Annotated in this window: 56 protein-coding genes (2 of these 56 only partly in view); 17 read left to right on the top strand and 39 right to left on the bottom strand. The window is 51.2% G+C overall.

Going from position 1 to position 57110, the window contains the following annotated elements; translation table 11 throughout:
- The 11 genes from Q8K39_RS01845 to Q8K39_RS01795 all read right to left on the bottom strand — a co-directional run.
- Positions 1 to 168: the beginning of a DUF429 domain-containing protein gene (locus tag Q8K39_RS01845; RefSeq protein WP_305258073.1), read on the bottom strand. The gene continues 633 nt to the left of window position 1, outside the view; the window shows 168 of its 801 coding nt (coding positions 1-168); its start codon is at positions 166 to 168; the stop codon falls past the left edge of the window.
- Positions 165 to 1328 (bottom strand): phosphatidylserine/phosphatidylglycerophosphate/cardiolipin synthase family protein, encoded by a 1164-nt coding sequence (locus tag Q8K39_RS01840; RefSeq protein ID WP_305258072.1) that lies wholly within the window; start codon positions 1326 to 1328, stop codon positions 165 to 167. The genes Q8K39_RS01845 and Q8K39_RS01840 overlap by 4 nt, the downstream gene beginning before the upstream one ends.
- Complete coding sequence (locus Q8K39_RS01835) at positions 1325 to 2140, bottom strand: endonuclease/exonuclease/phosphatase family protein (RefSeq protein WP_305258071.1); 816 nt, start codon at positions 2138 to 2140, stop codon at positions 1325 to 1327. The genes Q8K39_RS01840 and Q8K39_RS01835 overlap by 4 nt, the downstream gene beginning before the upstream one ends.
- A 19-nt stretch (positions 2141 to 2159) precedes the next feature.
- Positions 2160 to 2609: a dihydroneopterin triphosphate diphosphatase gene (gene nudB, locus Q8K39_RS01830; protein WP_305258070.1), complete on the bottom strand. Its 450-nt coding sequence runs from the start codon at positions 2607 to 2609 to the stop codon at positions 2160 to 2162.
- A 176-nt stretch (positions 2610 to 2785) separates the two neighbouring features.
- The gene (locus Q8K39_RS01825) at positions 2786 to 3268 is read right to left on the bottom strand and encodes a cache domain-containing protein (protein ID WP_230413894.1); all 483 of its coding nucleotides are present in this window, start codon (positions 3266 to 3268) and stop codon (positions 2786 to 2788) included.
- Positions 3269 to 3540: 272 nt separating this feature from the next.
- Positions 3541 to 4335 carry a CsgG/HfaB family protein gene (locus Q8K39_RS01820; protein WP_305258069.1) on the bottom strand — a complete coding sequence of 265 codons (795 nt, stop codon included), beginning with the start codon at positions 4333 to 4335 and terminating at the stop codon, positions 3541 to 3543.
- A gap of 68 nt (positions 4336 to 4403) precedes the next feature.
- Positions 4404 to 6206: an aspartate--tRNA ligase gene (gene aspS / locus Q8K39_RS01815; protein ID WP_305258068.1), complete on the bottom strand. Its 1803-nt coding sequence runs from the start codon at positions 6204 to 6206 to the stop codon at positions 4404 to 4406.
- A gap of 61 nt (positions 6207 to 6267) precedes the next feature.
- Positions 6268 to 6870 (bottom strand): DUF502 domain-containing protein, encoded by a 603-nt coding sequence (locus tag Q8K39_RS01810; RefSeq protein WP_186956152.1) that lies wholly within the window; start codon positions 6868 to 6870, stop codon positions 6268 to 6270.
- Between the two features lie 54 nt (positions 6871 to 6924).
- Positions 6925 to 7230, bottom strand: coding sequence for an FmdB family zinc ribbon protein (locus tag Q8K39_RS01805; RefSeq protein WP_186956154.1), 306 nt, complete (start codon positions 7228 to 7230; stop codon positions 6925 to 6927).
- A 92-nt stretch (positions 7231 to 7322) separates the two neighbouring features.
- Positions 7323 to 8747 (bottom strand): sodium:solute symporter family protein, encoded by a 1425-nt coding sequence (locus tag Q8K39_RS01800; protein ID WP_186956155.1) that lies wholly within the window; start codon positions 8745 to 8747, stop codon positions 7323 to 7325.
- Positions 8748 to 8980: 233 nt separating this feature from the next.
- Positions 8981 to 9154: a hypothetical protein gene (locus Q8K39_RS01795; RefSeq protein WP_305258067.1), complete on the bottom strand. Its 174-nt coding sequence runs from the start codon at positions 9152 to 9154 to the stop codon at positions 8981 to 8983.
- Here Q8K39_RS01795 and Q8K39_RS01790 point away from each other — a divergent pair.
- Positions 9153 to 9833 carry a Bax inhibitor-1 family protein gene (locus Q8K39_RS01790; RefSeq protein ID WP_305258066.1) on the top strand — a complete coding sequence of 227 codons (681 nt, stop codon included), beginning with the start codon at positions 9153 to 9155 and terminating at the stop codon, positions 9831 to 9833. The two genes, Q8K39_RS01795 and Q8K39_RS01790, sit on opposite strands and share 2 nt — an antisense overlap.
- 72 nt (positions 9834 to 9905) lie before the next feature.
- Here Q8K39_RS01790 and Q8K39_RS01785 read toward each other — a convergent pair whose 3' ends face one another.
- Positions 9906 to 10913 carry a M28 family peptidase gene (locus Q8K39_RS01785; protein WP_305258065.1) on the bottom strand — a complete coding sequence of 336 codons (1008 nt, stop codon included), beginning with the start codon at positions 10911 to 10913 and terminating at the stop codon, positions 9906 to 9908.
- Positions 10914 to 11170: 257 nt separating this feature from the next.
- On the opposite strand from Q8K39_RS01785, the gene Q8K39_RS01780 reads away from it, so the two are divergent.
- From Q8K39_RS01780 to Q8K39_RS01755, 6 genes are all read left to right on the top strand, one after another.
- Positions 11171 to 12301: a GNAT family N-acetyltransferase gene (locus Q8K39_RS01780; RefSeq protein ID WP_305258064.1), complete on the top strand. Its 1131-nt coding sequence runs from the start codon at positions 11171 to 11173 to the stop codon at positions 12299 to 12301.
- 101 nt (positions 12302 to 12402) lie between these two features.
- Positions 12403 to 13650 carry an exonuclease SbcCD subunit D C-terminal domain-containing protein gene (locus tag Q8K39_RS01775; RefSeq protein ID WP_305258063.1) on the top strand — a complete coding sequence of 416 codons (1248 nt, stop codon included), beginning with the start codon at positions 12403 to 12405 and terminating at the stop codon, positions 13648 to 13650.
- Positions 13647 to 17456: an AAA family ATPase gene (locus Q8K39_RS01770; RefSeq protein ID WP_305258062.1), complete on the top strand. Its 3810-nt coding sequence runs from the start codon at positions 13647 to 13649 to the stop codon at positions 17454 to 17456. Before Q8K39_RS01775 ends, Q8K39_RS01770 begins: the two co-directional genes overlap by 4 nt.
- Before the next feature lie 376 nt (positions 17457 to 17832).
- Positions 17833 to 18150 (top strand): single-stranded DNA-binding protein, encoded by a 318-nt coding sequence (locus tag Q8K39_RS01765; protein ID WP_305258061.1) that lies wholly within the window; start codon positions 17833 to 17835, stop codon positions 18148 to 18150.
- Positions 18151 to 18329: 179 nt separating this feature from the next.
- On the top strand, positions 18330 to 19151 hold the full coding sequence (locus Q8K39_RS01760) for an ABC transporter substrate-binding protein (RefSeq protein ID WP_305258060.1): 822 nt from the start codon (positions 18330 to 18332) through the stop codon (positions 19149 to 19151).
- Between the two features lie 475 nt (positions 19152 to 19626).
- Positions 19627 to 20556 carry a DUF4272 domain-containing protein gene (locus Q8K39_RS01755; protein WP_305258059.1) on the top strand — a complete coding sequence of 310 codons (930 nt, stop codon included), beginning with the start codon at positions 19627 to 19629 and terminating at the stop codon, positions 20554 to 20556.
- A 71-nt stretch (positions 20557 to 20627) separates the two neighbouring features.
- Here the strand turns inward: Q8K39_RS01755 and Q8K39_RS01750 are convergent, their stop codons facing one another.
- The gene (locus tag Q8K39_RS01750) at positions 20628 to 21182 is read right to left on the bottom strand and encodes a carboxymuconolactone decarboxylase family protein (RefSeq protein WP_305258058.1); all 555 of its coding nucleotides are present in this window, start codon (positions 21180 to 21182) and stop codon (positions 20628 to 20630) included.
- A 139-nt stretch (positions 21183 to 21321) separates the two neighbouring features.
- Here Q8K39_RS01750 and Q8K39_RS01745 point away from each other — a divergent pair, with 139 nt between their 5' ends.
- On the top strand, positions 21322 to 21669 hold the full coding sequence (locus tag Q8K39_RS01745) for a helix-turn-helix domain-containing protein (RefSeq protein WP_305258057.1): 348 nt from the start codon (positions 21322 to 21324) through the stop codon (positions 21667 to 21669).
- 15 nt (positions 21670 to 21684) lie between these two features.
- On the opposite strand, the gene Q8K39_RS01740 is transcribed toward Q8K39_RS01745, so the two are convergent.
- On the bottom strand, positions 21685 to 23136 hold the full coding sequence (locus Q8K39_RS01740) for a S41 family peptidase (RefSeq protein ID WP_305258056.1): 1452 nt from the start codon (positions 23134 to 23136) through the stop codon (positions 21685 to 21687).
- A 159-nt stretch (positions 23137 to 23295) separates the two neighbouring features.
- Between Q8K39_RS01740 and Q8K39_RS01735 the strand changes: the two genes are divergently transcribed.
- Positions 23296 to 24318, top strand: coding sequence for a tetratricopeptide repeat protein (locus tag Q8K39_RS01735; RefSeq protein ID WP_305258055.1), 1023 nt, complete (start codon positions 23296 to 23298; stop codon positions 24316 to 24318).
- 120 nt (positions 24319 to 24438) lie between these two features.
- Here the strand turns inward: Q8K39_RS01735 and Q8K39_RS01730 are convergent, their stop codons facing one another.
- On the bottom strand, positions 24439 to 24654 hold the full coding sequence (locus Q8K39_RS01730; RefSeq protein WP_230413895.1) for a helix-turn-helix transcriptional regulator: 216 nt from the start codon (positions 24652 to 24654) through the stop codon (positions 24439 to 24441).
- An 8-nt stretch (positions 24655 to 24662) separates the two neighbouring features.
- On the bottom strand, positions 24663 to 25124 hold the full coding sequence (locus Q8K39_RS01725) for a hypothetical protein (RefSeq protein ID WP_305258054.1): 462 nt from the start codon (positions 25122 to 25124) through the stop codon (positions 24663 to 24665).
- Between the two features lie 298 nt (positions 25125 to 25422).
- On the opposite strand from Q8K39_RS01725, the gene Q8K39_RS01720 reads away from it, so the two are divergent.
- Together Q8K39_RS01720 and Q8K39_RS01715 are read left to right on the top strand one after the other, a co-directional pair.
- Positions 25423 to 26601: a metallophosphoesterase gene (locus Q8K39_RS01720; protein WP_305258053.1), complete on the top strand. Its 1179-nt coding sequence runs from the start codon at positions 25423 to 25425 to the stop codon at positions 26599 to 26601.
- 41 nt (positions 26602 to 26642) lie between these two features.
- Positions 26643 to 27089 carry a hypothetical protein gene (locus Q8K39_RS01715; protein WP_305258052.1) on the top strand — a complete coding sequence of 149 codons (447 nt, stop codon included), beginning with the start codon at positions 26643 to 26645 and terminating at the stop codon, positions 27087 to 27089.
- 69 nt (positions 27090 to 27158) lie between these two features.
- Here the strand turns inward: Q8K39_RS01715 and Q8K39_RS01710 are convergent, their stop codons facing one another.
- Both Q8K39_RS01710 and Q8K39_RS01705 read right to left on the bottom strand, forming a co-directional pair.
- The gene (locus Q8K39_RS01710) at positions 27159 to 28283 is read right to left on the bottom strand and encodes a DegT/DnrJ/EryC1/StrS aminotransferase family protein (protein WP_305258051.1); all 1125 of its coding nucleotides are present in this window, start codon (positions 28281 to 28283) and stop codon (positions 27159 to 27161) included.
- A gap of 107 nt (positions 28284 to 28390) precedes the next feature.
- Positions 28391 to 29179 carry an ABC transporter substrate-binding protein gene (locus Q8K39_RS01705; RefSeq protein WP_305258050.1) on the bottom strand — a complete coding sequence of 263 codons (789 nt, stop codon included), beginning with the start codon at positions 29177 to 29179 and terminating at the stop codon, positions 28391 to 28393.
- 187 nt (positions 29180 to 29366) lie between these two features.
- On the opposite strand from Q8K39_RS01705, the gene Q8K39_RS01700 reads away from it, so the two are divergent.
- Entirely contained in the window at positions 29367 to 29822 is a 456-nt protein-coding gene (locus Q8K39_RS01700; protein WP_305258049.1) for a Plug domain-containing protein, read from the top strand.
- A 61-nt stretch (positions 29823 to 29883) separates the two neighbouring features.
- Positions 29884 to 32073 (top strand): TonB-dependent receptor domain-containing protein, encoded by a 2190-nt coding sequence (locus Q8K39_RS01695; RefSeq protein ID WP_305258048.1) that lies wholly within the window; start codon positions 29884 to 29886, stop codon positions 32071 to 32073.
- 85 nt (positions 32074 to 32158) lie between these two features.
- Here the strand turns inward: Q8K39_RS01695 and Q8K39_RS01690 are convergent, their stop codons facing one another.
- Positions 32159 to 32602, bottom strand: coding sequence for a thioesterase family protein (locus Q8K39_RS01690; RefSeq protein ID WP_305258047.1), 444 nt, complete (start codon positions 32600 to 32602; stop codon positions 32159 to 32161).
- A gap of 261 nt (positions 32603 to 32863) precedes the next feature.
- Here Q8K39_RS01690 and Q8K39_RS01685 point away from each other — a divergent pair, with 261 nt between their 5' ends.
- Positions 32864 to 33307, top strand: coding sequence for a hypothetical protein (locus Q8K39_RS01685; RefSeq protein ID WP_186956195.1), 444 nt, complete (start codon positions 32864 to 32866; stop codon positions 33305 to 33307).
- A 64-nt stretch (positions 33308 to 33371) separates the two neighbouring features.
- Here Q8K39_RS01685 and Q8K39_RS01680 read toward each other — a convergent pair whose 3' ends face one another.
- The 3 genes from Q8K39_RS01680 to Q8K39_RS01670 are packed head-to-tail and all read right to left on the bottom strand — an operon-like array spanning position 33372 to position 34829.
- Positions 33372 to 33743 carry a nuclear transport factor 2 family protein gene (locus Q8K39_RS01680; protein ID WP_305258046.1) on the bottom strand — a complete coding sequence of 124 codons (372 nt, stop codon included), beginning with the start codon at positions 33741 to 33743 and terminating at the stop codon, positions 33372 to 33374.
- A gap of 9 nt (positions 33744 to 33752) precedes the next feature.
- Complete coding sequence (locus Q8K39_RS01675) at positions 33753 to 34358, bottom strand: transglutaminase family protein (RefSeq protein WP_305258045.1); 606 nt, start codon at positions 34356 to 34358, stop codon at positions 33753 to 33755.
- Positions 34359 to 34403: 45 nt separating this feature from the next.
- Positions 34404 to 34829 (bottom strand): GNAT family N-acetyltransferase, encoded by a 426-nt coding sequence (locus tag Q8K39_RS01670; RefSeq protein WP_305258044.1) that lies wholly within the window; start codon positions 34827 to 34829, stop codon positions 34404 to 34406.
- 271 nt (positions 34830 to 35100) lie between these two features.
- Between Q8K39_RS01670 and Q8K39_RS01665 the strand changes: the two genes are divergently transcribed.
- Entirely contained in the window at positions 35101 to 36552 is a 1452-nt protein-coding gene (locus tag Q8K39_RS01665; RefSeq protein ID WP_305258043.1) for a serine hydrolase, read from the top strand.
- A gap of 31 nt (positions 36553 to 36583) precedes the next feature.
- Here the strand turns inward: Q8K39_RS01665 and Q8K39_RS01660 are convergent, their stop codons facing one another.
- The 4 genes from Q8K39_RS01660 to Q8K39_RS01645 form a co-directional block, all read right to left on the bottom strand.
- A complete protein-coding gene (locus Q8K39_RS01660; protein WP_305258042.1) occupies positions 36584 to 36976 on the bottom strand; it encodes a VOC family protein in 393 nt (130 codons plus the stop codon).
- A 227-nt stretch (positions 36977 to 37203) separates the two neighbouring features.
- On the bottom strand, positions 37204 to 38172 hold the full coding sequence (gene corA, locus Q8K39_RS01655) for a magnesium/cobalt transporter CorA (protein ID WP_186956201.1): 969 nt from the start codon (positions 38170 to 38172) through the stop codon (positions 37204 to 37206).
- Between the two features lie 340 nt (positions 38173 to 38512).
- Positions 38513 to 40219, bottom strand: a complete 1707-nt coding sequence (locus Q8K39_RS01650) for a VWA domain-containing protein (RefSeq protein ID WP_305258041.1) — start codon at positions 40217 to 40219, stop codon at positions 38513 to 38515.
- A gap of 186 nt (positions 40220 to 40405) precedes the next feature.
- Positions 40406 to 40993 (bottom strand): hypothetical protein, encoded by a 588-nt coding sequence (locus Q8K39_RS01645; protein ID WP_186956203.1) that lies wholly within the window; start codon positions 40991 to 40993, stop codon positions 40406 to 40408.
- 305 nt (positions 40994 to 41298) lie between these two features.
- Between Q8K39_RS01645 and Q8K39_RS01640 the strand changes: the two genes are divergently transcribed.
- Positions 41299 to 41856, top strand: a complete 558-nt coding sequence (locus Q8K39_RS01640; RefSeq protein WP_305258040.1) for a hypothetical protein — start codon at positions 41299 to 41301, stop codon at positions 41854 to 41856.
- Positions 41857 to 41866: 10 nt separating this feature from the next.
- Here the strand turns inward: Q8K39_RS01640 and Q8K39_RS01635 are convergent, their stop codons facing one another.
- From Q8K39_RS01635 to mpl, 8 genes are all read right to left on the bottom strand, one after another.
- A complete protein-coding gene (locus Q8K39_RS01635; RefSeq protein ID WP_305258039.1) occupies positions 41867 to 42418 on the bottom strand; it encodes a hypothetical protein in 552 nt (183 codons plus the stop codon).
- Positions 42415 to 43110, bottom strand: coding sequence for a monofunctional biosynthetic peptidoglycan transglycosylase (gene mtgA, locus Q8K39_RS01630; RefSeq protein ID WP_305258038.1), 696 nt, complete (start codon positions 43108 to 43110; stop codon positions 42415 to 42417). The genes Q8K39_RS01635 and mtgA overlap by 4 nt, the downstream gene beginning before the upstream one ends.
- On the bottom strand, positions 43107 to 43946 hold the full coding sequence (aroE, locus tag Q8K39_RS01625; RefSeq protein ID WP_305258037.1) for a shikimate dehydrogenase: 840 nt from the start codon (positions 43944 to 43946) through the stop codon (positions 43107 to 43109). The genes mtgA and aroE overlap by 4 nt, the downstream gene beginning before the upstream one ends.
- Positions 43943 to 45037: a TonB C-terminal domain-containing protein gene (locus Q8K39_RS01620; protein ID WP_370868538.1), complete on the bottom strand. Its 1095-nt coding sequence runs from the start codon at positions 45035 to 45037 to the stop codon at positions 43943 to 43945. Before Q8K39_RS01620 ends, aroE begins: the two co-directional genes overlap by 4 nt.
- A gap of 14 nt (positions 45038 to 45051) precedes the next feature.
- Positions 45052 to 47148 (bottom strand): ribonuclease catalytic domain-containing protein, encoded by a 2097-nt coding sequence (locus Q8K39_RS01615; RefSeq protein ID WP_305258036.1) that lies wholly within the window; start codon positions 47146 to 47148, stop codon positions 45052 to 45054.
- 324 nt (positions 47149 to 47472) lie between these two features.
- Complete coding sequence (locus Q8K39_RS01610) at positions 47473 to 48057, bottom strand: chorismate lyase (protein ID WP_305258035.1); 585 nt, start codon at positions 48055 to 48057, stop codon at positions 47473 to 47475.
- 16 nt (positions 48058 to 48073) lie between these two features.
- The gene (locus tag Q8K39_RS01605; RefSeq protein ID WP_305258034.1) at positions 48074 to 48646 is read right to left on the bottom strand and encodes a YqiA/YcfP family alpha/beta fold hydrolase; all 573 of its coding nucleotides are present in this window, start codon (positions 48644 to 48646) and stop codon (positions 48074 to 48076) included.
- Positions 48643 to 50058, bottom strand: coding sequence for a UDP-N-acetylmuramate:L-alanyl-gamma-D-glutamyl-meso-diaminopimelate ligase (gene mpl / locus Q8K39_RS01600; RefSeq protein WP_186956213.1), 1416 nt, complete (start codon positions 50056 to 50058; stop codon positions 48643 to 48645). The genes Q8K39_RS01605 and mpl overlap by 4 nt, the downstream gene beginning before the upstream one ends.
- A 244-nt stretch (positions 50059 to 50302) precedes the next feature.
- On the opposite strand from mpl, the gene Q8K39_RS01595 reads away from it, so the two are divergent.
- On the top strand, positions 50303 to 50902 hold the full coding sequence (locus tag Q8K39_RS01595; protein ID WP_305258033.1) for a hypothetical protein: 600 nt from the start codon (positions 50303 to 50305) through the stop codon (positions 50900 to 50902).
- Positions 50903 to 51081: 179 nt separating this feature from the next.
- On the opposite strand, the gene Q8K39_RS01590 is transcribed toward Q8K39_RS01595, so the two are convergent.
- The 5 genes from Q8K39_RS01590 to accC all read right to left on the bottom strand — a co-directional run.
- Positions 51082 to 52149: a M48 family metallopeptidase gene (locus Q8K39_RS01590; RefSeq protein ID WP_305258032.1), complete on the bottom strand. Its 1068-nt coding sequence runs from the start codon at positions 52147 to 52149 to the stop codon at positions 51082 to 51084.
- Positions 52150 to 52158: 9 nt separating this feature from the next.
- On the bottom strand, positions 52159 to 53415 hold the full coding sequence (locus Q8K39_RS01585; RefSeq protein ID WP_305258031.1) for a YjgN family protein: 1257 nt from the start codon (positions 53413 to 53415) through the stop codon (positions 52159 to 52161).
- 298 nt (positions 53416 to 53713) lie between these two features.
- Positions 53714 to 55525 (bottom strand): DUF3426 domain-containing protein, encoded by a 1812-nt coding sequence (locus Q8K39_RS01580; protein WP_305258030.1) that lies wholly within the window; start codon positions 55523 to 55525, stop codon positions 53714 to 53716.
- A gap of 7 nt (positions 55526 to 55532) precedes the next feature.
- Entirely contained in the window at positions 55533 to 56444 is a 912-nt protein-coding gene (prmA, locus tag Q8K39_RS01575; protein ID WP_305258029.1) for a 50S ribosomal protein L11 methyltransferase, read from the bottom strand.
- Positions 56445 to 56899: 455 nt separating this feature from the next.
- A protein-coding gene (gene accC, locus Q8K39_RS01570) for an acetyl-CoA carboxylase biotin carboxylase subunit (RefSeq protein WP_186956222.1) crosses the window boundary here: on the bottom strand, positions 56900 to 57110 show its end. The gene runs 1157 nt beyond the window's last position; the window shows 211 of its 1368 coding nt (coding positions 1158-1368); the start codon falls outside the window, past its right edge; its stop codon occupies positions 56900 to 56902.

Here is a 57110-nt window from a genome sequence, read left to right as displayed (position 1 = left end):
TGCCAGCCAGGGGCCAGCCTGCATGAGCCAAGAATCAAAAGCAGTAAAGTCGCTGAGTGTTTGCAGGGATTCCAGACGCAGTACATCACCTTCCATCTGGCCACTGGCAATCGTGATGCCTTTGCGGCGTGAGGGTGCTGATGTGAAATCCACACCGTGCAATTTCATCCGTAATGCCCAAAGGTGACGATGCGCATGAGACCACGGTAAATCAGGTAAGCCGTGCCATGCCAGGCTCGCTTGTACCAGGCCTTCTTTTGCACATCGTCGGAAAAGATTTCTGTGCCATCGGCAATGCCCAATTCCAGTTCATGCGCCAGACTGGCGGCAAATGTCTTGTCGCGGACAACGATATTGGCTTCGTGATTAACGAACAGGCTGAGGCCATCGAAATTGCTGGAGCCTACCGTGGCCCAGTCCTCATCAATGACAGCAACTTTGGCATGCAGTTGCGTCTTGCCATATTCGACTATCCGCACACCAGCTGCCAATAATTTTGGGTAAAAAGATTGCGATACCGCATCCTGCAAGGCAAACTGGCCGACGCCGAGCAAGAGCACTACATCGACGCCGCGAGTGGCTGCAGATATCAGGGCGCGGCGAAATTTCCTGCCGGGTGCGAAATAGGGTGTAACGAGAATGGCACGTGATCTTGCCATCCCCAGCGCATGCAGGTAGGCTCTTTGTATGGTGGCGCGATTGCGCAAATTGTCGCGTACTACCAATGCTGCCGAGGTGATTTGTTTACCAGCCACCTTGGCATCGGCTCGCAGATGCTGCATCAGGGCAAAGCGTGTGCGTAAATCCAGTTTGCCGAGTTTGCGCCATTGCGCGTCTACTTCCAGATGGATGTTGGCAACCAGGGGACCAGTCACTGTTACAGCAAAATCCCAGCGCGGAAAAGGCAATACCAAACCTGAGCCATCATCAGCAATGTTGTCATCGATGATATTCAAACCGCCGACAATGGCGATTTGCCTGTCAACCACACAGATTTTTCTGTGGGTGCGTGCCAGGCCGCGTTTGAACCAGGGATTAAAGCAGCGGCAGTCTACGCCCTGCTCATTGAAACACTGGGTTAAGCTCAATGCTGCCTGTCTGTCGCTGCCTATCCAGTCTATGACGACTCTGACTTTGACGCCACGCGCTGCTGCCTGCACCAGTGCTGCCTGTACCATTTGTGCAGTATGGTCAGTTGCAAAGATATAGGACTCCAGATACACCTCATGCTGCGCTTGATCTATCGATGAAATCAGGGCGGGGAAAAACTGTGCACCACTGTGCAAGAGCTCGACATCATTGCCTTCGGTGAAATGCAGCTTACTCATGCGCTTTCAGCTTGATCCAGCAATACCAGGCTGGCAGTAATCGGCACATGATCCGACAACGTCGTCCATGGTGCGCCTTTCATGACATGTGCTTCTTCTACCTTGAAGCCGCGCAAATACACTCGATCCAGACATAACCAGGGCAAGCCTGCGGGGAAGGTGCGGGCATGACCGCCGCCGTTCTTGCTCAGCATGTTGCGCATGCCCTTCAGGGAAAAACGTGATGCCGTATGCTTGCCATCGACATCAAAGGCTTCGAAGACACCCAACTCCTGGTACAAAGTCTGACTCAGACCCTGGCTCCAGTCATTGAAGTCCCCGGCAATCACCAGCGGCGCATTGGCAGGCAAATCTTGTTGAATGGTGTGTATCAGTGCCTGTATCTGGCGACGGCGACTGCCGGCAAACAAACCAAGATGGATAACAAAGCAATGTATCTGGACTTTGTCCACCTGCACTATGGCATGCAAAATACCGCGCTGCTCATAGGCATGGTCAGACACATCATGATTGACAAAGGACGCAATCGGATAACGGCTTAACAGGGCATTGCCATGGTGACCGTGTTCATACACGGCATTCATGCCATACACGGCCTCATGGGATTGACCGGCCAGAAAATCATGCTGCCCCTCTTGCGGCCATCGCGTGTGGTTTTCTGCATGCAAATCATGCTGCCCCTGCACTTCCTGCAGGAACACCAGATCCGCATCAAGCAAGTCTATCGCTTCCTTGATGCCATGGATGCGGGCCTTGCGGCCAAATGCACTGACGCCCTTGTGGATATTGTAGGTGGCAATGCGCAACTTCATGGTGATTCCCTTTGGCTTATTAAACCTTGATCTGCTTCGGTAATTGCAGTATGGCTTCAGCATTCGATGCGGAGAAACATTTGTCCGCTGCTTCCTGCCAGGGCAACCATAGATATTGCAAATGCTCACGTGGTGCCAGCCTTATTGCGACATCAGAACTGACACACAGGCCAAACACATGCTCGGTATTTTTCGTCACACCTGGCGCATAGCGGTGCCGCCAGACCGGGTAGATTTCATATATATTGGTCAAACCCCAATCTTGCAAGTCATATTGCAGGGCGTCTATACCGGTTTCTTCTGCCACTTCACGGATGGCGGTGCTCTGCCACGCTTCATCGACGGTATCTTTCGAGCCTGTGACAGATTGCCAAAATCCGGCCTTGTCAGCGCGTTCCAGCAAGAGAACATCAAGTGCAGCGGTGTAAATAACTACCAGGACAGATTCAGGGATTTTGTGCGTTGACATGCCAGGCCGAAATGATGATCCGGAGTTTTCAAAACCACCATTCTAACCCCTTTGGCGCATCCATATTTGATCTCAGAAAGTAAAACGGCATTCCCTGAACGATATGCTCAGTAGAATGCCGCTAAAACGATAGCAACTCTGGCATGCAGTATTTTTGCCAGACTGATTCGTATGATTTATTTCTTCTCGAAGTAAGTACCCACGCAAACCATGCTGTCACCAGCGCCACGCTCACAATAGGAACGTTTTAATTCATAGCTCTGAGTTGCAGGGTTATTGAACTTGTAGGGGCCATACCAGCCTTTGGATGAGGTTTTCACCAGGTCTATCATGCCTTTGATGAAGGCGTTGCCGTCTACATCCTTCATGGTCATCAAATTTTTACCGACCATTTTTGCGTTGGCCCCCTGCGCCAGGCAATTTCCGTCAAAGTCGTACACAAAGACATATAAGTCCTTTTCCTTGAATGCACCATCGGGATGATCCGTGAACACTTTATAGGCCTTTTCTGCACCAGCTGACTTGACCAGGGCAACGGCTTTTTTGACCATGTCCTGAGCTTCGGCTTCGGTTCCATGCTCACTGGCCGCATGTGCGAACGGCACACACACAAGCATACTCAATACTACAGGCAATAATTTAGCTGAAAAACATTCCATCTTAATCTCCTTATAAGTAAACACTTACCATCAGCACAAGCACGAGCGCTTAGGCCCCTTGTTTCTTTATAGCAGCTTTATTGAGCTATGCTTTTCAGGGAAACAAGAGTTTACATTGAAGGATTTTTATTGCATTGCCATAGATCTGGAACAAAGGAATGCATATAAATGTCTCGCTGCTAGCAAATCTAGCGACTTTTAACAATTCATGCGATACAGCAATATGCAAAAAGGCCTGCAAAGCAGGCCTTTCAGGTCCGACAAATAAAAACTTACTTCTTCACTGGCACAGCCGGCGGCAATTCTTTTTCCTGCAATTGCCTGACTTGCGGCACCAGCTTGTTGTGCGCATCCAGAAAGGCAGCGACGATGACCTTGGCTTCATTGGTATTGCTCCAGCCTGCGCCAAAGCCACCACCATTTGCACCAATCGCCAGCCCGCCCAGACCCAGGTCAGTGGATTTAGCTGAACCTGTAGAGGCAGCTACCTGCTCGGTGGTTTCATTATCAGTTAGCAACAAGGCTACTTGTGCCTCTTTGAAACTGACTTTTTCAGCATACCCTACAAAATTCCTCAGGACAGGAATCATACCCATGATGGCACCTATGCCGCCGCCAGCCTTGCTTTCAGAAAAAGTCAGGCTAGGCGTCATGGTGTATTGCGCTTCGTACCCCTTGCCTTTGGAAACAGTAGAGTTCTTGCGAATGATGCCCTGGTCTTTCAGTTCCTGCTCATTGATCACAGCTTTCAGGCCAGACGCACGGTCCACCACCCGGAAGCACCCGCTTTGCTGGGCCAGCAGGCGTATCAACGGCACAGGTGAAGACGGCAGATTGTACTGACTGATCTGGGTATAGCCGTTAGGATTTTCCACCAGTGACAAGGTCGCCACTGGCGCATCACACTTCACCAGGGTCTTGCTGGCGCCCTTGGCACCAGCAGGACCGGCAGCGCCAGTCACTTCAGAAGAACCCTCACCAAGCTCGGTTTTCTTTTCTCCGCAAGCGGCGAGCAATAAACTACTACTCAACAATAAAAATAAAGCTGTCTTGTTATTCACTCGCATACTCTTTTCATTGATTGCAGTTTCAATAATCTCAGTTTCATCAACTAGCCGGCTTTGCAGATTAAAGATTACGCAATTTTTGGTTCTGCTGCGCGCAAACGGATATGCAGTTCACGCAATTGTTTTTCATCAACTTCAGACGGTGCTTGAGTCAACAGACACTGGGCACGCTGAGTTTTCGGGAAGGCGATCACGTCACGGATGGATTCTGCACCTGTCATCATTGTGACGATACGGTCCAGGCCGAAAGCCAGTCCACCATGCGGAGGCGCGCCGTATTGCAGTGCATCCAGCAAGAAGCCAAATTTCAGTTGCGCTTCTTCAGCATCGATCTTCAATGCGCGGAACACCTTGCTTTGTACATCTGCGCGGTGGATACGGACAGAACCGCCGCCCAGTTCCCAACCATTCAAGACCATGTCATACGCCTTTGCGATACATTTGCCCGGATCAGTTTCCATCAAATCTTCATGACCATCTTTTGGTGCCGTGAATGGATGATGAGTCGCTGTCCAGCGGTCGTTTTCTTCATCATGTTCGAACATCGGGAAGTCAACTACCCACAGTGGCCTCCATGCATCTTCAAACAAGCCATTGGCTTTGCCGAATTCGCTATGACCGATTTTCACACGCAATGCGCCGATAGCGTCATTGACGACTTTGGCTTTGTCAGCACCGAAGAAAATCAGGTCGCCATCTTGCGCACCTGTGCGTTCCAGGATTTGTGCCAATGCAGCGTCGTGGATATTCTTGACGATGGGTGACTGCAAACCATCACGGCCTTGCGCCTTGTCATTGACCTTGATGTAAGCAAGGCCTTTGGCGCCGTAGATACCAACGAACTGCGTGTAAGCATCGATTTCAGAACGTGGCATGTTGGAGCCACCTGGTACGCGCAAACCGACTACACGGCCATTGACCATATTGGCGGCACCGGCGAATACCTTGAAATCAACATCCTTCATCACATCTGTCAATTCTGTGAATTGCAGTTTGACGCGCATGTCTGGCTTGTCGGAACCATACAGGCCCATGGCATCCGCAAAATCCATCACCGGGAAAGGGTTTGGCAGGTCGATGTCCAGGGTGTTCTTGAATACCAGACGTATCATGCCTTCAAACATGTCGCGAATCTCTTGCTCATTCATGAAAGAAGTTTCGCAATCGATCTGGGTAAATTCTGGCTGGCGGTCAGCACGCAAGTCTTCATCACGGAAGCACTTGGTAATCTGGTAGTAACGGTCAAAGTTGGCGACCATCAGCAATTGTTTGAACAATTGCGGGGATTGTGGCAGCGCAAAGAAATTACCAGCATTGACGCGGGATGGCACCAGGTAGTCACGTGCGCCTTCTGGCGTAGACTTGGTCAGCATTGGTGTTTCGATATCGATGAAGCCGTTTGCGTCGAGGAATTTACGCACTTCCATCGCCACCTTGTAGCGCAGGCGCAGATTGTTTTGCATTTGCGGACGACGCAGGTCCAGCACGCGGTGAGTCAGGCGTGTTGTTTCAGACAGGTTGTCATCATCGAGCTGGAATGGTGGCGTGACGGATGGGTTCAAGACTTCCACTTCATGCGCCAGCACTTCGATCTTGCCGGATTTCAAATTGCTATTGCCAGTACCTTCTGGGCGGCTACGGACCAGACCAGTAATGCGCAGACAGAATTCATTACGTACAGTTTCTGCAGCCTTGAATACATCAGCACGGTCAGGATCGCAAACAACCTGCACCAGGCCTTCGCGGTCACGCAAGTCAATGAAGATCACGCCGCCGTGATCGCGACGACGATGCACCCAGCCACAGAGGCTGACGGTTTGGCCGAGTAATTCCTCTGTAGTGAGGCCGCAGTATTGGGTACGCATGGACATATTTCTTACCTGTCTGTATTCAAAATTAAAAATGATTTGATGCAGTGGATAACCGCATCATTTATTTGGTGGGGAGATGCTCGGGAGCCACCACGCCCATGGAAACAATATACTTGAGTGCGGCATCGACACTCATGTCCAGTTCTATGGCTTCATCCCTGGGTAACATCAGGAAAAAGCCGGAGGTCGGATTCGGTGTAGTTGGCACATATACGCTGACAAAATCGCCTTTGAGGTGATTAACCACATCGCCACCCGGTACACCGGTCAGGAAACCTATTGTCCAGCAATCACGACGCGGATATTCAATCAGCACGGCTTTGCGGAAGGCATTGCCAGAAGAAGAAAACAGCGTATCCGATACCTGTTTCACGCTGGAATAGATGGAACTGACGATAGGAATGCGCTGCAACAGGCTTTCCCAGGCCCTGATGACGTAATTGCCAATAAAGTTTTGCGCCAGCAAACCCGTCACAAAGACGATGAGCAAGGTTAGGACCGTGCCTATACCCAACATCTTGAAACCAACCAGTTTTTCTGGTCGCCACTCAGTAGGCAACAGCAACAGGGACTGGTCCATGGTACTGATAATGGCATGCAGCACCCACAGCGTGATTGCCAGAGGTACTAGAATCAGCAAGCCAGTAATAAAGTATTTACGCATGGTAATGGTTAGCTTTATGAATTAAACGGCAACAATAAGGAATAAAAAAATAAATCAGGCAGCCTTGCCAGCATCGCTGGCTGGTGCCGGCGCACTGGTTTCAGCCGCTGGTGTTGCAGCAGGTGCCGGCGTGGCTGCCGCCTCGTCAGTCGCAGGTGCTGCCGCACTTCCACCAGAGCCACCACGAAAATCTGTCACATACCAGCCTGAGCCCTTGAGCTGAAAACCGGCAGCAGTCACTTGTTTGCGGAAGGACGACTTGCCGCAAGTCGGACAGACACTGAGCGGTTCGTCAGAAATCTTTTGCAGTACATCCTTGGCAAACCCGCATTCTTCACAGCGGTAAGCATAAATCGGCATGGCTAAGCCCTAAAAAAACTGATAAAACCCTGAATTATAAAGGTTTTTGACCAGAATTTGCGCATTGCATCATGCCGGTATCCAAGCTGGTATCAAACCACCAGCTTCTTGCGGACAATTTGCGGCAGCAAGGACCCCGCTATCATACCTGTCAAACTCATTAGTACACCCACCAGTTGTGGTGGCCACAAGCCATCGGGAGCAAAGACTTCCATGCTGACCCAGGAAACAATCCCCAGGATGATGGAAGCCAGGCCACCCTGGGTGGTCGCAGGTTTCCAGTACAGGCCAAAAGCAAGTGGTACAAAAGCGGAAACCAGTGTCACCTTATAGGCATTTTCCACCATTTTATAGATACTGGAATTGGTATTCATGGCAAACAAGGTAATGATAACGGTGAATACCAGAACAACAGCACGCATCATGAACAGGAATTGCTTGTCACTTTGCTTTGGGAAAAATGGTTTAAGTATGTTTTCTGAGAAAGTGACGGATGGCGCCAATAAAGTTGCACTTGCACAACTTTTGATCGCCGACAGCAAGGCACCAAAGAACATCACCTGGGCCAGCATAGGCACCTTGGTCATGATCAGGGTTGGCAGTATCAGTTGCGGGTCCTTGTCTATCAGGCTCTCGACCATCTTGGGGTCGATCAGTGTCGCCGAATACGCCAGGAACATGGGGATGAAGGCAAAGCAGAAATACAGTACGCCACCCAATACCGACGCATTGCCAGCAATTTTCTCATTCTTCGATGAGGCCACGCGCTGAAACACGTCCTGCTGGGGTATCGAACCCAGCATCATGGTGATCCAGGCAGCAAAGAACCATAGAGACTCCCTGGGCGTAGGCGAGGGCCAGAAATCCAGCTTACCTGCATTGGCAGCATGCTCTACGACAACTTGAGCACCGCCCACCATGCTGGAAACCTCCCAGCCTATGTACAGCATGCCAATGACGATGATGATCATTTGCAAAAAATCTGTAATCGCCACTGACCACATGCCACCCATGAGGGTATAGATCAGCACACTGCCGGCACCTATCATCATGCCTGCATTCATCGATATATAACCGCCTGACACCACCGTGAACACCAGGCCCAGGGCCTTGATCTGCGCCGCCACCCAGCCCAGGTAAGACACCACGATACACAGTGTTACCAGGACTTCGGCCGTGCGCCCGAATTTATTGCGATAATAATCACCGATAGTCAGCAAGTTCATGCGATACAGAGGGCGTGCAAAGAACAGGCCGACCAAGACCAGACACATGGAAGAGCCAAAAGGATCGGCAACCACGCCTTTCAAACCTTCCTTGACGAAGGTGGACGAAATCCCGAGCACGGTTTCAGAACCAAACCAGGTAGCAAACACCGTTGCCGTGACCACGTACATGGGCAGGGAGCGACCTGCGACCGCAAAGTCTTTGGAGTTATTGACATAACGGGCGGCATATAATCCTATGCCAACAGAGATGACCCAATACAGGATGACGAACCAGATGAGTGTATTCATGGAGGGAAGCGTGCAAAGATGTCAATAAAAAACCCGCATTTTTTTCTGCGGGCATTATAGACGTAAGTTACACGAAGTTTGCAGGGGGCAGCGGCAAATTTCTGCTATGTACCAGGCATATTTGTGTAAAAAACACGCTATCTGGGCATACATGTCAAAAATATCGAAGTATTTGATTCGCTCTCCTAAAAGAATTCATGCTGTTCATTTTTCCTGAAGAAAATCACAGGAAATCAAATACTTATTATATAAGCAATAATTTGAAACACTTTGAAACAGCCATGTTCAAGTGTGGGCTGCTTCTTATACACTCCTGGCTGACTTGCAATTCTTGCAGGTTTATTCATTAATCCAAGCTGCATAGCTGCTTCAAGCGCATGTGGCACACCCACGACAGGAACATCCATGGAACTGGCAAGCACCCATCAAGGTTACGGTCCAGCGCGTGAGCGTTTTATCAGCAAGACCTTTAATCATCTCGGTGGCGCAATTCTGGCGTTCACTGCCATTGAGGTTGTTTTATTCAAAACCGGTATCGCTGAGGTCCTGGCACAAGTCATGCGCCACTTGCCATGGTTCCTCATCCTTGGCGCATTCATGCTGATAGGCTGGCTGGCATCGCGCGCTGCGCATACGGTAGAAAGCCTGCCGCTGCAATACGCCGCTTTGGGTGCCTACATTGTGGCAGAAGCCATTATCTTCATCCCCATCCTGTCCATTGCCAACGAGGTAGCACCTGGCGCGATTGCCACGGCTGGCCTGGTCACTGTATTGGCGACAGTGGGCCTGGTGGGTATTGCCTATGTATCGAAGAAAGACTTTTCTTTTCTTGGCAGTGTATTGAAATGGTGTGGCCTGGTTGCTTTGGTACTGATCGCTTGCGGCATGATTTTTGGTTTCCAGCTGGGCTTGTTCTTTTGCGTAGCCATGGTGGCCTTTGCTGGTGCATCCATCTTGTATGATGCCTCCAACATCATCCATCATTATCCTGAGGACCGTTATGTCGGCGCATCATTGCAATTATTTGCTTCTGTTGCCCTGATGTTCTGGTATGTATTGCGTATCGTCATGAAATTGCGTGACTAAGCATATCAACTACTAGTACCCGCATCAATTCCAGCCTGCTTCACCGCAGGCTGGAATTCTCCTCCCGCTGCCTTATCTGCTTGCCTTACTGCCGTTTTTCGATACTGCAGCTTGTCCGCTTTTACCCTTTATCCTGAAGTCTGTTGTCAACATGGCCTGGTCCAGTACATAGCTGGCTTTGATCAATAAATCCACCGCACCCAGATAAAACTTCGGATTAATTTTATCTACCGTGTCGCCGGGTTGGTGGTAATCGGCGTGATCCTCCACCCCAAAATAGATATGTGGGACACCCGCCAGGAAAAAGGGTGAGTGATCCGATTGTTTGGTCCAGTCATCTTGCCCCTGTTCTGGCCTGTCATGGCCAAACTTGAGTTTCACGCCCTGATTGCCATCCAGGCCGAGCAGCAAATCCTTTAATACAGGCGTATGGAAGGCGCCACTGGCATAGAGCTCCCCTTTGTCGCCTCTGGCTATCATGTCGAAATTCATATTGATGCCTATGCGCCCCAGATCAACGACAGGCTTGGCGGCAAATGCCCGCGACCCGCTCAGGCCCAACTCCTCTGCATCAAACAAGATATACATGACATCATGCTGTGGCGGGACCTTTTGCATGGCTTCAGCGATGGCCAATACCGCCGCCACTCCTGAAGCATTGTCATCAGCACCATGATAAATCTTGCCGCCACGTTCACCCAAGTGATCATAATGGGCAGTAATTGCCATCATTGGGGCTGTAGCATGCGCGCTCATGCTGCCAGTGCGGCAAGCCAGGATATTTTTGCCTTTACGCGTTCCCCCCTGGCGCGGCTGAAATTCAAATTCATGGACAAAGTCATCCTTACACGGTGTCAAACCAATTTGCTGCAAGCGGCTGACAATATAATCGCGTGCCAGGGCACTACCCTTGCTATCAGTTGCCCTGCCTGCCATTTCTTCACTGGCCAGTTTTCTGATATCCAGCATGGCCTGCACCGGTTCAGCCGCTTGCACAAAGAAAGGCATCAGGCCAAGTACGGTGACAGGAAATAAGTTGCGTATAGTTTTGCCAAGTTCAGTTTTGCCAAGTTCAAACATAAATCTTCCAGCCATTTAATAAAAGATAAACTTCAGACCAATAATTGCGGATGTAAGTTCTATTTACTGAAAATACCATTAAGCTCTTGGGTGCATGTACCAATATCAACAAAATCATCACACAGATTCAAGCAAGCTTGCAATTACTGGCATTACATGGCATAAACCCCAACCTGAGTTTCTGCGACACGGTATTTAACATTCTCGTCTGCACTAATTTTTAGCCTGCGCTTACGTATCACCAGATTTATCCGTCAATGTCGAATTTAAAAAAACTTGTTGTTAATACAGATGCAGGGTTTGAAGCCCTGGCGGCTTCGTGGCGTCTGCTGGAAACACAAGTGCCACAGTTATTGCCCTTCCAGACCTATGACTGGAACCACGCCTGGTGGAAAGTATTTTCTGATTCATCCTGGTATCACAAGGATGAATTGGCCATCTGCACCTTGCATGATAATGGGCAGTTGGTCGCCGTCATGCCGCTGACGAATACCCATGTAGGCTTGCATAGCCTGTTCATCTATCGCTATGTGCGGCCTTTTGGTGCCGATCCCAACCTGACCGAGATCCGTGCGCCACTGGCCTTGCCTGCCTATGATGAGACCATACTGCAGCAATGGGAAGATTTATCCAGACAAGAAACCTTTGGCCTGACTGAGTTCCAGGTCATCCACACCAAACTGCATGCTGAACAATTTTTAGCCAGCAATGCAGCAGTTCATCCACTGCAAGCCAGGGAAATCCCCAACTTCATCCTGCATCTGGATGATAGCTGGCCCTGTTTTAAAAGCAGGCTCAAGCGCAATATCAAGGAATCCTTGCGTCGCTGCTATAACTCGTTGACACGCGACAATCTGCAATTGGGCCTGCAAGTCTGGCAAGGGGCTGAGGCTATCAAACCAAGGCTGAGTGATTTTTATGCCCTGCATGCAGCCCGCGCTGGTGCCACCAATACGGTAGAACACCCAGATTATTTTGCTCCCCCCCAGCACCGCGCCTTCATGGCTGCCCTGCTGGACAGCGATTTTGCCAACCGCATGCACTTGTTTTGCCTGGAACTGAATGGCCGTGTAGTCGCCATGCGCCTGGGCTTTGACATGGGTGAAGAACTGTATTTGTACTATTCTGGCTATGACTTGCAATTTGCCCGCTACAGTGTCATGACTACCTTGCTGGCCGAAATCATACAGTGGTCTTACACGCAAGAATTCAAACGCATCAATCTCTCAGTAGGCGAAGATGTCTCTAAAACTCGCTGGGGTCCAAGTGTCACCCACTATGTGGAATACCAGTGCGTGAAAAACAATGCCTGGCGCAAGAACCTTGGCAATAGCATTTTGAAGATGCGCAAATTACGCAGAAAATGGTCTGAGAAAAAGTCAGACTAAACGGTTCACGACTTCGCCCCTGCCTGAAGTTTCATACCCATGTAAAAACGGTTACACTTGCCCTGCTTAACACCTTCACAAGCATAGGCAAAGGACTACACTTGCGCTTCATCCATACTTCAGACTGGCACCTGGGCCAAACCCTGCATAGCGCCGAACGCGGGCTGGAACATCAGCATTTTCTTGACTGGCTGTGCATCACTCTGCAAGAGCAACAAGCCGATGCATTGCTTATCGCGGGTGACATCTTCGACAATGCCAATCCCTCAGCCGCATCGCAAAAACAGTTTTACCGTTTTTTGCGACAGGCCAAGATGCACCTGCCTGATCTGAATATCATCATCATCGCGGGCAACCACGATTCACCCGCCAGACTGGAAGCGCCCGTCCCTCTGCTCGATGGCATGGATATCAGCGTCGTCGGCATGGTACCGCGTCTGGCCGATGGCAGTATCGATGTGTCAGCGATGGTAGTACCGATAAGGCAGAATTCCAGGATAGTGGCCTGGTGCCTGGCCGTGCCTTTCCTGCGCCCCGGAGATGTGCCCCGGGTCGAGAATGCCAGTGACCCTTACATGGCAGGCATAGCCCGCTTGTACAAAGAGGTGAGCGACCATGCCCTGGGCTTGCGCCAGCACGGCCAGGCCATCATCGCCATGGGACATTGTCACATGGTCGGTGGCGAAATATCCGAAGACTCTGAGCGCCGCATCGTTATCGGCGGCACTGAAGCCTTGTCTGCCAGCATGTTCGACAGTCACATCACTTATGCGGCACTGGGGCATTTGCATCTGGCGCAAAAAGTGGGCAAGCAAGAACATCTGCGTTATTGCGGCAGCCCCCTGCCCCTGTCGTTTGCTGAAGTCGATTACCGGCATCAGGTTTTGTGTGTGGATGTTGATGGTGAAAGTCTCTCTCAAGTAACACCCCTCTATGTACCACGTGCAGTCCAGCTCTTGCGCATTCCCAAGCATGCAGCGCCCTTGCCTGCCGTGCTGGATGCGCTCGACAGCCTTGATCTGGCTAGCATTGTCGATAACAGCAAAGGCACGCAATATGATCCCTATCTGGAAGTCAAGGTAAAACTGGATGCGCCGGAACCCGGTCTGCGTGCGCGCATCGAAAGCTACATCGCAGGCAAACCCTTGCGTTTGCTGAAGATAGACCCGCATTACCCAGGCAAGTCGAAAGATGAGAATAGCGATAAAGAGGCCATACAGGATACGCTGGACCGCCTGCAACCTGAAGACATCTTCCGCCGTCTGTATCAAGGAAAATACCAGCAGGAAGCACCGGGCGACATGCTGCAAGCCTTTGGCGAACTCTTGCACGGTGAGGGCATGCAATGAAAATACTCGCCATACGCGGTAAAAACCTGGCTTCGCTGGCGGGTGAATTTGTTGTCGATTTCACTCAGGAGCCTTTGCAGTCTGCTGGCCTGTTTGCCATCAGCGGCCCCACCGGCGCGGGCAAAAGTACCCTGCTGGATGCCCTGTGCATGGCCTTGTATGAAAACACGCCCCGCCTGATCAAGGCAGGCACCACAAAATTACCCGACGGTGCCGATGCAGTGACCCAACAAGATACCGGCAACCTGTTGCGACGAGGCACTGGCGAAGGTTATGCTGAAGTGGATTTCGTGGGCACAGATGGCAATGCCTATCGCTCACGCTGGAGTGTGCGACGTTCACGCAATAAAGCCACAGGCATCTTGCAGCCGACCGCAATGTCACTTCACCAGTTACCGCAACTACAGCCTATAGGCGGCAAGAAAACCGAGGTCAAGGAAGAAATAATCAAGCGTCTTGGCCTCAAGTTTGAACAATTCACGCGCGCCGTTTTGCTCGCACAGAACGAATTTTCCAGTTTTTTAAAAGCCGATGACAATGACCGCGGTGAACTGCTGGAAACCCTGACAGGCAGCGATATCTACGGTCAGATTTCACAACGTGCCTTCGCCCGTTCCAAACTGGAACGCGAAGCGCTGGACCGTTTCCATGTGCGACTGGCAGACAACAAACCACTGAGCGCCGAAGAACGCACACAACTTGAGACTGACCTTGCCATCAGCAAAACCAGCTTGGAACAACTGGATAGTCAACTCACAGAATTGCAAACACATCTGCGCTGGCATGCCGATGACAGCAAGTTGCTACAGGGCGAACAGCAAGCCCAGCGGCAATTGCAAATACATGAACAAGAAAAGACAATAGCCGCAGCAAGAGTCGCCTATCTGCAACAAGTCGAAAGCATACAAACCGCCCGACCGCTGCTGACAGAACTCGAACGTCTGCAACAGGCAATCAGCCAGGGAGAGGCAGAAATTGCCACAGCCCACAACAACATTCAGGCAGGCACGCACAGCGCACAAGAAAAACATCTGGCGCTGACGCGGGCACAGCAAGCATTACAGCAAGCCGAACACGCCCTGCATGAAGCAACGCCTATGCTGGATGCAGCCAAGGCACTCGACAGCAGCCTGAACATCTTGCGTAGTAACTGGCTGGCTGCGCAACAAACACAAGTGCAGGCAGAACAAGCGCTGACAATTGCGCGGCAACAGCAAAAGAGTAGACAGGCTGACCTGACACAACTGCATAAGAAACAGCAAGACCTGCAATTATGGCTGACCCGACACGCGGGCTTGCAAGGCCTGGCCGACAACTGGACAGCATGGGAGTTATTACTGAAGCAGGCAGCAACAGCCAAGAAAGATGCCAGTTACCAGCAACAAAACATGCTCGATCTACAAAAACAAAAAGACAAGCAAGAACAAGTGCTGGCAGAACGCGCGCAACAATTGCAAGCAAGTGAACAAAGCTGGATAGTTGTAGAAAAATTACGTGAAGAAGCAGCAGACAAGCTGGCACAATTTGACTTGCCCGGTTTGCAAACGCAAAGACTGGCGCTTGATCAAAGACGCGAACTCTTGAGCAGTGCTACAGATTTGCACAAGCAAATGCATGAACAGGCACAACGCAAAAAAGCTTTGGAAACTCAGCAGCAAGCCTGCCAATTGAGCATTCAAGCTACAGATAAAACCATTGCCAAAATTCAGATTCAATTGCCCAGCCTGACTGCCGCAAAAGAACAGGCACAGAAAAGCCTGCAACTGACCCAGGCTGCCTGCAATGCCAACGTAGAAAGCCTGCGTGACACCTTGCAAGACGAACAGGCCTGCCCGGTCTGCGGAGCAACTGAACATCCCTACAAAACCGGTAACCTGCAATTGCATGCCTTGCTGATGCAGTTGGAAGATGAACTCAAGCATTGCCAACAAGTCGAACAAGACCAGCGCCAGTTACTGGCAACCGCAACGGCTGAACACAGGCAATATCAACAACAGCAAAAACAATTTCAGCAAGAGCTGACGGTTTTGCAGCAACAGGAACAAGTTGTAGCAAGTGCATGGCAAGCGCACATCATCTCCGCTGAATTGCGAACCGCGAAAATCGATAATGAACAAGCCAGCACCTGGTTAAGCCAGCAACAGGCTGGTTTGCAAGAACAACAGCAACAATTGCATAAAAAAGAGCAAGCCTATCAACAGGCAACAAAGGCCAGGGATGAAGCATTTGCCAATACAGAAAAAGCACGCCGTACCCTGCAAGAACATAAAGACACCCACACTGCGCTTATCCATGCGCTTGAAAAGTTCACCACTGCCCTGACACAGGCGACAGAAAAAGAACAGGATGCCAGTCAAAAGCTGGATGAAGCCCTGGCCCAGTTGGCACCTGCCTTTGCCGCCCAAGCAGACGACGGCAACAGCTGGCAAGACAACTGGCATGCATCACCTCTGGAATTCCAGAGTCAATGTGCAATCCATGTGCAGCAATGGCAAAGCCATCAACTCGCCTACAGCCAAAGTGCTGAACAACTGGCAAAGCTGCAACTGGATGTAGAAAAACAGCAGATGCAATCCCATCAACTGGAAGAGCAATTTTCCAGCGACAACAAACGTTATCTGGTTGCAGATACAGCATTAAAACAACAACAAGCCAAACGGCAGGAATTATTCCAGGGTCGCGCCGTCAGCGACGTAGAAGCGCAATTCATACTAGCGATCAATCAGGCAAAAGCGGCACTGCAAACCCAATTGCAGGCGCATGATGAAATACGCCAGCAACTGGCACGCCTGCATGAAGCACAAGAACAAATCAATAAGCGTATCGCCCAGCAAAGCCAGGAACTGCACATCGCCAATGAAAAACTGCACGAGTGGATAGCACAGCAGCAAGCCACCATAAAAAACCTGGATGTAACACACTTGCGTGAGCTGCTGGCACATCCACATGCGTGGATCAATGCAGAGCGCCAGGCCATGCAAGCAATTGAAAATGCAGTTCAGCAAGCGACAACCATACTCCGTGAACGCAGCCAGCAAAGACAGCAGCATTTGCGACAACATCCGGCAGCACTAAGCTTTGCGCCAGCAGATGCGATGCAGGATGAAACCGGGCAAGAACCAGAAATTGCAGCGACGGAAATAAACGGGACTGCACATCTGCAATCCTTGCTCCAAGACTTGAACGAACGACGTCAGCAAATCCAGCAAGAATACAGCCGTCACCAGCTTGCTCTGGCACAGGACGAGGCACGCCACCAACAGGCCAAAGACCTGATCGCCAGCATGCAAGGACAGGAAGCACAAACCCGTTTGTGGGCGCAGATGAATGAATTGATAGGTGCAGCCGACGGCAAGAAATTCCGCAACTATGCCCAGCAAATCACACTCGATGTCTTGCTAGCCTATGCCAATCAGCACCTGCACCAGCTCTCACGCCGCTACCGCCTGCAAAGGGTGGCAGACACGCTGGCACTGATGGTCATCGACCAGGACATGGGCGATGAACAGCGCTCTGTGCATTCATTGTCTGGGGGAGAATCTTTCCTGGTATCGCTGGCCCTGGCGCTGGGACTGGCATCTCTGTCCAGTAACCGCATCAAGGTCGAATCCCTGTTCATCGACGAAGGCTTCGGCAGCCTGGATGCCGACACCCTGCGTATCGCCATGGATGCCCTGGATAGCCTGCAAGCCCAGGGCCGGAAAGTGGGTGTGATTTCGCATGTGCAGGAAATGACAGAGAGGATTGCGACCAGGGTAGTCGTGCAGCGGGTGTCTGGGGGAAGTAGTTCGGTGGGCGCGGCTTGAGTGTGCTAAGCGAGTTGAGTGGATTACCGCTTGACAACGAAGCTTTCACTGTTGGTACCCCTCCTGCCGGCGATTTCTATATTGCCATTCATGGATACTCTGCATATACCTCCAACAACCTGACTGTCCGCTATTGGTAATATGTCAGGACTTAGCCAATAAAAATGCAACAGCACTGGATCGTCATTTTCAGTACGGTCCAGTGACTCTAGTGAAACAATATCTCCCGCCATACAAATTGCTATGCTCTTCTCGATATGTTCTTCTATGGCCTGGGCATACAAATCTCATAAAACAAAAAACAATATTGAATCACAAGTCAAACGCGTGTATGTTCCCGCAATCAATCAACTCCTACACACGAAAGTAAAACTCCATGATAGACGCACTCATAGCCGGACGCATTTACGGCCAGGTCGAAGAACGCGCAGGGCAAAATGGCTCTGTCTATGTCACTTGCAAGGTGAGGGCAGCCACAGATGATGGTGACTTCATTATCTGCAATGTCATCGCGTTCAATGACAAGGTGCGCGAGACTTTGCTGGCCCTGGGTGATGGTGACAGCCTGTCGCTGTCGGGTGCCTTGACGCCCAAGGTATGGACAGACAAACAGGGCAAGTCCAGACCTGCACTGGATTTGATCGCACATACCGCAATAACCGCGCACCTGACTTCTCAGGTACATCTCCAATAGTTCCCTGAAAAAATCTCAAGGGATCGCTGCATCACGCTAAATTTATTACAATAAAAATAATAATAACGTAAAACATCGTTTCCTATCCCAGGAAAAAACCACGAGAGCATTTGCTTGCCTCTGGCACGGGCGTACTATTCAACTTACGTCCACCCGCAGACTTACTACCAAGGGGAAATATGCCAGCTTCAGCCCGCTTATCTCTGTATCGCATGCAGATATTCATGCGGCAAGTGTTTGTGCCGGTGCTGGCCTGCCTCCTATGTCTGCACAGTGCCACGGTACAGGCACAAAAACTGAGCATTTATACCGAAGACTGGCCCCCAATGAACTTCAAGACCAAGACTGGTATTGATGGCATGGCGGTCGATATAGTCAAGGCTTTGCAGGCACTGACGGGCAACAAGGAAAACATACAACTGGTGCCATGGGCGCGTGGCTACAAGGCGGTGCTGGAAGATGAAAACGTCATGCTGTTCAGCCTAGGTCGCTCACCTGAACGTGAAAAGCTCATGCATATGCTGGGGCCTATCGCCATTTCCAAAACTGCAGTCTATACCCGCAAGGGAGAAGCGGCACGCCTGAGAGCACTTGAAGGTGAAATCTACAAATTGCCGGTTGGTGCCTACCGTGGCAGCATCTTCGCTGATGCTGCAAAAAAGAAAGGCTTCATCAATCTGGCCCAGGCTGATTCACCCTTGAACTCATCCAAGATGCTGTTTGCCCATCGCTTTGATTTGTGGGTAGAGGGCAGCCTGGCTGTCAATTCCGTATTGCAGGAAAGTGGTCGCACTGCGGCTGAGGTAGAAGAAGTCATGGTGCTCGACAGCCTGGAATTGTACCTGGCATTTTCCTTGAAAACCCCGGCTACCACGATCACCCTGTGGGAAAATGCCTTGCGACAAATGAAGAAGGATGGCAGTTTCCAGAAGATCCATCAAAAGTGGTTGCCGGGTGAAACACCGCCACTGGAAGTGTTCAGAGTTGAGGGTGGGCATTAAATTTCAAGAGGTGCTTTCATCCATGGTCAACGTCTCTGAGCCTGTGATTCGACGGCTAGACTGGTCTGCTCCACTTGCTTGCGTTTAGTCTTCCGTGCCACTATGTTACCCATACCCAATTCTGTTTCGACTTGTAAAAGCACTCCCCCTGCTTGGGCTTTGCTCTTATCCTAGCGCCTTTCATGTATTGTCCCTATAGAGAAGATCAGCAAAAAACTGTCTCGATACTGGCAATTTTGGCCCACTTCCCATCTGCACCATGCTGAAAATTTTAAAGAATTTAATTTCCGGAAAACCGGCAAATGACAGTGCAAATTCTGCTGGTCAACGCACATCAGTATCCACATTTGTGCAAGAAATAGACAGCAACAGTGCCAGCAGCATTTTAATCAATGCGTATTGCACATGTGCGCAGATACCGCCGCTCAATTTTCCACATAAACTGAATAACGTGCGCGATTTGCATGATCCTGACATGCATGGCCATCTGCAGGGATTTATTGGCTACGTACTCAAGCGTGGTGATGGGCAGATGACGCACCAGCGTTATCATGTGATGCGTCACATACAGCGTGTACAGCAGCAAGTCAGCCTGTGGATAGATGAGAGCCAGCTGGATGCTTTTTCTGACTGGGCAGTGGCAGCGAATGCCATCGTCTTCATGCAGGATGGCGATATCCGAGACCCGCACGGTTATGTCTTGCTGGCTGCGGCAGATGGGGAGATAGAAACAGGTGCTAGCGTGCCTTACCCGCCACAGGCCTGGCAAAGAAAGGCAAGAACCGATGCCATGCTGGCAGAGAAAGGTTTGGCAATACCGGCACACTTGCCGCCACTGGTCAGCGAGGACGAATTGCAATTGCGTCCAGCTGCAGAAATACTGGGACGGGCTCTGGCTTTATACATCGTTGCCCTGCGGGCAGAATCGGTGGCCACCAATCAAGCTATTCCTTCGATAGACTTGATCGAACGATTCCCACAGGTGCATGCATGGTTGTCGCCAGATGAACGTGAATTTCTGGAGACAGAAGAACCAGGAGAGAATCTCTTGCCCCAGTTTGCCTGGCGCTATGAATCGCTGTACGTGCTGGAATGGGTGCTGGGCTTGCAAGATGAGCTGACTTTTGCTGACGCAATTTGCGATGTGCCACTAGTTGCCCGCACCATGATGAATCTGGATTTTGAAGACACTCTGGCAAAAGCCAGCACCCGACCGGCCAGCCAGATACTGGATGCCCTGGACTTGCATTACCGCCTGCACTGGCTGGTACGCGAAACCAGGATGAAAGAAGTAAGTTTGCCATTGAACCTGGAGGCAGGTGTCATCTATGAGCGACACTATGCACTGAACTGGCTGGTGAATTTTGAAAACGCGGCATGGGATGAGGTGGATACGCCAACGTAAAAACATCTTCCTCAAACTCGCCAGGCGGGCAGCAGCTTGGTCACTCGCCTGACTTCCCGCTATTGGTGATCTCATGCATACTGCGCAAATCTGGGAGCAAAACTCTCCAACTCTACCGCAGCCGCATTGGTAATAAATGAAACCGTGTGATAACTGCCCGTCAGGCTGACGATTTCAAGTATCTGGGCAGAATCATAGTGATGCGTCAGTGCCATCCATAGAGCGTCGCTGATGCCCGAGCTATCGTGCAATTCATCCACTGCCTTCAGCAGTAAAACCTCTCTGGCTGACAATGCGCTCAGATCAGGATCCGGATGCAGTGTGGCAGCGATCTCTGCCCTGGTCAGTCTGGCCTTTTCTGCAAACAGAGCGACATGCACACCCCATTCATATTCAGAGCCGCAGCGGGCACAAGTGCGCAAGATGATCAGTTCACGCTCTCTTAATTCTATTGATCCCTTATCCAGTAAATTACCGGCAAACATGCGCTGCAATACCCTTTTGTTATGGGCCTGGGTGCGAAATAATTTCAATGGTGACATCCCGGGTGGCATGATGCGCAGGAAGGCCTCCGCAACTTCAGCCTCATAAGGCGGTTCTAATGGAGCAATTCTGGTCATTGACATCTGGTTCTCCTGAAAAAAAGCGTGTTCATGCAGGCAGGCCCCAGCCTTGCATTGGTCATGTTCACGCAATGGTACAATTAACTATCCGCTACATTATTAGTAGCATATAGCTACATTTAACGTAGCGCAAGGAGAAAATATGACGACACCAAAACCAAGGCAGCCTGTCCGGGGATCGCAGAGCGGCCGACCCATCATGGCGTTACTGGATTTGCTGGGCAGGCGCTGGGCGCTGCGCATGATCTGGGAATTGCGCGGCGATCCCCTGAGTTTCAGGGAATTGCGCGAGCGTTGTGATGCCATGTCACCCACGGTGTTGAACCAGCGTCTGCGCGAATTACGCGAGACACACATCATAGAAATGGCGGCAACTGGTTACAGCCTCAGTCCTTCAGGGCAAAACCTGGTACAAGCCATGCTGCCCTTGCTGGCGTGGTCAGAGGAGTGGCAGCAGATGCTGGATGTACATGCAGAAGAAAAAGAATAAGAAAGCCCGCAAAATTTACTTCATTCCCCTTAATACCTCTTCCACCCAGCTCATCAACTTGCTGTCATCTGCCATATTCCCTGAATAGGGAAAGCCAGGAACAAAAGGCTCCCTGGCGGCCTCGGCCACCATGTAATAGGCCGCGGGGATGTAAATATAACCGCGCTCACTGGGCAACTTGAAACGGTCAATTTCGCCGTACGGTGAATAGCCCAGGGTGCTTTCGCCCAGGACGACACTGCCAGAAATAGCCTTGATTTGCTGTAGGAAGTTCATGCATGAACTAAAGCAGTTACGGTCTATCACTGCAGCAATACGCGGGCCTGCGGGCTTGGGCGGGAGTGCCGCAAGCAGGGCCTGCGGACTTTGCTTTTCATCGCCACTGATGAGAGCGGTATTCTTACCAGCGGCCAGTGCCGCTTCCAGCTTGGGAATCATGGCATCAAACATAGGCTTGCTGGCCGCAAAGTTAGGGTCGGCCGCATATGTTTTGGCCCAGGCGATACTCTCCTTGCTGGCGACCATAAACTTGGCATGTCCGCCCATTTCTGTCAGTTGATCGCTATAATTTTCGCCAAACAAGGCTGTCAGTGCACGCGTGCCCCAATTTGAATCGCCACCGCCATTTCCACGCAAGTCAAAGATGATCCATTTATCCTGCTTTAATTTTTCCAGGCGGGCGTACACTTTTTCAAATGCCTTGCCTTCATCCGTGACACCAAAGCTGGGCATGCCTACCCAATACATGCTCTTGCCCAAGGCGTAAACACCAACATCCCTGGCAACGGCGACATAGGTTTTTCGCACTTCAAGAATATGCTTTTCACTGATGTTGCCGCTGTCTTGCAGCGCATGCATGGGGAGAGGGAATTCTTGGGTGCGGCCATCGGCCAGTTTGAATACACAGCGCTTCGGAGCGATTCCGAGGCCACGTTCAAACATCATGCTGCGGGCAGCCTCGCTCATGCTGGTCGAGTACTCTGGCGCATGACTCTGGTAAGGCATGACCCTGGTCTGCAAATAAGTACCAAGCCAGACACCATCACAACTTTGCACAGCAGCGCCTTGCTCTGGTAGAGGATTGGGCCATTTTTTTTCGGACCAGATCACCCGGAACTGACCATTGACCCTGTCTATCACCAGGCCAGTCCAGCCTGAGCGCTTGAGTTGCAAATTGATGCCAGTATGCGGATCACCAAAGCCATAGATGAAACGGCTGATGGTGCGCAAATAGTCTTGCTCATCGCGTGCCACTGCGGCTTCGGCCAATGCCACTGGCAAACCATTTTTTAGTGGCTCGGTGACATGCAAATGCCCGGCCACTGCGCCTATATGCTTGCCAGCCAGGGTTTGAGCGGCGAATTCCACATCTTGCCGGGTAATCGCTGGCCATTCAGGTGGCGCGGCCTGGGCATTGCCCAGCATTAGGATGGATAAAACAAAAATGGCTCGCTGTTTTTGATTCATGATCTATTGTCTCTGTATTTTATATTCAAGTACGCGCACGTCGTCCTGAGGATGCGACAAACCACCAGTGTAGCCCAAGATGATTTACACTAGTGGCTCTGACAGCCTATGAAAAAAATATATGTTTTTCGTTTTTGCAAGCACCTTTTTATTTCCCTCATGCTGAAATCCATACTCTGCGCCACACTATTCTCCACCCAGATATTGACAGCGCATGCTGCCGTTAACCCTGGCACGCCAGCCAAACCGGATGCAGCGGCGATTGCGTTCAAGGAGGGCAATTTTGCGCTGGCTTTTCAGGACTGGACTCAGCGCGCCGAAAAAGGGGAAGCAGCAGCACAACACAATCTGGGCAATCTGTATTTAAGTGGCAAAGGTCCAGAAAAAGATGAAGCCAAAGCCATGGCATGGTTTCAAAAGGCCGCCGATGCCGGGTATGCACGTGCACAGTTCAATCTGGCAGAAGGCTATCGCCTGGGTGTGGGTGTAGAAAAAGATATAGCTCAAGCAATTGTCTGGTATAAAAAAGCAGCAGAGCAAGGTTTGGCCAGCGCCCAGGTGACTCTGGGCATTTGCCATGAACTGGGCCTGGGCATGCCCAAGGACATGGTGGCAGCCAATACTTTGTACAGGGCAGCCGCCGACCAGCATGATGCCGAAGCCCAGTTCCGCCTGGCCCGTATTTTTGCCCTGGGTCTGGGCACTGAAGTCAATCAGCGCGTTGCCAATATCTATGCAAGCCAGGCAGCCAATCAGGGCCATGCCCAGGCGCAAACTTACCTGGCAACCCAATACCTGACCGGCAACGCCGTGCCACGCGATGTCAACCTGGCCATCCACCTGCTGGCACAAGCTGCCCGCCAGGGACATGCGCGTGCCTTTGCCTGGCTGGGTCATATCTATAGTGAAGGCACTGGTATAGCTGCTGACCTGCCACGCGCCTATCTGTACTTCAGCATCGCCGACAAACTCGATACAGAAAAAGAAATGCAGGACATGCCCAACAAACAAAAGCTGGGCCTGGCCTTTCGCCTGAAAACCGAAGACATACAACAGGCCGTCACACTGGCCGGCGAATGGCAAGTTGGCAGCTTGCCACCAAAACTGGTGCTGCCTGCCTTGAAAACCAGCAAGACAAAACCAGAAATCTACCAGGGCCAGGTGTATTACCTGAAGGACTAGACTGAGAACCTGTTTACGATCTTACTGCGTGTGCGTGATAGGGCCTCATGCGCTGTTCTTCAACCCGCTGACGCACGCTCGCTACAGATCCTAAACAGGTTCTGAGAAGCAGCCAGGCGTTTACTCTGCTACATCTTCAATAAAAAACAGGGTTTCTACCGTCACCTGCAAGGCCAGTGCCAGTTTCAAGGCCAGCAAGGTGGATGGCACCATATGCCCCATTTCTATGGCATTGATGGATTTGCGCGTGATGCCGGTCAACTCTGCCAGATCAGCCTGGGTCAGGTTGTGGATGGCACGCTGCACTTTCATGGTGGTTCTGAGTTGTTCTGCCATGATTTGCTTCAGCGGTCCAGATACAAGAGGCTGATGCACACCGCCAGCAAACTCAATGCCGCCGTCATGATGGCCATGAAGATATGGTCATTGCTCATCGGCCACACATGTACAGTCACTGCCAATACTGGCTGCAACAGTATCGCGACGATCAGGCCGTTTTGTGAAGCACGCATGGCACTGGCCTTGAACAGCTCATCTTCACGGGCAGCCTTGCGGGCCGGGCTGGAGAACGGGATTCTGGCGGCGCGGCGCATTGCCCCCATGCTGGCAAAACCGGCAAACATCAACACCAGAAACATGCTCATAAAATGCCGCCGGATAAACTGTGCGGCGGTACTGTCTTCAAATCCTAATGCCCACACTGCACAAATACAAAAAAACACACAGTACACCACGCCCATCCAGTTACGGTGACGGTCGTAACGGACTATCAGTTCCAGATCATCCAGGGCTTTGCTCTGCTTCATCTTGTCTCTCCTTAGAATAATAGTTGGCGCACTAGTTACATGATTTGGCGGCAGCCTGGATGCGCTTCCATCCTTGCATGTTTGAATTATATAACATATCAATCCCATAAAGAAACCTATAAGTTACATTAAATAACCTATGCGTATCTAATTAACTCTTATCCTGTCCATATGCAAAGCTACTCCCAGGTGCAGATTTAAAACTGTCGCAAGCAAGAACTTGCCTTCCATTTCACTTTTCTGATGGTATATTCATGATCCTTATTTTTTTGCAATGACCACTTAAAGAGTGCACTCCATGCCGAGCAACACAAACTCACTACACACGTATTTCAAGGGCACTCGCCAGACTCTGCGCACGGGTATCCTTCTCTGCCTGCTGTTTGCCGCCACCGCAGTACAGGCACAAGACCTGACACCAGTCACCGGCATCAACGACGGTCCCTATGCTGTCTACCAATCACCTGCGCAAGCCGATAAAAGCGGCCTAGATGTCAGTTGGATATGCAATGACAAATTGCAAAAGCAAAGCTATGCCAGTGCCGCCAGCATCAGCCTGCCTGCACCTTGCGGCTATCCCCGGGCACTGACGATACGCCCGCCAGAAACAGCCGTCCCGGCCACCATCAAATTCAAGGCCGACAAAGTTGCTGCCATCAGCGATATCCACGGCCAGTTTGACCTCATGCTCAAGCTCTTGCAGGGCAATGGCATCATCAACCAGGACTGGCAATGGACATTTGGCACAGGCCACCTAGTCATCGCTGGCGACGTACTCGATCGCGGCCCCAAAGTCACTGAAACCCTGTGGCTGTTATATGCACTCGAAGCCCAAGCCAAGGCCGCCGGTGGAGCCGTACATTTACTGCTAGGCAATCATGAAACCATCGTCATGGCTGGCGATGTGCGCTACCTGAATAAAAAATATGCCGCTGTCGCCCAGCACCTCAATACCAGCTATCAGCAAATGTTCGATACCAGCAGCGTGCTGGGACGCTGGTTGCGCAGCAAACCAGTGATCATCCAGGTCAACGACATGCTCTTCATGCATGGTGGACTGCACCCCGACTACCAAAACCTCAACATGAGTCTGCAACAAGTCAATGAAAAATATCGCCAGACGCTGGGCCTGAGCAAGGCGCAAATCAAAACGGACGATGTACTCAATTGGCTCTACGGCAGCATAGGCCCACTATGGTATCGCGGTTACTTCACTGCCCCACAACTGCCTGGTGACGACCTCAACAAAGTCCTGCAACAACTCAAGGTCGAACGCATCGTCGTTGGCCACACGACCATGAATGGCGTGTATTCCCACTACCAGGGCAAAGTCATTTCCATAGACTCCGGCATCAAGGGCGGCGTCAAAGGTGAAATGCTCTTCTGGGACAAGGGCCAGCTTAGCAAGGCTAGTGCAGACGGGCAAAAAGTGGCGGTGCCGGATGCGCCTGAAAGACGTAAGGATGCTGGTGACTAAATGTCACCTGGTCACAAGCTGAGCAAAGGCAAGAATTTCTCATGCTGATTGAAAAATTCAAGAAAATCGTCCCCGTCACAGAACATGGCAAACTCATGCAATGGTGGGATGCACTCGGGGACGCTTTGCAAAATGAGATCATCAGCTTTTACAAACAGGGTGATGCTGTGAGCACGACTGTTCATAACATCAATACTGAGCTGGCGGCAAGGGAAGAAAGGCAGATGCGAGCACAAGACCTCGCCTGCCTGGACACTTACGAATTCCCCAACCAGGATTATTACGAAAACCTGATCGGCAACGAAATCTATCTATGCCTGCGCGGCCCCACTTTCCACATTTGCAAAGCCCACCCCGACCTGCGCTTACTGTTATTGCTCGGCATACTTCCCAAAAACTTTAGCTGCTATCTAGGTAAAAATGATTGTGCGATGACAGAAAACCTGCATCGCGACACTGGCGGCTTTTGGACTTTGAAAGGTAGCTGAAGCGGCACGGCTTCGCTATACTATTTTTGCTTTTAGAGAGCATCTGGCAAGTGTCCCAACTCATTCCCATCACCCCACCAACACCCTCTTCACCACCGCACAAATCTCATCCACATCCGCCGCCATCAAACCCACATGTAAAGGCAGGGTGACGGTCTCGCGGGCGATGCGCTCTGCATTGGGGAACATGCCTTCGGTATAGCCAAAACTCTTACCCACTGTAGTCAGGTGGCAGGCTTCGTAGGAGACACCCGTGCCTATGCCAGCATCGTGCAAAGCAGCGCGGAAGCTGTTGCGGGTGTGACCAAAATTTTCATACGGGATGAGCACGCAAAACATATTCCAGGTCTGGTCCGGCTGGCCTTGTGGTGGCAGCACGATGCCGGGGATGGCCGGGAAGCTGGTGAAATAACGCTCAGCCAATACCTGGCGCTGTGCCATGAAATCGTCGAACTGCGTCAACTGGTGCAGGCCGATGACGGCGGATACATCTGACATATTGAACTTGCCGCTGGCTTCTACTACGTCACGAGTCTGGTCTGGCAATTTGGCGATGCCGTGGAAGCGCAAGACCTCTACCCGTTGCGCTTCTGCTGCATCATTAAGGACGATGGCACCACCTTCTATGGTGGTCATGTTTTTATTGGGATGGAAGCTGAAAGTAGCAATGTCACCGAATGCCCCCACAGGCTTACCTTGCCATTTCGAACCTTGCACCAATGCCGCATCCTCAATCACGCGCAACTGATATTTCTTTGCCAGCGCATACAGGGCGTCCATGTCACCCAGGGCTCCAGGGAAATGGGTGGGCATGATGGCCTTCGTCCTGGGTGTGATGGCAGCTTCAACCTGGTCCAGGGCTATGGCACGGGTGACCAGGTCACAGTCAACGAACACAGGTTTGGCGCCACATTTGACGATCATGTTCATGGCCGAGAAAAAGCTTTGTGCGGAAGTGATGACTTCATCACCCGCGCCGATATTGCACAAGGCCAGTGCGACTTCCATTGCACCTGTAGCCGAGGTCAGCAGCCTGGTGGGGCGATTGCCAAAGGTTTGTGATAGTGCTTGTTCCAGCTCATTCACTTTGGGGCCGGTGGTGATCCAGTTGGACCGCAATACATCGGCCACCGCCTGTATGCTGGCTTCCGATAATTGTGGTTGGGCAAATTTGCGATAAGCAGATGAGGTCATGGCAAGATAGGTACAAAGAAGAGAGTGCTTATTGTAGCTGATGATTTTTTACAGCCCAGAGTTTTGATCATCGTTTTGCAGACTATGCTGCCGTCTGCATTTCACACTCAAGGTTCTGGTCTGGCCCATTTTTTTTCGATAACTGCATACACACCATTTGCCTTGATCAGGCGCAAGCCCTGGTCCAGGGCGTTGGCATAGCGGCTTGATTCTGGCCGGCGTTTTGAAAAACTGACATACAGGCTATCTTCGACCAGGATACCAACTTGCTGAATTTTGGTTCTGAATTCTTCTGGATGGGTGCTGTTCAGATAGTCTGCAATACGGGTATAAATCAGGGAGTAATCCGAACGGCCAAGCAAGAGTTTGCGGAGATTGGATAAGTCACTGGGTGCCGGTTCACGGACGATGCGTGTGTCGCTCTCAAATGCGGTGCCATAGGTGTAACCATGCGTGACGCCGATGACGTATTTGTGCAATTCCTGGACATTGATTTTACTGACCCTGGTTTGCGGACTGTCGGTTCTGGCATAGATACCGACGCTGGCCTTGAAGATGGGCTCTTTGTGAAAGATAAAATCAGGCTCCAGCTTGGCATCTTTAAGGCTGTCAAAGCAACCCAGTTCTTGTCCGCTTTGCACTAGCATCAGGCAGCGTGAATAAGGCGTGGCGATGAACTTGACATCAATTTTCACAGCAGCATAGGCAGCTCTGATGACATCCACGGCAAAGCCCCGGTTTTGCCCATCCTTGACAGCAGAATACGGATACCAGCTATCTTCGCCAACGAGGGTGATAGTCTCGGCATGGCTGACAACACAGCACAGGCTAACCAGGCAATACACCAAGGCCTTGGTAAATCTGAACCGGAAATTTTTTATGCTTGCTACGCGCATTCTGATTTGGATGATGACGAGACCACTTGAGAGAGTGTGCCATACATTTCCTGTAGAAATGTAAATTTAGGTCTCACCAGGAATTGTAATACCAGTCAAGCTATGCATGTTGATATACGGATATATTCGTTTTAATATAAATATATTCTTGATATTTTCCGGTCTTCGCTCATTCAAGAGAAGACCTATGCAGCATACAACTTATCCACGCAAGCCTGCACTAAAACCCATAGCCGCTTGCCTTTTGGCGATTTTTTATAGCCAGACTTATAGCAGTAATGCCTTGGCCCAAACGGCAGAAAGCAAGCCTGATTCGGTGCTCATCACGGGCTCCCGCATACCGCGCGCCAGCCTGGAAGGGCCTGCTGCTGTCACCATCATCACCGCAGAAGAAATTACCAAACAAGGCTACAAGAATGTCTTTGATGCGCTCAATAATGCGGTACAAAACTCCGGCTTTACCCAGGGCGAGGATTTTGGCAATACCTTTACGCCGTCTGCAAATACCATCAGCCTGCGTGGTCTGGGGCCTAACCATACCTTGATACTGCTGGACGGCAGGCGCATGGCCGATTTCCCCCATCGCTTATACGGGTACCATCAATTTTACCAACCTGGCGAATATTCCTTCGAATATCGTTGAGCGTATAGAAATTCTGAATGGCGGAGCATCCGCAATTTACGGATCGGACGCAATTGCTGGCGTGGTCAACATCATCCTGAAAAAACAAAGCCAGGGTTATAACCTGAATGTCAAAGTGGGGGATACTGACCGTGGCGGTGGCAGCAACAAACGTGTACAGTTTTCTGGCACGGCCAACACGGATCAAGTGCGCAGCCTGTTTAGCCTCGAATACAGTGAGCGCGAACCATTACGCGCTACTCAGCGTGAGTTCATGGCGACACGCAGCACGCCCAGCGCCACGCTCTACCGCCGGGAAGTCAAGAGTGGCCGCTTTCTGGACCTGGGCGATACCTGTAGCCAGCAAAGTGATTTCTTTGAAGGCACGCAAATCAACTATAAAACCAGTAAGGGTAGTTATTGCGCCAGTCCGCGCTTGAGCCCTATGCACTGGACGGTGCAAACCAAGAACCAGAGCCTCAATTTATTCAATAGCAGCAACCTGGACTTGAATGCCGACACCACCTTGTTTGCAGATATTTTGATTGGCAAGAACAAGACAGAAAATGATACCCGCTCACCAAGCTGGGTATCGTCCTCAACCAATCAAAGCTATTTCTGGAACCGGAATAGCAATGCCTATGAAGCCTGGAGTAAAGTGTTTGCGCCAGAAGAAATCAATGGCGTCAACCGCTTTAACCGCCAGTGGGATGACCAGTCAGTTGGCATCAATCTGGGTGTGAAAGGCGTGATACCTGGCACACAGTTGAATTATGAAGCCGCCTATAGCGCGTCGGCCTATCGCAGCGAAAATGTATCGCCACGCACACTGGCGAACATAGACCAATTTTTTCTGGGACCGAAACTAGGGCTGGACAAGGCTGGCATTGCCATCTACGCACCAGACCAGCAACGCTTGACGCAAAGACTGACGCCAGTAGAATTTGACCATATCACAGGTGCATCGCGTAGCGCTGACAGCTCACGTACGCAAACCCTGAGCCTGGCCGTGAATACAGAACTCTGGAAACTGCCAGCAGGCACGGTCAAGACAGCCGGTATCGCCGAGATAGGCCGCCAGAGTTTTGATAACGAGGTTGACCCCAGGGTAAATCAGGGCTATTTCAATACTGTCACCAAATCAGATGACGTACATGGCTCGCGTCAGCGTTATGCACTGGGTGCAGAAGTGTATCTACCTATCTTGAAAGAAGTCACTGCCAGCCTGGCGGGTCGCCATGACAACTATCATTTTGCCGGACGCAAGGATGGCAAGCTGACCTATAACGGCGGCCTCGAAATCCGCCCTCTACCAGAGCTCCTAGTGCGTAGCAACTATGCCACCAGCTTTCGCGCGCCTGATATGAATTACATATTCAAGGCGCGTGGTACGGGCTATTACTCAAGTTCCACCGACTATTACCGCTGCAAGTCTGAGGGCAAGGAACTCAAGGATTGCGATTATGCGAATTACTCGCCAGGTGCCAATTATGTGCAGTTTGGCAGCCCTGACCTGAAATCAGAAAAAGGCAAATCCTTTGGCTTAGGTGTGGTCTGGTCTCCCAACAATCAGTTTGATGTTTCGCTGGACTACTGGAATATCAAGATCAGCGACATGGTGGTCAACCTGAGTTCCGACCAGTTACTGCGTGACGAAGCTGACTGCCGCACCGGCAAGCGCGACATCAGCTCCAGCCAGTGTGTTGATACCATCAACCGTATCAAACGCTATCCAAAGGATGCGCTGAGCCGTGCTGGCGAGATACAAGAGATCTGGGTCAATCCCATCAATGCGGCGTATGAAGCTACCAGCGGTATCGACATCAGCGGCAAGTATCAATTAAAAACCAATGCTTATGGCAGCTTCATTATCAAGGCCAACTACAGCAAAGTGCTGAGCAAAAAGTCCAAGCAGTTTGACAATGATGCGCTGTATGACGACCTGGCCGATCTTGGCAATAGCGACTGGCGCGACAAACTCATCACCAGCCTCAACTGGAACAAGGGAGACTGGTCGAACACGCTGACAGTAACACGCTATGGCAAGATCCCCAATGGCTCTGGCAAATATTACCTGTCGCCTACCGGCCTTGCCAACTGGAGTACGGTGTATCAGGCGAATAAAAACCTGAGCGTTTCTGTCATCATCAACAATGTATTCAACAAGATCAAGTATGACTACAGCGGCGGCTGGCCCAACTACCCGGTTGGCTCCTTCAGCCCAACTGGCCGCCAGGGCTGGCTGGAAGTGAATTACAAGTTTGGCGTTTAATGTTGTAACAGGCCTCTCCCTTCAAGGGAGAGGCGGCTTGTCTGGTCGTATATGCTGCAAGATGTTCACAGCCCACACTGCTGCATCAATCCAGAAAATTCACCCGCGCAAACTTGGCTTTAAAATCTTCCGGCATTTGCACTACCCTTCCTGCACGATAATCAAAAAACACAAAGCCTGATTTGGCCATGGCAACCAGGGTTTGGTCCGCTGGACGGGTAATGCGGAAGGTAATGTCGCCACCGTATTTATTGAAGTCCATGACACCCACTTCAAACAATAACTGGTCGCGGGCATGGGCTTCTGCCTTGTAGGTGGTGGCCAGGTCAGTGACGATGATGCCGCTACCACCGGCAGCCGTTTCGCGTATGCCAAAGTCATACAGGAAGCGCGCCCTGGCTTCGGAAATCATGGAGATCATGGAATCATTGCCCAAGTGATTGGCGCCATTGATGTCAGTCACACGCACCGTCAACTGGGTAGAAAAATAGTATTGATCTTCTGGAAAATGCAGTTGCAGGCGAGCCATGATAATGAAAGAAAATGAACGATAAAAGCAGCATTTTACCGTGTTTACGCCAACATTCTGTTTGATCTCGCGCAATTCCACCAGGCCTGGACAATTACATCTGGAAACAAGCCCATGTCTCAGACTATACCTTCGTATAGTGAACAGAAATGTTCGTACATGTTAACTTTATATCCCCGCAGACAAACAAAATGTCGTGACGGTATTACCGGATTATCTTGCGCTATTGCGCAGCAAACATGTATTTGTGAGGAAGACAAAGTGAGCGACAAACCTAAAATGAACCTGGCAGAACGCCGTGCCGTAGCCGATTATAAAGAAAGCACCTTCAGCAAAAAACTGGAAGATTTGCACAATGCTGCTGGTTTCCCGGTAGAGGTTGAGGTTGACTGGGAAAGCATGGCAGTCTCAGGCCAGCAAGATTTCTATGCGCGTGATGACTACTGGACTGACATTTTCTTCAACCCTACAGCCAAGGCTCTGGGTGAAGTCACTGCCGACGCCATGGGCAAGGAAGCCCTGACTGCGGAGCTGAAAGCCATCAAGTTCCACTATGATGAAGCAACTGCACCAGGCATGGCGTTTGAAAATGGCGTGAAATTTGAAGGCGGTGTCCTGACCATCAATTTCAAACCTTTCAGCAACGCTGACTGTGTGGATGACCGCGCAAAGGCCATCAGAACGACCTTGGAGGCAGCGCTGTAATCCAGCTCAGATTCCAGCACGATAGTAAAAAGCCTGGAAGAGATTGCAGGCTTTTTTTATCAGATCAGTCGAGTATCTTCGCACCCAATGCCACCGAGGCGCTTTGTATCAAGCTGTTCTTGATTTCGTAGATGGCAGTCATTTCCATGCGGCCTGTGCCTTCGGGGAAGGTGCGCGTGACCTCTTCATGGTCGATAACAATGTGACCTATCACTTCGCGGCGCAATAACCTGGCATGCAGATTGGGTTCAATAAAACGCGCCGCCATACGCGTACGGATTTCTGCATGGCCACTGGCGAGCAGCTTGCCAGGAAATTCAAACTGTTGCGCATCGACGGCATAGGTCTTGAGTATGGCTTCGACATCGCGGGCATTGTAGGCATCGAGCTGGGCTTGCACTACAGCTTCGGGTGTGGGATAGGTAGTGTTGTTCATGATGATCAATTAAGGAAGTGCCAGGCTGGCGGGAGTGGCTTCTGCGCTCAAATCGCCATCCGGTAAATGTGCTGCCACGGCTTCCACCGTAGGTTGGTTCAATAAGGCAGCCAGCACTGCTGCATGCGGTTCTGCCCAGATACCCTTGAAGTCTTGCTCCCCAGGTGTGAGAATGGCAAAAGCCAGTTGCTCTTGCGGTGGACAAAATTCTGCCTGTACGCCGGGTTTGTTGCCGCGCGCATCCAGCCTGTACCAGCCATGTTCTGGCAAATAGGCCGCGTTCAAGCCATGCAGGCAAAATGCTGCCTCATTACCTATAGTCAAACGTTGATAGCAGAGACCAGCAGGGATGCCATTGGCGCGCAACAAGGCAGCCAGCAAATGGCTTTTGGCATAGCAATAACCTGTGCCATGCGCCAGTACATCAGATGCCTTGCAGGTCACCGGATTCTCGCGGTAATCCCAGCTATGCCTGATCTGGTCGCGCACGAAATGAAAACAGCGGCGCGCTATCTCAGCCTGGTCTTCGCTTCCAGCGGCCAGTTGCTGCGCCTGTGCCAAAACAGCAGGATGCTGCCAGTCTATATAAATGCTGCTTGCCAAAAATTCTTTCATGAGTCTTTTCATCCGTATGCTGAATTGCTTCAGACTTAAATTATTTTAAACTTTATAAGCCATACCCACCGAGGCGGGCGCTGTGTGTAAAAAACCAAATTGTGCGTACAGGTCTTGCGCCGGCCCATCGGCAATCAGGCTGACATAGGCTGATGACGGCGCATGTTGCTGCAAGTAGTGCGTGATCTCGCGCATGATCATCTTGCCCAGGCCCTTGCCCTGGTGTTCAGGCAACACTGCAATATCAACGACCTGATACGCCGTGCCACCATCACCAATGACACGCCCCATGCCGACGACTTGCTCCCCCCATAGGATTTGCACGGCAAACAGGCTGGCAGGCAAGCCACGTGCAGCGGCCTCTGCCGTCTTGGCACTTAAGCCTGAGGCCAGGCGCAAGTGGCAATAAGTAGTCACGTCAGGTACGGCGGCGATAGCCTGGTAATTATGTGCAGCCTGCTCGGTAGTCATATTGTTCAGTTTAAAAACGGGTACGGAAATTTATCACAGATGTGCAAGAGAGGTGCAAAACACATGGCCAAGCCAAGCAACAGCCTGTTTAAGTCGTTCAAAATCAGTGTTCATTCCGTACTTCCTGGCTTTGGTCGGAATCTGCCTGCGCACTGGCGATGATTTATCTATAGTCATCCTGCTCCCCCTTCCAGTAAAAACCATCGCAACAACTTATCCATGCAGGCCTGATTTCAATCAATCAGTCAGTCAATCCAGTTTGAAAGCGCATATGCAAAATATCACCCATAGCCCCCTGTTCAGCATTTTGTTTTTGGCCTGTGCCTGCCTCACCTTGCCTGCATTTGCCGCGCCACCGCTGACAGATACGGAAATCCTGGCTTTGATGAAGCAGCGCATCGATGTTGATAAAAAGGGTGTGGGCATGGTGGTGGGCGTGATCGATGAGCGGGGCAGCAGAATCATCAGCCATGGCTATACCAATATGAGCAGGCAGCAGCCTGTGAATGGTGACAGCCTGTTTGAAATTGGTTCGATCACCAAGGTGTTTACTGGTTTGCTTTTGGTGGATATGGCAGAGAAAGCTGAAGTCAGCCTGCATGAACCCATCGCAAGCTACTTGCCCTCATCTGTCAGCGTGCCCAGGCGGGGAGACAGGCAGATCACGCTGGCTGACTTGTCCGTGCACCGCTCTGGCTTGCCCAGGGTGCCACCTGATATGGTACGCGATGGACTGGCAAGCCCTTATGCCTCTTTCACGACAGAGCGACTGTATCAGTTTTTATCGACCTATCAATTGCCACGCGAGCCAGGTTCAAAAAATGAGTACTCTAACCTGGGCGTGGGCTTGCTTGGCCAGGTATTGAGTCTGCGTGCTGGCAGCAATTATCAAGACTTGATCAAACAGCGCATCACCATCCCCCTGGACATGCGCAGCACAGGCATCAGCATTGACGAGAAGATGCGGCAACACCTGGCGACGGGCCATGCCATCAAGGCCGAGATTATGCCTGCGCCGGAATGGTATCTGGGTTCGCTGGAGGGGGCTGGTGCCTTGCGTTCATCAGTCCATGACATGCTGAAATTCCTGGCGGCTACTATGGGCAAGACGGATACGCCTTTAAAGCACAGCATGGAAAAAATGCAGATACCCTTTGAAGCGGGCAATCCGATTTTGCTGGCCTGGGGGCGGCACAACAAAAAATATGGCGGCATGATACTCACGCATGGTGGCAAGACTGCGGGCTACAACAGTTATATCGGATTTGACAAGCAGGCAGGCGTAGGCACGGTGGTCTTGACGAATGCCGATATCAGCGTGGCCGATATTGGCAATAAGATTATCAACAGCGCCTACCCCCTGGTCTTGCATGCGCCACCAGCCAGTCTGGTACAAACGCTGGAACAGCAAGGTTTTGCGCAACTGCTGCCTGAGTATCAAAAACTAAATACTGCTGATACTACATTCAACTTGTCTGAGGATGTCTTGAATACCTGGGGCTATGCCCTGCTGGAACAAAGCCGTACACCCGCCGCCATTGAAGTATTCAAGCTGGCCGTGCACCTGTATCCAGAGAGTGCGAATACTTATGACAGCCTGGCCGAGGCATATGAAAAATCGGGCGATGTTGCGGTGGCAGTCAAAAATTATCAGTTGTCACTCAAGCGTAATCCGAATAACCAGAAAGCCAGCAAACGTCTGCTGGTACTTGGCACCCAATAGCTAGAGCGTATGTATTGATAGACGCGGGATACTATGCTTCAACAAAATTAAGCTCTATGCCATTGCCTTCAGGGTCGCTAAAAAAGATCTGATGCTGGGTGGCAAACCCGGCAGATGCTTCCACTGTAGCATGACGGTAGGGGATGTTATCGGCAGTTAGTGTCGCCAGCATGGCAGGCAAATCTGTGCAGGTGAAAGCGACATGGTCAAAGCCAGTTTTCAATATAGTCTGGCGCGTTTCACCGGGGCGGTTTTCTGACAAGTGCAAGACATCGCGGCCACCTGCATACAGCCAAAAGCCAAAGCTTTTTAGCGGACGCGGCCCCTCGGTCAGACCGACATAGCGTATATAAAAATCCCTGAGTTTTGCCAGAGTGGCGCGATCACCGCGCAGATTGTAATGGCCAAGAGCGATTGCAGGCATGGTTTTTTGCTTTCTACAGTCGGGTTTTCTATTAGGACTTAGGCAAAATTGTCCCAGCAAGGCTATCGCTTCAGGAAACCTCCCTTGCAAGGGAGGCTCGATACGTCGGCAGGCAACATGTTACCTGAAACCCCGATTACACCGCAGCGACGAAGACAGTACTTTAGTACCGATTTTACTAACTACCGGAGCTGCAACGCAGTTGAGGCGGTTTTGCGTAAGTCCTATCACTTAAGCCAGCCGCGACGGCGGAAGTACCAGAAGGGAGTCACCGCAGAGCCCAGCATCAGCGCCAGCGCAAACGGATAACCCAGTTGCCAGTCCAGCTCAGGGAACCAACCCTTGAAGTTCATACCATAGATACTTGCGATCAAGGTTGGCGGCAAGAAGGCCACGCTGGCGACAGAGAATATCTTGATGATCTTATTCTGGTTGATGTTAATGAAACCGACGGTGGCATCCATCAAGAAGTTGATCTTGTCGAACAAGAATGACGTATGGCCATCGAGCGATTCTATATCACGCAAAATCTGGCGAGCTTCTTCAAACTGGTCGGCATTCAACAATCTGCCACGCATCAAAAAGCTGACGGCACGGCGGGTGTCCATCATATTGCGACGTATGCGGCCATTCAAATCTTCTTCCACTGCGATAGAGTTCAGGGCTGCGGCAGCATCCTGATCGCTGAAGTTTTTTTGCAGCACGCTGCGGCTGACATCTTCCAGGTTTTGATAGATGCCTTCGAGTGCGTCGGCAGAATACTCGGCATCGGTTGCATACAGGTCCAGCAGTACATCCTTGTAATCAGCAATCGAACCAGGACGCGAACGCGCGCGCATACGCACCAGGCGGAACACTGGCAAGTCTATGGTGTGGACAGAGAACAAAATATCACGCGCCAGGATAAAGGCCACAGTGACAGTGCGGGCTGGCTCATCATCATCGTCGATCAGAAAGTCGGTGCGCAGATGCAGGTCACCATTATCGGCTTCGTAATAACGCGCCGACGCTTCAATATCCTTGACCTCGTCTTCCCCCGGCAGGGTCACGCCATAGATGCTCTTTACCCATTCGCGTTCTTCTTCATTGGGGTCAGTCAGGTCGACCCAGATAGGCAGGGTATTTTCCAGATCAGCGCGGTTTTCCACGTTGATCTGGCTCAGGCGGCCATTGTGTAAGACGAAGACATTAATCATAGGCAAATTCCGGGAAAGCAAAGTCTTTGGTTTGGCTGGATTGTAAACCTGTTTTACGCCTGTGGGCGGGGTAGGTGGGTATTTTATTTGGGGTTTTTGCAGCAACAGACATGCCTATTGACTATTACTTCCCATGAACAATCCTCATTTACTGCGACAAACTGCTGCAATGTATGTCCTGAAAAAATGACCAAAGAGTCCAAGATGCAAAATTATCATCTTAAGGCCATTGCCATCATGTTCAACATACCTGGATTCCGACAGGCAGCCCGTTTTTATAGGCAAGCGTGAGAAGCCTGACAAGCTGGGGCATGCTGCCCCAGCCAGCCCGACTTTATTGTCACTGACGTTTCAGAGTCGCTGACAATTCCACCAGTCGCAAGAATTCGGCGCGGTGGCCATAGCGGTCATTGCCACGGGCGTCGCGGGCAATAACCAGGGCATCGCTAGCATTGAAGTTGCCTATCAACGTACTGCCACGTAACCATTGCGCCCAGCCGGCAACGGCGGTGGCAAAGCGAAAGTCACTGTCAACTTTATCCAGTGCTGGCAAACTGGCAGGCTGCTTGACGGCAAAGGCGATCAGCTTGCTGGTGCCGCTGCCCGGATCCTTATACCTGACCTTGATCCAGGCCAATTCGTCAGCATTTGCAGCAGGTGTAGCTGCTGGTTTGCCCTTCTTTTGATAGCGCAAGGCGTCAACCTTGCCTGTCACACCTTTGGGTATCACTTCATACAAGGCGGTTACGGCGTGACCGGCACCGACATCACCAGCGTCCACCTTGTCGTCATTGAATTGCTCGCGAGTCAGTGCACGTAATTCATAGCCAATGAGGCGGTATTCATTGACATTGGCTGGATTGAATTCCACCTGCAATTTCACATCCTGGGCGATCACCGCCAGGGTGGAGGTAAATTCATTGACCAGCACCTTGTGCGCTTCTTGCAGGGTATCAAGATAGTGGTAGCTGCCATCACCAATATCGGCCAGTTGCTTCATCAGGGCTTCATTGTAATTGCTGTCACCCACACCCAGGGTGCTGAATCCCGTGCCTGATTGGCGCTCGGTTTCAACCAGAGTTTTCAATTGCTTGGGATCAGTCACGCCGACATTCAAATCACCATCGGTAGCCAGCAAGACGCGGTTGATGCCGCCCTTGATATGGGCTTCACGCGCCTGCGCATAAGCCAGACGTATACCAGCCTCGCCTGCGGTGCTGCCAGATGCCACCAGCATCTCGATGGCATTATTGATTTTTTCTTTTTCATTACCCGCCGTGGCAGGCAAAACCACGTTGGTGCCGCTTGCATAGGTGACCAGGCTGACGCGGTCTACTGCGCGCATCTGGGCCACCAGCAATTTCAATGCAGACTTCACCAGGGGCAAGCGGTCTGTGGGCGACATGGAACCGGATACATCCACCAAAAAAACCAGGTTAGCTGCTGGCAAACTTTCCTTGGCAAGATCCTTGCCTTTGATGGCAATACGCAAAAGGCCATGTTCATGCTTCCACGGTGCGGCTGCCAGTTGTGCATGGATGCTGAAAGGCTGGGAATCGCCTGCTTTGGGGCGGGCATAGTCATAGCCGAAATAATTCACCATCTCTTCAGCACGCACTGCATCCCGTGGCGGCAACTGACCACGATTGATGAAGCGGCGCACATTGGCATAGCTGCCCGTATCGACATCGGCGCTGAAAGTAGACAAGGGTTCTTCAGCCACGCGCTTCCAGGGATTGTCAGCAAATTCCTGGTATTTGGCGGTATTGGCAGGCTGCGGCGGGATATAGGCTTGTGCACCAGGGGCCAGCATCTTCAGCGCCGGCGACGCATGCATCTCTGGCCTTGGCGATATAGGTGACACAGGTGATGGCGGAGGAGCTGGAGCAACGGCAACAGGTGTCCGTCTTTCTGCTGCGCCTTGCTCCGGGATATGCGTACAGGCCAGCAATACTGACGAAGCAAGCAGCGCTGCCAGTGGGGTAAAGAATGGCGCAAATCGTGGAGCAGGAGTTGGCTGCAAGCAGCCTGTTGAAGGCGTTTTCAATTAGGGCATCCTTTTCAGTTTATGTCTGGCATCCCTGCTTAACGGCTGGACAGCCTGTAGGGTTGACTTCAATATAACAAAAAAGCCTGGCCGAGACTGCAAACACTGTGCGCGTAGCTCGGTCTATTGTCGCTGGGTCTATCGTGACAGCATGAAGCAAGAGTCAGACGCCGATATCAATACGCCCTAATCAGTCCACATGGTTTCCACCAATGTTTCAACTTCCACTGTACGTCCGAGTTTATCAGCGGCGATCTTCCATTCTGCGGGTGCCGGGCTAAGTTCTATAGACTGGGCACCACCATTGATGCCAACCTTAAGTGCAAACAATACCAAACCACTGTAACTGGGCGGTTTGACGCTGCTGACTGCATTTTTCAAGATGTTTTGCGTGCGCGGAGAAATACCGGATCGGAAATCCAGCCAGGCTGTCGATTTGCTACCAGGTTTGATTCCTACCACCACAAAACCACCTGCCACTTCCATACTGGGCACAGGCTCTATGCTGGCAGCCAGGGCTTGCTCTAACTCCTTAATATAGCTGGCCAGTGTTCCTACGTCTGGCACCCTTTTCGTCAATACTGCTTCAGGCTGCAAAAGCACGACATTAAAGGTACGAAAATTACCTTTGGCAAAAACGCTAGAGGTAAAAGCAGACAGCAAAACGATGAGCAAGGTTTTAGTTACAACGGTACTGAATTTCATGATGGAAAGCGTCAGGGTGACAAGAGAGCCCAGCATAGCATAAGACCATGCCAGCATCAGAGTGGGCATGGAATTTACCAGAGTCTTCAGTATCGAAAAAAGCGGTATGCAACATGACGCACAGCCCTGCCCTGGCAAAGGTCAGCACCTGTTTAAGTAAGCGGTGTTAACGTGCCCATTGCGTGAAGATATCTTGTTGCTGTGTCATGCTATGCCCTTTTGCATGGTAAATACTGAAGCGCTTGTTTCCATGAATTAAGCATGGGCTGAAGTTATAATCTTCAGAAGTTCGCAAACGTCTACCAACAGTCAAGAATACTCTTCCCTGACCATTTCATGACCAGGCAGCCACCTATTTTTCTGATGAACACACCATGACTGCCAGCCTGTTCCCGCAAATCACTTCCCAGTTATCCAGCAATGAACGTCTGCTATGGTCAGGCCAACCACGCCAGGGCTTCATGCTCCAGGCAACGGATTTGTTCATGATACCGTTCAGTCTGATGTGGGGAGGCTTTGCCCTGTTTTGGGAATATACCGTCATCACTTCGAATGCCCCATTACTCTTTTGGCTATGGGGCATTCCTTTCGTACTGATCGGTTTATACATGATCATAGGCCGGTTCTTTTTTGAAACTCTGCAACGTGCCAAAACCTTTTATGCAGTGACCGACGAACGTGTACTCATCGTATCCGGCATATTCACTTCAAGCATTACCTCACTTAACCTGCATAGCCTGGGAGAACTTAGTCTGACTGAGGGAAAGAATGGAGAAGGCAGTGTCATCTTTGGCCATAACCCGTTAGCGAACCTGTTAGCAGGTTTCTCTGGATTGGCTGGCACGCTGAATTCAAAAATGACGCAGTTTCGATCGATAGCAGGGGCGAAGCAGGTGTTTGACTTGATACACCAGACCAAGAGAATGTCTTGAAGTGAAATAATTACTTCGTCGCTCTATCAATCGCCCGGTTCATGGCCTTCAGGCGCAGGTCATCATCAGCAACACTGGAAGCTGGGGCGCCTTTGCCCATTGCCTGTTCCATGATTTTTTTCTTCATTTCTTCATTCGTCATGGATGCTGGGTTTGCACTGCCCGCAGCATTGGCAGCATCATCTTTGGCAAAGGCAGTTTTTGGCGGCTCCATGCCTTTGGAATCGTTGAGCTTGATTTTTTTGGTGGTGGGATTGGTATCCAGGCACAGGGTATCTGAATACACGGTCTTGCCATCGATTGTGCAGCGGCGTACACCTTCGCTAATGGTGGCTGCCTGGCGCATACCCGGTCTTTCGCTGCTACCAGTTGGCAGGCCCGTGCTGCCCTGGACGTCATTGCGGATGACGGCGGCAGCCTTGCCAAAACGTGCCCACAGGTCTTGCATGGGCAAGTGACCGTTACGCATGTAATACAGGAAGGTCATGCCCAGCGCAGCCACCAGCATGGAAATGATGGATACCATGATAAGGCTGATTCCGGTTTGTTTGTTTAGCTTCATGGCAATTCTGAATTATTCATGCGTTGCAGGATCACTTCGCTACGTCTTTGCAAATAGCCTGATCCAGGATTCTTATAAAAGTAGCGTGGCTTGGGTAACATCACGGCCAGTCTGGCCGCCTGTGAGGGTCCGAGATTGGCAGCGCTGGTACGATAATAGTGCTGTGCGGCAGCTTCGGCACCGAAGACACCCACACCCCATTCTACGACATTCAGGTAGATTTCCAGGATGCGTTGCTTGTCCATGCATTTTTCCAGCATATAGGTGATGATGAGTTCTTCACCCTTGCGGAAGTAACTGCGGTCAGGCGAAAGAAACAGGTTCTTGGCCAGCTGCTGGGTAATGGTGGAGCCGCCAGAAACGACCTTGCCTTTTTTCTGGTTTTTCTCGTAGGCATTTTGCATGGCTTCCCAATCGACACCCTCATGATCGACAAAGCTGTCGTCTTCTGAAGCAATAACGGCGCGCTTCAGATGATTGGAAATACGGTTATATGGCACCCATTTATGCTTGAGTTGAAAATTTGGTCTCTTGTCTTGCAAAACATCCAGCTGCTGACGCATGAAGCTGGTGGATGTGGGGTTATGATCTATCCACCACCATATATGCGCCAGATAATAGACTTGTAAAAGGGTGAACAACAGCAGGGGCACGAGCACCAGCCACAACAGAAGACGGCCAAATAGCTTCATGCCTGGCTCGCCAGTAAGGCAGTGCGCATTTCTGCCAGTACCTGAGCTGATGGCGGGCGTACACCGCGCCACATGGCGAAGGCTTCTGCCGCCTGTTCGACCAGCATACCCAGGCCATCACGGCATTGCGCCCCATGGCTGGCTGCCAGACGCAAAAATGCAGTGGGTGCAGCGGCATACATCATGTCGTAGGCCAGCGTATCCTTACCGAATACTGTTGCTGCCAGAGGTGGCACATCGTCATTAATGCTGGCCGAGGTGGCATTGATGATGATATCAAACGGTTGTTGCAAGTCTTCAAAACGACAGGCCAGCAGTTCGCAACCCTCGCTCAGGCTGCTTACCTGATCCTTTAAATCCTGCGCTTTGGCAAGCGTACGGTTGGCGATAGTCAGCGAGGCAGGTTGCTCTTGCAATAGCGGCAGCAAGGCACCACGGGCGGCACCGCCTGCGCCGAGCAAGAGCAGACGTTTTCCGCGCAGGCTGATCCCGGCATTGCGCACGATATCGGCCACCAGGCCTATGCCGTCAGTGTTATCACCGTAGACGCGGCCCTGCTCAAACTTGAGGGTGTTGACGGCACCCGCAATTTTGGCGCGTTCACTTAATTCAGTGGCAAGTGCAAAGGCTTCCAGCTTGAAAGGAAGGGTGACATTGCCCCCTCTGCCACCTTTAGCGATGAAGTCATGGACAGTGCTGGCAAAACCGTCCAGCGGTGCCAGCAGGCGTTGATAATCCAGTTGCTGGCCCGTCAGTTCAGCAAAGCGGGCATGGATGGCGGGTGACTTGCTATGCGCAATTGGATTACCTATGACGACGTACTGGTCGGGTTTCAATTTGGTCCCTTGCGCAATTCAGTTTCCAACTGCTGTTCACGGGTGAATTTAAAGCGGGCAAACATGATGAACACTTCATTGCTGTTTGGCCCCAGACTGGCTTTCGGATAATGCCCAAACGGCCCGGAACGGCGGACAATACGCAGTGCAGCAGCATCAAGTGCCTTGTCACCTGACGACACTTCGATGCGCGGCCCGCCTTCTTTTTCATAGATGGTTCCATCCTGGTAAATAGGAATGGAAACAAACATTTCGCCATACAGTTTTTTGCCATCCTTTTGCGGGAAATTCAGCGTACCGGTATCTTCTATGCGCTTTTGCACAGCCTTGTAATAGATCGCATGATCGAGGCGTTTGGTACTGGGCGTGATATAGGTTTTGCGCGGGCGCTTGTTCTGGTCTTCTATGGTTTGCGAAATTTCTGCTGCCATGCGCGCCAGAGCTTTGGTGGTATCTACGCTATCCTCACCGGTAGATGGCCTGGGTTTTTCGTCAGTATTTTTCTTTTCCTGTTTTTGCTGACGGAAGTCGTCTTTGAGCTTGGCCTGATCCATCAATTGTTTTTGCTGCTCTTCCAACTCGGCAATTTTACGGGTATTGGTTTGCAGCGCATCGCCATCTTCACTGCGCTTCATGTCAGGCAAAGGTGATTTGCTGCGGCCGCTGTCATGTGCACCGCCCCCATCCAGGTCAGCCTGGGCCAGCGCCTCGGCGTTCACCGGGCGTTTGGCATGCTTGGAGTTAACCAGAATGATTTCGAGATCAGCATCACGAGGCTTGTTGTCCACTGTTTTTGGCATGACAAAATGCACCAGCAAAGCCAGTGCATGCAAGACCAGAGAGGCCGTGATGGCGACAGTGAAAATCAGTTTTTCATAGTTGGCTCTTTCTGTCCGCACTTCAATAGATGCAAGTTTGCCTGAGCTATTTTTAGCGCTACTGCTCGTTGCCGTCACTGCAACAGCTGTTGCTGTTGTGACGGAGGTAGTGGACACAGCATCGCCTGCCTTGGCGAGCTGGCCTTGCTCGCCAGGCAGTTTTTCTTGTTTGACCTGTTTTTCAGGCCTGGTTTTTTTATTCTGACTTTTCATTACTAGGCTTGAGGCTATTCTTCGTCTGGGGTGTTTGCAGCATCATTCGCAACATTGCCTGCAACATCGTCTGCTGCAATCTCCGCGTCTGTTACTGTATCTGTCACTTCTACAGGTGCGCCCTCTTCTGCACTAAAATCTTCAGCGACTTCTGTGCTGTTTTCATCGTCCAGTTCTTCTTCATCCAGTTCGGTGACGGTGGATAGCAATTCCAGCAAACGGGCTTCGACTTCAAGATCGACTTCATCCCAGCGCAGGATATCCAGGCGTACCTGGGCACCGCGCGCGGTTTGTGGCATGCCAGGCAAGCGGATGATGAGCGGGATATCGACCAGGCGCAAGACTTCGTCTTTCAAAACAACAGCTTCGACCTGGCGTTTTTCTTCCTGGCCCAACCAGCGCAGACACCAGTAGCGTTCCATATTGTTCTGGAAATCAGCATAGGCGGCATAAGCTGCATCAAAGCCCGAAACGATGGCAAACAGGTCGGCATCCTTGGGTTTGAAGGTAGCCACCAACGGTGCCGTAACGCCATGTTGCACGCAGGCGATGATTTGCCACTGATTGACCAGATCGGTATAGCGGCGCAGTGGTGATGTGCTCCAGGCGTATTGGTCCACGCCCAGGCCTTGATGCGGTGCTGCATGTGTCAACATGCGTACCTGCATGCGTGCGGTCCAGCCACCCGGGCCACGACCACCGGCCACACCCTGAGCGCGGTATATGCCAGGGATGCCATGATCAGCCATGAGCTTGCCCCAGGTGCTGTTGGCAAAGATCATCAGTTCAGCCACGATCTTGTCCAGCGGTGCACCACGCTTGCGGCGCACGATGGAAACCACATCGTCTTCTACATAGAAATTGAAATCGACGCGGTTATTTTGCTCTGGCTTCATGCCAAAGCTTTCGCGCTTGACCATGCGCCCCTGCTCCAGCACTTGCGCCCATTTCCACAGTTGCGCAATGTCTGCCTTGTGTGGATATTCACCAGCATCACTGGACAGGTTGTCTTCCGTCACCAGCGCATCGAGGTCGTTGTGGCGCAAGTTGCTGGCCATGGGCACGGCTTCTACCTTGGTCTCGGTGCTGATGACAGACCAGTCTTCAGTATTCAGGATTGTGTACAGCGATACAGCCGGGCGGGTCTGGCCTGCGCCCAGGGTGTAGGTATTGACCAGTTCATCCGGCAGCATGGTGATTTTGTCGCCAGGCATATACACGGTAGACATGCGGCCACGAGCAAGCTGGTCTATGGCATCACCGCGCTGTATGCCCAGTGCTGGCGCGGCAATATGGATGCCGACGCGCAACTGGCCATTGCCGATATCGACGACAGAAAAGGCATCGTCAATCTCGGTGGTAGTAACGTCATCGATGGAGAAAGCCTCAACATCAGCCACCGGCAAATCAGCAGGCAAGGCCGGTATGGTAATGGCCGGAAAGCCAACACCCTTGGGGAAATGCTCGTAATGGAATTTGGCAAGGTGCAAGTGCTTGGGGCTGGCAATGCCACCCGCAGCCAGCATAAGGCGTTGCGGTGACATTTGCATTGCATCGCAGGCTTCTGCCAGGGCCTTGTATTCTATGCTGTTCTTGTCGGGCTTGAACAAGAGTTGCAGCGCCAGCGATTTCATCGCATCTGGCAGGCGGTTGTGCTTGAGTTCTTCAACGTAGCCAGCCTGTATCAGGGCTTGCTGTTTTTTCTTTTCTATGCCAGCCAGTGCTGCCTTCAAAGATGCTTCAGGCGCAGCCTTGTAGCGGCCACGGCCTTTTTTATAGAAGTAGACTGGAGCATTATGCAGCGCGTAGATCAAGCCTGCTGCTTCGACGGACTGCGGCGCATGCCCAAAATATTCTGCACCCAGTTCGGCAAAGCCAAATTCTTCCTGCCCGGCGACTTCCCATAAAAATTCCAGGTCTATCTCAGCCGCCGCGGCCTTAGCCTGCTCAATCAGGCTGGCGGGATCGGGAGAGGCGAATTGCAACAGCGCATCCTTGGCCTTGACCTTGGTGCGCTTGCCACTGGCCATCTCGACCTGATAAGCCTCACCAGCATGCGTCATGATGCTGCCTGCCTTGAAATCACCGGATTCTTCAAAAAATAAATTCATTCAATACTTCTTTATGTATTAAGACCAAAAAGCTCAACACAGAGACACCGAGAAAGGAAAGGCTGCTTGCAAGCCGCCTTCGTTACGCAGGCGAACGGCATACCGTTCGAAACCCCTGCTTCACCACAAAGAAGGACAGGAGAAAATCCTGGATTTTCACTGCTTCTTTTTTCTATGTGTCTCTTGATTGAGATGGCTGTTGTTCTATGTTTACTTTGCTTTATCAGCAAAATGGAAAATTATTCAATTAACTATCTTATTCCCCTCCCCCTTCAAGAGGAGGGTTAACATTGCAGTTTAGTTTCTTTGAGAGATTTGAAAGTTTTAACGCTTTTCAATAGTCCGCAAACCCTCAACCCCAGGCAAAAACACTTCCGTCACCTGCAAACAACCACCCTTGCGCCAGAATAAAGAACGCCGTGCCAGCATGCTGTGCACGCCTGCCAGTTCCGGCTGTCTCGCCACGATGCGGCGTATCAGCGGGTGGCTTTGGCTTAACCTGGCGTAGTGCAATTCACCACGGCGCACCAGGGGGTCGTTGAACAAAGTACTGCCCAAAGACTTTTCACCGAGCACATGAAACAAGGGCCATTCGTTGGCAGTGGCACTCAGCGGGACAATGGTATGGCCGTAAACCATGGCCACACCATCGCAACGCAAAAACACTTCGCGCTCGTGCACTTTCATGGCGCGGGGCAAACCTATAGCAGCATATTCATCCTGCAAGCACACTGCCTTGTGCTGCGACAAACGCTGTACGCGAAATTGCTGACACCGTGCCACCAGCCTGGCCGTCAGCGAATCGCGGTTCGTCAGCCAGTCTTGCATCAGCGCACTGGTATCAACGGCATTCACATGCGCATACCATTGCGCAGCCAACGGCCTCTGCATTTGCTTAACTGTGCGCAAGATTGCTGATTCCAAATCAAGCCCTGTCGTCCGCAAATGCCATCACCTGATCCAGATAGTCGGCAAATTCTGCAATGCCATGATCACTTCCTTCAATTACCAATTGTTTGGCACGTGGATAGTGGGTCACCATTTCGCGCCAGTCCAACACTTCATCGCCGGTGGCAGCAATCAAAAAATAACGTTCTGGCTGAGTAATCTTTTCTACGGCCAGGGCGCGCAATTCAGCCATGTATTCTGCCTTGAATTCAAAGACTCTATCGCTATGGTAATAAGTCGTTACACCTACATAGCTTTCCAGGTCACGCGGCGGTTTGACAGCGGGGTTCAGCAAGATGGCTTTGCAGCCATATTTTTCTGCCAGCCAGGTTGCATAATAGCCACCCAGGGATGAACCTATAATGCAGATATCTTCCGCTTTGTAACCGGCCAGCAAAGCCTCGGCCTGATGTATCGCCAGCGCTGGCGAGGGTGACAGGTCGGGGCAGGCTATTTCATCGCTACGGCCCAGCTTTGCCATATGCGCGAGCATGCAGCGAGCCTTATAGGAATCTGGCGATGAACGGAAGCCGTGCAGGTAGAGGATCATGCTGCAATCGCCTGATTACCGGCTTGATTATCAGCCTGCTGGGCACGGTCTTGCAGCGCATCCAGCAATTTCTGGTGGACGCCGCCAAAGCCGCCATTACTCATGATGAGTACATGGTCGCCTGCTTTTGCCTTGTTAACAATGTCTTGCACCAGTTCATCTATCTTGTGATGGCAGGCAACTTTATCACCCAACGGTGCCAGTGCTTCAGCGAGATCCCAGCCGAGGGCGGATTTACCCTCTTTTTCACCAAAGCCGAATACCAGGTCGGCGTATTTCAGACTGCCTGGCAGGGCTTGCTTCATGGTACCCAGCTTCATGGTATTCGAGCGTGGCTCCAGCACAGCCAGGATACGTGCACCGCCGACTTTGCGACGCAAGCCTTCGACCGTGGTGGCAACCGCAGTAGGATGATGAGCAAAATCGTCAATGACGGTAACGCCATCAGCCATGCCGCGCACTTCCATACGACGCTTGACGCTGACAAACTGTGCCAGGGCTTCTATCGAAATTTCTGGCGTGACGCCGACATGGCGGGCTGCGGCGATCGCGGCCAGAGCATTCTGGCGATTATGCTCGCCGTTCAGATTCCATTGCACCCGGCCTTGCAACTGATCATTGAAATACACATCAAAGTCTTCGCCTTCTTGCATAACCAGACGCCAGGCCTGGTCATTGCCAAAGAATTCTTTTTCGCTCCAGCAGCCGCGTTTCAGGACCCGTTCCAGTGATTCATTATTGCCATTCACGATCAAACGACCTACGCCAGGCACTGTGCGCACCAGGTGATGAAACTGGGTTTCTATTGCCGTAACATCCGGGAAGATGTCGGCATGGTCATATTCCAGATTGTTGAGCACGGCAGTTTTGGCATGGTAATGCACAAACTTGCTGCGCTTGTCGAAGAAGGCGGTATCGTATTCGTCAGCCTCGATGACAAAAAAGTCAGAAGCATGGTTGCCCCACAAGCGAGCCGAGATACCAAAGTTCAGTGGTACACCACCGATCAAAAAGCCTGGCGCATAGCCAGCATATTCCAGGATCCAGGCCAGCATAGCCGATGTGGTTGTTTTACCATGCGTTCCTGCGACAGCGAGTACCCATTTGTCACGCAGGATATGCTCGCCCATCCATTGCGGGCCAGATACATAGGGCAAGCCACGGTTGAGTATTTCTTCCATCAGCGGGTTGCCGCGCGAGACTACATTGCCTATGACATATAAATCCGGTTCCAGCGTTATCTGTTCAGCTCCAAAGCCCTGAGTCAGGCTGATACCCTGAGATTCGAGCTGGGTGCTCATGGGCGGATAGACATTGGCATCACAGCCCGTCACAGTATGACCTGCTTCTTTTGCCAACACGGCCAGGCCACCCATGAAAGTGCCGCAGATACCTAAAATATGAATATGCATAATTGAACTAAATTCCAGAATCTCGCAATTCTACCTGAGAGAAGCCCTAGTAAGCAGTGTTCTTAGAACCTCTCAACACAGAGACACAGAGCCACAGAGGCTCACAGAGAAAATCAAAACATGCAAAAAATGCTAAGCCTTTATAACTTTTGCCTTTCTATTGTATTTCTCTGTGTCTCTGTGCCTCTGTGTTGAGAGGTCTTCTTTTTTGGATTTGCCCTTAGTTTCAGTTATGATTACTGGCATGATGATCCATACACCTAATGAAGCAGAGAACCTGCGAGCTGAGATTGCTGCGCTGGCAGCGCGCATGATTGCGGAGGATGGGGCCGACTATGCCTCGGCCAAGCGCAAGGCAGCTAAACAGTTACTGGGCAACCATAAAGTTAAAGGCGATGTCCTGCCTGACAATGCCCAGATAGAGCAGGAAGTACGCGAATACAATGAATTGTTCTTTGGCGACACCCAGCCACAGCGATTATTGCACTTGCGTCAACTTGCGCTTGAACTTATGGAAGAGCTGGAACGCTACAGCCCTTATCTGGTTGGCGCGGTGCTGAATGGAACGGCAGGCAATCATTCCGACATCCACCTGCATTTATTTGCTGACAACACCAAGGAAGTTGCTATTTACTTATTAAATAAGGACGTGCAATTCGAGGTATCAGAAAGTTTCAATAATCGCAACGAAAGCATAGAAACCCTGAGCTTCATGTACAAAAACGAAGGCGTGCATCTGGTCTTGCAAGACCAGGATGCCATACGCAGCGGCCATGGAAAGAGTACGGAGCGCGCGAATGCGGCTGGCTTGCGGGCGATACTGGCAGAAGCAGAAACTGAATAAAGGCCTGCCTGAATATCAGAATGCCATGCTTGATCTGTAGAGCCATGCTCACCGGGGCAGCGGGCACCAATACAAAACAATAGAGGAAAGCAACTTACATGGAAAATTGGCAATGTCGTTGCAGCTTGTGGCATCGTACACAAGCTACTATTTGCTTTTACTCCACTAAACTTGCCTTCTTATTTCTGCTCCATTGCTGCCGCCACTTCTCTGAAACGTGCGATACGCTCTTCCGTAGCCGGATGACTGGAGGCGTAGCCATAGACGGTTCGTAACCATTTGGGCGTCGCCTCTACCCCGGATCGTTTGCGACGCTTGCTCATGTCTTCCAGCACATTTGCCAGATGCTTGGACGAAATACCTTTTTCCGTGAGTGCGGCAATGGCATAGGTATCAGCCTCGATTTCCATTTCCCGGCTGTATTCCTGACCGACCAGAGCTGCCGGGGCAAGGGCTGCGACTGAACTAAAATCACCGAACAGACTCCCCATAGCAACAGTGACCAAACCTTTGTGCACCAGGCGGCGCATGGCATGGCGGTTTTGTATATGGCCTATTTCATGTGCCAGTACACCTGATAATTCATCTGCCAGCGCATTTGTCAATTGATTGCCACTATTGCCAACGATGAGCGTGACTAACTGATCTGTCACGACTACCGTCCCGCCCGGCAGGGCAAAGGCATTGGCACCAATTTCTGGCGCATCACGCACTTCCAGATGAATAGGGACAGCTGAATCTTCAGGACGCAGGCGGCGAATTAATTGCTCGGCTTGCGCAATCGTGCGGTCATCAAGCTTGCTCGGCTTCAGCAGGACCTGGTCAAGTAAATTGATGATCTCGCTACCAAGCGCACGCTCATAACTGACGGGAACAAACGAAGCGATCTTGTCTGCCAATACTGGCATCCCCCATTTATACCCAGAGAACACGATGCCAGCCATGACGATAATAGCCAGCAAGGCTGCCTGCCATTTGTGCTGCCAGCGTTGTATGGTAGATGGTGTGTAGCCAAGGTGGGTCAGCAGATTTTGCTTGTCGGCCTGCGCATAAATTTCGCAATGGCTGCCATCTGCAAAATTCAATATGCAGGGGGCATCCTGGAAAGGTTCTTCCAGTTGCATCTGGTTTTTATCTACCAGACGGTCGATGCCCTCTCCAGTCAGACTGATACCGCTAGCTTGGAAATGCAGAACTACCTTATGCAGCATAGCCTGGCGATGATCAAAATAATGTGCTTGTATCATAAATGCTCTCTACCAGGACAAATCAAAACCAAACAAATCTGCACTACTGTCGCCGCTGGCTTGACCAACCTGCCCTGACTTTCCTGCCTGAGCAACTTGTGCATGCTGCATTGCCAGTAATTGCTCAAGGCCAACAGCTTTCAAACTGACATGTTGCAAACGGAAACGGTAAACATTCACCACTGCAAAAGGTCGGTATAAACCCAGCGTCAGCAGTGTCAGGAACAGGTTTTTCAATTGCAGAAAATAATAGGCTATGTAAGGCAGGTGCGAGTCTATTTCCACTCCAGGGAAGCGAGTGGCATTCCAGGACTTATTCCAGATTTTGACTTGCAGCAGTGTGCTGCCACTGAGGAAGATGGCATAAGCAAGCAAGACGACCAGAAATCCCGCTGGAATCAAAACCCAGCTATAGGCTTCCATAAAAATTCTATAGCTCTCTGCCGCATGATTTTTGAAGGAAGCAAAGAAGATCGCAGTGCCCATACCGACCAGCATGACAAAGATCAGCAAGCTCAGGCCAATGATGAAATAAGACAGGAAAAAAGACCCTTTGGTAAGGCTGCAACTACTCTTTATTCCGGCAACAGCAAGCCCGTTGTGCTGGTACATGCGCATGCGCGCATGCAACCAGGGCCAGCTTAAATAAGGGATGAATGCGAACACCATGATGCCAGGCTTATGTGGTATCAACACACCGAGTAAACCCGGCAATAACACCACCAGGCCAACCGGCAAGTAGGTAGCATAAGCGCCAGCTAGCGTGCCATGAAATTGACAACGCAGGCCCATAAAACTGGTATTACGCAAGCGGAAACGCAAAGCACTACGCATCATCCATGGCACACCCAGCAAGAAAATAGCAAACAGACTGAGCGCCAGCGCTTTGGAAAACGTGAACAGGTAGTGATAGCAAAACAGCAGTAGCACTGCAATGATCCGGCCACGAAATATGGTCATAGGATCGCCATGAAAATTGAAGGCCGCTCCGTTTAGCTGCGTATTGCGGTCAAAATACTTGAGCCGTCGCACCTTGGCCCAGGCAGAATAAATACCCAGGGTTGCCAGACTCAGGCACAGATTGACGATCCAGATGCGGAAGTATTCTTTGCCTGTGCCTGTAAATGAAGGCTGGTATTCAGTCTGCTGTTCTATGATCTCTGCAGAATCGGCGACGGCCGCATCAGCATGTTCTGGAAAAGTCGTGGCGGCCAGATTCTCTGGCGCAAGCTGCCACCTACCTGTGGCCTCGGTTTGTATTTGCATGCCTGAATTCTTTGTGATCTATCCGACTTATTGACAATTTCCAGCCGTGTTGGCAGAGACATCAAAAATAACATAAAATTAGCATTTTTGTAAAATTTTGTTACATCGATAGAGTAGAAACTTTTGACATGGCGATGGAAGACATCATCTGCCATGCACATGGCAACACGAAGGAGGCTGACACCACACCCGCGCTTGGTTGCAGTATTGCGTGGAATAAAATCAGGCTTCAGCGATGAAATGCATGCTGAACACGTCCATTTCCATCAGGTCGATTGCCACGGCAAATCATGGCATCTCAAGGATAAAACACACCCACATGAAAGCCCGCTGCCTTGACTGCCGGCAGTTCAAAATACAGCTTGATGTTTTGTTCACCACCTGCGGCAAAGCCTTTTTCCAGCTTGTCTTTTTCGGTCAGGTAATCAGCGGGTGTAAAGGCGCGCTGCAGCAGAGGCTTGTCTTTGATGTCGTTCAGGACCAGTTCGATATTCGGCCAGGTTTGTGCCACATCACTCTGGTTTTGTATTTGCATGACCAGCATAAAGACATTGCGTTCCGGTGCCAGGTTTTGCAATTCATTGGAATCGACGACTATCTTTTCTATCTGAGCAGGCAAAGTCACCTGGCAATTCAGATAGGTGCATGCCTGCAGCAACCAGGGCTTGCTTTGAGGTAGACGGGCCGCCAGATGATTGCGCAAAATGTAGGCAGACTGAGCCAGCAAGAGCGGCATTAGCAAGACTATCATCAGCACCAGCATGATATTGGCCATGCGTTTGCGGCCACGCTGCTTTTCTGCCTGGATGACAAAATTGGGCTTTTCTTGCTCTACTTCCGGATCGCTGCTGGAATCCTCACTAATGGCAGCCTGCCTGGCCAGAGCAGATTCTGCATTCCCTAAATGCGGCTCCTTGTCTGCTACTTCTTCGACAGCATCATTGAGTGAAACTGCATCGCCAGGTTCGGCAACATCGCCATGGTCTTTGTGACGCCACACCTTGCTGATACTGCTTGCTGACAGCATTTCAGTGGCTGCAAACTCATTTGCCTTATCGTCTGCCTTGTCATTTGTCTGGGCAATTTTTTCATTTGTCTCTTCCGACACTTCACTTACTGACCAGTCGGCAGTGGGCGGGTCCATCAGCGCGGCCCGGGTTTCCAGCTCCATACGGGCAATATCGGTCTCGTGCACTTCTTCAACTGGCAAAAAGAAACCGCCATCCCCCAAATCAAAATCGAGTGCCGATGAAGTACCGAGTGTGGGCTCTTGTCTGGAGACTGCTTCGGCTTTGTGAACGACGTGCTTGGCTACAGCAGATTGCTCTGCCGCTGCCGGGACAGGCTTCACCAATTGTGGAGCAGCTATAGTACTGGCAACTGGCGCTGGCGATATTGACTGGACTGGGTTTACTGCGGCCTTGACATCCCTGGGCATGTCAAAAGTCTCTGCCTCAAATTCCAGTTCTGCCTTGCTAATGGCGGCCAGTACTTCAGTAGCTGGCCTGGCAGTAGCACTACCTGGTTTGCCTACAGGTGCAGGTCTTTCAGGCGGCGCCAGACTGTCGGGCAAGATCGCGTTGTCTTCCGGCAGCGCGGCTGGCGGAAAAAAGCGGCCAACAGGAGCAACGGGGATCGGCGGAATAATCCGCGTTTGCTCGAAATCCGGTTCGGGTTCTATCAGCGATGCCAGGTATTCTTCTGTTACTGGTTTGGCTTCCGTTTTAGCTTCCGCTTTGTTTTCTGCTACAGCTTTGCTGACAGTAGCAGGTATGACAGGTTTTGCTGTTGGTGCTGATATTGGCTGTGCTGCACTGACTTGCGGCTTGGCTGGCGCAACGGGTGTGACTGGTTTAACACTGGCCGCTGCTATCACTGGAGCAACGGCAGGTGATGCAGCCGTCAAACTTGTGGCGCTTGCCACGTTTGCTGGCTTGGTGGCCGCTGGCACAGGTACAGGTTTTTGCCCTTCGCCAGGCAACAGGTTTTCAACAGCATTAAAGGTTTGCTGGCATGAGCCACAGCGCACCAGGCCCGCATGCAACTTCAACTGATCATTGGCTACCTTGAAGGCAGTCTGACAGTGGGGGCAGCGGGTCGCCAGTGCCATAGTCGCCTCAGTTACTCAAAGAGCCCGACAACGCGACCCAGCCTTCATGCTCAGCCCAGACTGTGAGCTTGATGAAAGGCGCATACGCTTCTGCCACTTCTTCAGCCTGCCTTGCCAGCACGCCTGAGAGTATCAGCGACCCACCAGATGCCACACGGCCAGCCAGCATCGGTGCCATCAGCTTCAAGGGGCTGGACAGGATATTGGCCACGACCACATCAAATTTCTGCGATGCCGGATGGGCTGCACCAAAACCTTCTGGCAACGCATATTCGATCTGGCAGTTATTGCGTTCAGCATTGAAGTTGGCAGATTCTATGGCTTGCGGATCAATATCCACACCGATGACATTGGCCGCTCCCAGCTTGCTGGCGACCATGGCCAGAATGCCGGAACCGCAGCCATAATCCAGCACCGACAGATCCTTGGGCGCATGCGCTTCCAGCCATTCCATGCATAGTTTGGTGGTCGGATGGCTGCCAGTACCAAAGGCCAGGCCAGGATCAAGTTCCAGGATCAGGGCATCAGGATCAGGCGCATCATGCCAGCTAGGCACAACCCAGATATTCTTGCCGATATGGATAGGGGCAAATTGTGATTGCGTCAGTCGCACCCAGTCTTGCTCTTCCACATTGCGGGTGATGTAGGCTGGCACAACAGTCAGGCCGATGGCAGCGGCAGCTTCAGCCACCAGTTCAGCATGATCCGAGTCGATATCAGCGAGTGCAACTACGCGACTGCGGTCCCAGGCAGCTTCATCAGGCTCCATGCCGGGTTCGCCAAACAGCGGTCGTTCAGCATCCGTACCTTCATCGGCGTCTTCTACGGAAACCGACAAGGCACCCGCATCCATCAGAGCATCCGACAAAGCCTCAGCCTGCTCGCGCGCTACTTCTATGACTATTTCTATCCAGCCCATATTGCTACTTTCTTATACGACGTTATTACTTCCAGAAACCTCAAGACCCAAGAGCGCACCACAGAGACACTGAGACACAGAGAAAATCAAGAGAAAAAATTCATCATCGACATAAACGCTGTGCTCTTCAACAATTTGGAATTGCGGTGCTTATTTAATTTAATACGTTAAAACATCTCAATAGCAAAAAGCTTACCACAGAGGTTCTATAACAAAGCCAAAAGCACAGGGAAAAACTTGTGTTTTCTCTGTGCTTCTTTCTGACGGAATTCTTGCATCCCGTCTATTCCCGAAGATAAAACCTGAGCTACAAATTCTTTATCTCATTACGACCGTAAAGAAAGCTCTGAGAAAGCGTAGCGAGCAGCGCTAGTTTGGGTCGAGAAGCACAGCCGTACTTAAGTACGGTAAGCATCGCAGGCCCAAAATCGCGTTGCGCTTAGCTTTATCAGGGCTTACTTGGATTTCTTCGACAACTCCGGCATATCTGCAAGCTTATGCTCAAGGTAATGAATATTCGTACCACCTTCAATAAAGCGGGCATCTATCATCAGCTCGCGATGCAGCGGGATGTTGGTTTGTATGCCTTCTACCACCATCTCTGACAAGGCGATCTGCATACGGCGTATTGCCTGTTCACGGGTTTCACCATAGGCGATGACCTTG

The sequence above is a fragment of the Undibacterium sp. genome (assembly GCF_030683615.1).
Classification (GTDB): domain Bacteria; phylum Pseudomonadota; class Gammaproteobacteria; order Burkholderiales; family Burkholderiaceae_D; genus Undibacterium; species Undibacterium umbellatum.
This window is presented reverse-complemented; position numbering and strand designations above follow the sequence as displayed.

What these genes read in the sequence shown, in the direction of transcription:
- Q8K39_RS01780 (WP_305258064.1), top strand. Translation starts at nt 11,171, where the DNA reads ATGTCGAATTTAAAAAAACTTGTTGTTAATACAGATGCAGGGTTTGAA.
- Q8K39_RS01840 (WP_305258072.1), bottom strand. Translation starts at nt 1,328, where the DNA reads ATGAGTAAGCTGCATTTCACCGAAGGCAATGATGTCGAGCTCTTGCAC.
- Q8K39_RS01745 (WP_305258057.1), top strand. Translation starts at nt 21,322, where the DNA reads ATGACGACACCAAAACCAAGGCAGCCTGTCCGGGGATCGCAGAGCGGC.
- Q8K39_RS01810 (WP_186956152.1), bottom strand. Translation starts at nt 6,870, where the DNA reads ATGCGTAAATACTTTATTACTGGCTTGCTGATTCTAGTACCTCTGGCA.
- Q8K39_RS01675 (WP_305258045.1), bottom strand. Translation starts at nt 34,358, where the DNA reads ATGAAAGAATTTTTGGCAAGCAGCATTTATATAGACTGGCAGCATCCT.
- mtgA (WP_305258038.1), bottom strand. Translation starts at nt 43,110, where the DNA reads ATGAAGCTATTTGGCCGTCTTCTGTTGTGGCTGGTGCTCGTGCCCCTG.
- Q8K39_RS01820 (WP_305258069.1), bottom strand. Translation starts at nt 4,335, where the DNA reads ATGCGAGTGAATAACAAGACAGCTTTATTTTTATTGTTGAGTAGTAGT.
- Q8K39_RS01770 (WP_305258062.1), top strand. Translation starts at nt 13,647, where the DNA reads ATGAAAATACTCGCCATACGCGGTAAAAACCTGGCTTCGCTGGCGGGT.
- Q8K39_RS01760 (WP_305258060.1), top strand. Translation starts at nt 18,330, where the DNA reads ATGCCAGCTTCAGCCCGCTTATCTCTGTATCGCATGCAGATATTCATG.
- Q8K39_RS01730 (WP_230413895.1), bottom strand. Translation starts at nt 24,654, where the DNA reads ATGGCAGAACAACTCAGAACCACCATGAAAGTGCAGCGTGCCATCCAC.
- nudB (WP_305258070.1), bottom strand. Translation starts at nt 2,609, where the DNA reads ATGTCAACGCACAAAATCCCTGAATCTGTCCTGGTAGTTATTTACACC.
- Q8K39_RS01665 (WP_305258043.1), top strand. Translation starts at nt 35,101, where the DNA reads ATGCAAAATATCACCCATAGCCCCCTGTTCAGCATTTTGTTTTTGGCC.
- Q8K39_RS01590 (WP_305258032.1), bottom strand. Translation starts at nt 52,149, where the DNA reads ATGATACAAGCACATTATTTTGATCATCGCCAGGCTATGCTGCATAAG.
- Q8K39_RS01720 (WP_305258053.1), top strand. Translation starts at nt 25,423, where the DNA reads ATGCCGAGCAACACAAACTCACTACACACGTATTTCAAGGGCACTCGC.
- Q8K39_RS01785 (WP_305258065.1), bottom strand. Translation starts at nt 10,913, where the DNA reads ATGTTTGAACTTGGCAAAACTGAACTTGGCAAAACTATACGCAACTTA.
- Q8K39_RS01805 (WP_186956154.1), bottom strand. Translation starts at nt 7,230, where the DNA reads ATGCCGATTTATGCTTACCGCTGTGAAGAATGCGGGTTTGCCAAGGAT.
- Q8K39_RS01755 (WP_305258059.1), top strand. Translation starts at nt 19,627, where the DNA reads ATGCATGGCCATCTGCAGGGATTTATTGGCTACGTACTCAAGCGTGGT.
- Q8K39_RS01620 (WP_370868538.1), bottom strand. Translation starts at nt 45,037, where the DNA reads ATGAAAAGTCAGAATAAAAAAACCAGGCCTGAAAAACAGGTCAAACAA.
- Q8K39_RS01800 (WP_186956155.1), bottom strand. Translation starts at nt 8,747, where the DNA reads ATGAATACACTCATCTGGTTCGTCATCCTGTATTGGGTCATCTCTGTT.
- Q8K39_RS01580 (WP_305258030.1), bottom strand. Translation starts at nt 55,525, where the DNA reads ATGGCACTGGCGACCCGCTGCCCCCACTGTCAGACTGCCTTCAAGGTA.
- Q8K39_RS01835 (WP_305258071.1), bottom strand. Translation starts at nt 2,140, where the DNA reads ATGAAGTTGCGCATTGCCACCTACAATATCCACAAGGGCGTCAGTGCA.
- aspS (WP_305258068.1), bottom strand. Translation starts at nt 6,206, where the DNA reads ATGTCCATGCGTACCCAATACTGCGGCCTCACTACAGAGGAATTACTC.
- prmA (WP_305258029.1), bottom strand. Translation starts at nt 56,444, where the DNA reads ATGGGCTGGATAGAAATAGTCATAGAAGTAGCGCGCGAGCAGGCTGAG.
- Q8K39_RS01680 (WP_305258046.1), bottom strand. Translation starts at nt 33,743, where the DNA reads ATGAACAACACTACCTATCCCACACCCGAAGCTGTAGTGCAAGCCCAG.
- Q8K39_RS01765 (WP_305258061.1), top strand. Translation starts at nt 17,833, where the DNA reads ATGATAGACGCACTCATAGCCGGACGCATTTACGGCCAGGTCGAAGAA.
- Q8K39_RS01715 (WP_305258052.1), top strand. Translation starts at nt 26,643, where the DNA reads ATGCTGATTGAAAAATTCAAGAAAATCGTCCCCGTCACAGAACATGGC.
- Q8K39_RS01595 (WP_305258033.1), top strand. Translation starts at nt 50,303, where the DNA reads ATGATGATCCATACACCTAATGAAGCAGAGAACCTGCGAGCTGAGATT.
- Q8K39_RS01585 (WP_305258031.1), bottom strand. Translation starts at nt 53,415, where the DNA reads ATGCAAATACAAACCGAGGCCACAGGTAGGTGGCAGCTTGCGCCAGAG.
- Q8K39_RS01740 (WP_305258056.1), bottom strand. Translation starts at nt 23,136, where the DNA reads ATGAATCAAAAACAGCGAGCCATTTTTGTTTTATCCATCCTAATGCTG.
- mpl (WP_186956213.1), bottom strand. Translation starts at nt 50,058, where the DNA reads ATGCATATTCATATTTTAGGTATCTGCGGCACTTTCATGGGTGGCCTG.
- Q8K39_RS01750 (WP_305258058.1), bottom strand. Translation starts at nt 21,182, where the DNA reads ATGTCAATGACCAGAATTGCTCCATTAGAACCGCCTTATGAGGCTGAA.
- Q8K39_RS01825 (WP_230413894.1), bottom strand. Translation starts at nt 3,268, where the DNA reads ATGGAATGTTTTTCAGCTAAATTATTGCCTGTAGTATTGAGTATGCTT.
- Q8K39_RS01705 (WP_305258050.1), bottom strand. Translation starts at nt 29,179, where the DNA reads ATGCGCGTAGCAAGCATAAAAAATTTCCGGTTCAGATTTACCAAGGCC.
- Q8K39_RS01645 (WP_186956203.1), bottom strand. Translation starts at nt 40,993, where the DNA reads ATGCCCACTCTGATGCTGGCATGGTCTTATGCTATGCTGGGCTCTCTT.
- corA (WP_186956201.1), bottom strand. Translation starts at nt 38,172, where the DNA reads ATGATTAATGTCTTCGTCTTACACAATGGCCGCCTGAGCCAGATCAAC.
- Q8K39_RS01660 (WP_305258042.1), bottom strand. Translation starts at nt 36,976, where the DNA reads ATGCCTGCAATCGCTCTTGGCCATTACAATCTGCGCGGTGATCGCGCC.
- Q8K39_RS01710 (WP_305258051.1), bottom strand. Translation starts at nt 28,283, where the DNA reads ATGACCTCATCTGCTTATCGCAAATTTGCCCAACCACAATTATCGGAA.
- Q8K39_RS01635 (WP_305258039.1), bottom strand. Translation starts at nt 42,418, where the DNA reads ATGAAGCTAAACAAACAAACCGGAATCAGCCTTATCATGGTATCCATC.
- Q8K39_RS01725 (WP_305258054.1), bottom strand. Translation starts at nt 25,124, where the DNA reads ATGAAGCAGAGCAAAGCCCTGGATGATCTGGAACTGATAGTCCGTTAC.
- Q8K39_RS01700 (WP_305258049.1), top strand. Translation starts at nt 29,367, where the DNA reads ATGCAGCATACAACTTATCCACGCAAGCCTGCACTAAAACCCATAGCC.
- Q8K39_RS01640 (WP_305258040.1), top strand. Translation starts at nt 41,299, where the DNA reads ATGACTGCCAGCCTGTTCCCGCAAATCACTTCCCAGTTATCCAGCAAT.
- Q8K39_RS01690 (WP_305258047.1), bottom strand. Translation starts at nt 32,602, where the DNA reads ATGGCTCGCCTGCAACTGCATTTTCCAGAAGATCAATACTATTTTTCT.
- Q8K39_RS01735 (WP_305258055.1), top strand. Translation starts at nt 23,296, where the DNA reads ATGCTGAAATCCATACTCTGCGCCACACTATTCTCCACCCAGATATTG.
- Q8K39_RS01670 (WP_305258044.1), bottom strand. Translation starts at nt 34,829, where the DNA reads ATGACTACCGAGCAGGCTGCACATAATTACCAGGCTATCGCCGCCGTA.
- Q8K39_RS01795 (WP_305258067.1), bottom strand. Translation starts at nt 9,154, where the DNA reads ATGGATGTTCCTGTCGTGGGTGTGCCACATGCGCTTGAAGCAGCTATG.
- Q8K39_RS01790 (WP_305258066.1), top strand. Translation starts at nt 9,153, where the DNA reads ATGGAACTGGCAAGCACCCATCAAGGTTACGGTCCAGCGCGTGAGCGT.
- Q8K39_RS01605 (WP_305258034.1), bottom strand. Translation starts at nt 48,646, where the DNA reads ATGATCCTCTACCTGCACGGCTTCCGTTCATCGCCAGATTCCTATAAG.
- Q8K39_RS01615 (WP_305258036.1), bottom strand. Translation starts at nt 47,148, where the DNA reads ATGAATTTATTTTTTGAAGAATCCGGTGATTTCAAGGCAGGCAGCATC.